The sequence below is a fragment of the Thermincola sp. GK-1 genome, assembly GCF_059412445.1.
On record NZ_JBSQAT010000008.1, the window covers coordinates 82,501 to 132,082 of the forward strand.

The following is a 49,582-nucleotide window of genomic DNA, read 5'->3' on the forward strand; positions in this document are numbered from 1 at the left end:
AAAGCCCGCCGCCAGAAACTGAGGCTGCAAGTCCACCAACTGAAATAGTGGATAGTAAACCTTTTGCAAGGGAACCAGCTGTGTCACTAAATGAATCGAATGACCAAAGCACTTGATTTTACGGTTACAATTGAAAAAATTAACTAAATTCGTTGCTGCTTCCCTCTATGATTTCCATGTGCCTTATACGAAAAATCTTGCCGAACAGGGCATCCACATGGTCATTGCACGCAAGCATAGAAAGAACGTTATTGATGTAATAATGCTGACCATGACTAGAGAAACTTAAGAATATGGAGGATAATTTCAATGAGTAAAAAAGTATTGGTGCTGTCCGCCAGCCCGCGTAAAGGTGGTAATTCCGATTTGCTGTGTGATCAGTTTATACTTGGTGCACAGGAAGCGGGCAATCAGACGGAAAAGATATTTTTAAGAGATAAAAAGATTGGTTGCTGCAATGGGTGCGAGGCCTGCTACGACACTCACAAGTGTGTTCAGAAGGATGATATGGCGGAAATTTTAGAGAAAATAATCGCCGCTGATGTGATCGTTATGGCGACGCCGGTTTACTTCTATACGATGAACGCTCAGATGAAAACACTGATTGATCGAACGGTGCCGAGATATGAAGAAATTACAGGCAAAGAGTTCTATTTCATTGTTGCCGCTGCCGACAGCAGTAAGCAGTCCATGGAAAGGACGCTTGACGGCTTTCGCGGATTTACTATATGCTTGGACGGTGCCAAAGAAAAGGGCGTTGTCTACGGTGTTGGCGCATGGCGCAAAGGTGACATCATCGGAAACCCTGCCATGAAAGAGGCTTATGAAATGGGAAGAAGTGTATGACAAGATGAAAGAATAAGTTCAAATATCAACAGGAGGCATAAAGATGAAAGTGATATTAGTAAATGGGAGTCCCCATGAAAAAGGATGTACGTATACGGCATTAGTAGAAGTGGCTAAAACGTTGAATGCAGAAGGAATTGAAACCGAAATCTTTCAAATCGGAAACAAGCCGTTATCCGGATGTATTGCCTGTGGACATTGCCAAAAGACAGGGCAGTGTGTATTTTCTGACAAAGTAAATGAATTTCTCGAGATTGCCAAAGACGCAGACGGATTTATATTTGGTTCCCCCGTGCATTATGCATCTGCAGGAGGTGCCATTACTTCATTCTTAGACCGTGCTTTCTATACGGATCACTGCTCTGGAAAGCAAACTTTTTACCTAAAACCAGCAGCTGCCGTTGTTTCAGCCAGAAGGGCAGGGACGACCGCGACCTTCGACCAGCTGAATAAATATTTCACTATGACAGAAATGCCTGTAATATCATCAGGGTATTGGAACATGGTACACGGATTTACACCAGAGGACGTTAAACAAGATTTAGAGGGATTGCAAACGATGCGTATCTTAGGAAGGAATATGGCCTGGTTCTTAAAATGCAAAGAGGCGGGTATCAAAGCCGGTGTTCCGTTCCCGGAGCGGGAAAAGACCATAAGAACCAACTTCATCCGGTAAAACTCAAGTGGTTAACCTCGCCGCGCATACGTGGTTCAGCCGCTCACTGCAATTCAAAGTGAATATTCAATGATGTGGAGCAGTCCTGAAGAAGAACTGCTGCCTACCCTGGAGGAACTCGGAATCGGCTTCGTTCCTTTCAGCCCGCTGGGCAAGGGTTTCCTTACCGGAAAAATTGATAAGAATGCAACATTTGTTAGCTCCGACTTCCGCAGCATTGTTCCCCGCTTTTAAACCGGAGAATCTCGAAGCAAATCAGGTCTTAGTGGAACTTATCAAGAAGGTTGCTGCAGGGAAAAACGCAACGCCGGCTCAAATCGCTCTGGCGTGGGTGCTTGCACAAAAGCTATGGATTGTTCCGATTCCAGGAAGACGCAAATTGAAGCGCCTGGAAGAAAATATTGGCGCAGCGGACATTGAGCTGACTCGCGAGGAGCTAAGTGATTTGAACGACGCGCTCTCGGAGATCAAGATTTCAGGAGAACGCTATCCTGCAGGTTCTGATTACGCAAATAGAACGGGCAAATAACGGGTAATAATTTTTTTTAACTTTAGGCTGTCAAAATATAGTGCTCGTTAAATAATGAATCACTTTCTCCATTATGCCCAAACCTTTTTAGTGGGAGCTAGCTATTGGAATATGGTTTATGGTAAGGAGCCTGGTGATGTTGAACATGATGAAGAAGGTATGAAAAATATGCGGATTCTTGGCGAAAATATGGCTTGGCTACTAAAGCGAATCAATAATTAGCATATGCCCAAAACCTATTTTTGAAAGGATGAGGAATATGTCAAGTAAAGTTTATTTCTGCAATTTGCGATCCAGAACACATGAGGAAAATAAGATTAGTAAGATTAGAAACTTATTTGATCACGCCGGTTTAAACGATCTTATTCAAAAAGATGACCTTACGGCTATTAAACTTCATTTTGGAGAACACGGCAACGATAGTTTTATAAACCCTGTATTTGTGCGGCAAGTGGTGGATAAAGTCAAAAGCAACGGCGCCAAGCCATTCTTGACTGATACCAATACCTTGTATTCAGGTAGCCGCCATAATGCAGTGGATCATTTGCTTACAGCGATGGAACATGGTTTTGATTATACTGTTACCGGTGCTCCGCTGATTATTGCAGACGGATTACGTAGTGAAAATTTTATGGAAATTGAGATCAATAAAAAACATTTTAGCAAGGTAAAACTGGCCAGGGATATTGTTAGCGCTGACAGTGTTATTGTGTTATCGCATTTTAAAGGTCATGAAATGGCAGGTTTTGGCGGCGCCATAAAAAATCTTGCCATGGGTGGGGCGACGGCAACCGGAAAAAAAGAACAACATGGCTCCAGGATGGTCGTTAATCAAGAAAAATGTATTGGTTGTGCGCAGTGTTGCTCTGTCTGTCCGGAGAAGGCCAGCACTCTTACCGGTGATAAGAAGGCGGAAATTTCCCCGGATAGCTGCATCGGTTGTGGTGAATGTTTAACCACGTGTCCTGTAAAGGCCATTGAACTGGATTGGGCAACCGAAATTCCGGCCTTTCTTGAAAGAATGACTGAATACGCCTATGGGGTGGCCAAGGCTCACGAGCAGCATATCGGCTATATCAATTTTCTTGTAAATATTACCCCTGATTGCGACTGCGCGGGATGGAGCGATGCTCCCATTGTTCCCGATATAGGTTTTCTGGCGTCAACAGATCCGGTAGCCATTGACCAGGCGAGTTTCGACCTGGTGAATAAACAGATTGGTTTATCCGAGTCTTTGCTTCCGTCTGACTGCGAGGCTGGTGCAGACAAGTTTCATTGTTTGAGATCATATATAGACGCAACGGTCCAATTACGCTACGGAGAAGAAATAGGATTAGGCAGCCGCGACTATGAACTAGTTGTTCTATAGAGTAGAGAAAGCAGAAATTTTAATCTCTCCAAAAAGAGATTGGAAAAACGAACCAGCCCCGCTACGGCGGGGCTTTGCTGTGTGCATTTAAATTTAATTGTGCGCCTATTAAAGAAGGCTTGACTTAGACTTAACTCCAAGTGGTAGACTTTGATTTAGGGATAAAGATATCCTGGCAAACCAAATTTTAAATAAGGGAGAGATGGAAAGATGTTGTATAGAAAATTTGGTAAAACAAATGAAGAGGTTTCAGTTTTGGGTTTTGGATGTATGAGATTACCTGTCGTTGATGGGATTTATGCCAAAATTGATGAAGAGAAAGCAATAAAAATGATAAGGTACGCAATTGATAATGGTGTGAATTATATTGATACGGCATATCCCTATCATGGTTCAGGATTTGACAAGGGGGGAGAGAGTGAACCTTTCGTAGCCAGGGCGTTAAGGGATGGATATAAAGAGCGCGTTAAAATAGCAACGAAGCTTCCTGTTTGGCTGGTTCAGACAAGAGAAGATATGAATAGATTATTGGATGAACAGCTTAAACGTCTTGAAACCAATACGATAGATTTTTATTTACTTCATGCTCTTAACAAAAGTGTCTGGCAAAAATTGAAAAAATTAGGTGTAGGTGAATTCTTAGATAAAGCAATAAAAGACGGAAAAATCAAACATGCAGGCTTTTCTTTCCATGATAACATTGATTCATTTATAGAAATCGTAGATTCTTATGATTGGTCTTTTTGCCAAATTCAATATAACTATTTAGATGAAAATTATCAGGCGGGTAAAAAAGGATTGGAATATGCCGCTAACAAAGGATTAGGCATTTCAATTATGGAACCTTTAAGGGGCGGCAGCTTGGTTAACAAATTGCCGAAAGAAATTTTAGACGCTTGGAACGAAGCTCCGATAAAAAGGACACCTGCTCAGTGGGCACTTAGGTGGGTAATGAATCATCCGGAGGTTTCAGTAGTTCTAAGTGGCATGACTACTCTGGAACATGTGGTAGATAACATAAATACAGCTAATGAAGGAGCAGCCAATTCATTAACTAAAGAAGAAATGGAGTTAGTGGATTTTGCAAAGAAAACTTTAAAAGAAAAGATGAAAATTAACTGTACGGGTTGTAGATATTGTATGCCTTGCCCTGTCGGGGTGGATATCCCGCAAAATTTTTCCTTTTATAACAATGCTTATCTGTTTGATACTCTGGAATTCACTAAAATGCAGTATAATATGAACTTGGTTAAAGAGGCAAGGGCATCAAATTGTGTTCAATGTGGAAGATGTGAACAGCACTGTCCACAAAAAATTGCCATTAGAGAAGAATTAAAAAATATAAGAGCGGCATTGGAATAAAGCCTAACATTCCTTCGTCACCATTCTCTTGCTTATACTTTTGGCTATAGCGGCTTGGGCACCTGCCCCGACGATATTAGCGCTTAGTTGGATCGGGGCTGCATTAGTTGTGTTGCAGAGGTGAAACTATGACATTGGAAATGATGATGAAGGGGTGCCGAGCAACATTAAAGGCACCATTGAGATAATAAAAGGAACGGAGATTGATTCACCATGGCTAGGAAGATTACTAGGAGGAAGTTTATTGGAATGTCATCCGTGAAGGGGAAAACGATTGTACACACCGGATCAGCTGAAGGCAACATATTTGAAGGAGCAGGAGATCAATTTTTGGAGAGGACAGCGGAGTGCACAAAGGCAGTCATTGACGACAAGGGCAATAATATTGTGTACATTAACGTGCTTAATAATCTGTCGGTTGATTGTGACTGCATCTGCTCAATTATGCGGAAAAACTTGGCCTTGGCAGCCAAAAATATAACCTGGTTAAGGTGTAGACAGTACATTTCGACCTCGGCAATGATGTTCTTAAGCCGTAAATTTAGGAAGTGGTGCTTACCACTTCCTTTATTCTGCCAAACTTTTCTTGCACAGCTATTTTCAAAAAGGGCCAAAAGAGTGTTGACATGGAGTTAACTCCATGTGCTATCCTCTACTCGGGAGGTTAAGGGGAAGGTAAAGTTATTAAATTAGGAAAGAGGAAGACTTAGTGAGGCAAAATATGTTAAGCAGGCTGGCAATTGAAAAGGAAAGGGAGATTAAAATGAATCTTACTGAAAAATTAGATATCTTAAAAGAAAACCTTAGAAATATGGAAAGTCTGGTTGTTGCCTTTTCAGGTGGTGTAGACAGTACATTTCTCCTCAAGGTTGCCTATGATGAACTCAAGGAAAATGTTTTGGCAGTGACTGCCCGCTCATCTACGTATCCTGAAAGGGAATACAGGGAAGCTGTCAGCTTTATTGAAAAGCTAGGTGCCAGACATATGGTCATCGTGTCTGAGGAGCTGGACATTGACGGCTTCTCCAAAAATCCCGTAAACCGCTGTTATTACTGCAAGAAAGAACTGTTTTCTAAGATACGGGATATTGCTGTGGAAAACGGCATTAAATATATCGCTGACGGTTCTAATGTAGATGACATGGGAGATTATAGGCCCGGTATAATGGCTGTGAAGGAACTGGAAGTAGTAAGCCCCTTGAGAGAAGCCGGAATGACTAAGGAGGATATACGTATACTTTCGAAAGAGATGAATCTTCCAACCTGGGACAAACCGGCCTTTGCATGCTTGTCATCAAGGTTTCCATATGGACAGGAAATAACAAGAGAGAAGCTTGAAATGGTGGATAAAGCAGAACAATTCTTGCTGGATGAGGGCTTTAAACAGGTGAGGGTGCGTCATCATGGAGAAATAGCCAGAATAGAGGTTGCTGCAGGAGAGCGTATAAAATTCTTTAATGAGGAGCTTATGGACAGGGTTTATGCTGAATTCAGGAAGATAGGCTTTAGCTATACGGCTCTTGATTTGAAGGGCTACAGGACCGGAAGTATGAATGAAACAATACTCTAATATAAGAGAGGTGCTTATTATGGATGGAGATGCCCTTAAGAAACTTCTCGAAAATGTGAAAGAAGGCCGTATGGGTGTGGAAGAGGCTCACGGAGAGCTTAAAAAGCTTCCTTTCGAAGATCTTGGATTTGCAAAAGTTGACCATCACAGAAATATCCGTAACGGTTACCCCGAAGTCATATTCTGCGAGGGTAAAACTGTTGATCAGATAAAGTCAATTGTTCTAAAGCTCATGGAGCGCAATAACAATATACTTGCCACCAGGGCCGGGAAGGAAGTATATGAAGGTATACTGGAAGTGACCAGTGATGCGGTTTATTATGAAGCCGCCAGGATTGTTGTAGTAAAAAGAAGAGATATAGTTGTTACCGATAAAATTATAGCGGTTGTAACTGTCGGAACCTCGGATATTCCTGTGGCGGAAGAGGCTGCAATCACTGCCGAGACCCTCGGCAACAGAGTGGACAGGCTCTACGATGTTGGAGTTGCGGGTATACACCGCCTGCTTACCAATACCGACCACCTTATGCGGGCAAATGTGCTTATTGTTGTGGCCGGAATGGAGGGCCCCTTGGCCAGCGTTGTCGGTGGACTGGTAGACAAGCCTGTTATTGCCGTGCCAACCAGTGTGGGATATGGAGCGAATTTCGGAGGGCTTTCGGCACTTCTGACCATGCTCAATGTACCGGCAGTGATGGAGATGATGATCAAAAAGATTTTGATAACATTGTTAATGGAGAAATAAATATGCAAAAAAATTCAAAGAACAAGGGGTTATTAAGTCTTTAGGAATATCAATCCATAATCCGGATATTGCTTTTAGAGCAGTCGAAACAGGTTAGATTTAGCATTAATTCAAGAAGGTGTTCCAGAAACATTAAAGAATCATTATGACTTGTTAGAACATCAAGCAAGTGAGTGCATAGAATGCGGGTTGTGTATGCAAAATTATCCATTTGGTATGGATGTTATTAATAAAATGAAACAGGCAGTTAAATTTTTTGGCAATTAAACAATGTGCAGGGCACAGCTACTTATTTAATAACCCTTGACTTGGAGCTAACTCCAGGTGTTATGATATCGGTTGTCAGGAGGTGAAATCACATGACGATTGCAGAAGTAAGTGTAAAATTTAATATTTCACAGGATACACTCCGCTATTATGAACGCATCGGACTAATTCCACGTGTGAACCGCAATAAAAGCGGAATCAGGGATTATACTGAAGAAGACTGTAAGTGGGTCGAGTTTATCATATGTATGCGGAATGCAGGTCTTCCGATTGAAGTATTGATTGAGTATGTCGAGCTGTTTCAACAGGGTGATGCGACCATTGAGGCCAGAAAAGAACTCTTAATCGAGCAGCGTAAGCAATTAATTACAAGAATGGAAGATATGCAGAAAACACTGGAACGCCTGAATTATAAAATTGCAGTATATGAACAGGTAGTAGTTGAAAAAGAAAAAGAACTAAAGAGATCGGAAAATTAATTTTATGGGCAAAAAGTATTGGTGCTTTCTGCTAGTTCTAGGGAAGGCGGAAATTCCAAGTAAAGTGGGTAATGAGCATCAAGCTATGCAGCTTGTTAAATCAAAGGAGGATTTTTAATGCAAAACGTAATTTTGAACAATGGTGTCGCGATGCCTATTTTGGGCTTTGGCGTTTATCAGATCAACGACGCAAAGGAATGCGAACAGTGTGTTTATGACGCGTTTGTATTTAATCCATCAGCCGTTTGGCGATGTATATGGTTCTTGGCGTGCTATGGAGGAACTGTATCGTGAGGGGAAAATTAGGGCGATTGGGGTTAGTAACTTTCCGATGGATCGTTTGGTGGATTTGATTGTTCATAATGAAGTGGTTCCTGCCGTAAATCAGGTTGAAACAAATCCATTCTGTCAGCAAATAGAAAGTGCTAAACTGATGAAAGAGTACAATGTACAAATTGAGTCCTGGGCTCCTTTTGCGGAAGGAAGAAATAATTTGTTTCAGAACGAAGTTTTGGTATCACTGTCGGAAAAGTATAACAAATCAGTTGCCCAGGTGGTTTTACGCTGGTTGACGCAAAGAGGAGTGGTTGCGATTCCAAAGTCTGTTCACAAAGAAAGAATTATTGAAAACTTAAATATTTTTGACTTTGAGTTAAGCCAGGACGATATGGAAAGAATTGCAACATTGAATACGAAAAAAAGCTGCTTCTTTTCACATAACGATCCGGAAATCGTGAAATGGCTTAGTAACGTTAAATTTGATATTTAATAGGAAGAATAAAAAAGATGCTTGATTAGAAAGGAAGGGATTAGAAATGGCAAATTCAAAAAGCCTTATCGCTTATTTTTCACGCAAAGGAAATAATTATGTGGGAGGTAGTATTGTAAACCTGCCAATTGGAAACACAGAAGTAATAGCAAAGAAAATACAGGAATTAACAGGAAGCGACATGTTCCAAATTAAAACAGTAAAATCTTATCCGGAAGATTATACGGAAACAACAAATGTAGCACAGGAAGAAAAGAGGGAAAACGCCAGACCTGAGCTTAAAGAAATAGTAGAAGATATGGATTCTTATGATGTGATTTATATCGGGTATCCGAATTGGTGGGGAACGATGCCGATGGCGGTATTTACGTTTTTAGAGTCCTATGATTTTTCAGGAAAGACTATTGTTCCATTTTGCACACATGAAGGTAGTGGAATGGGAAGTAGTGAGCGCGATATCAAGAAAATTTGTCCGAATGCAAAGGTGCTGCCTGGTTTAACGATTCGAGGCGGCAGTGTTAACAGAGCAGACAAGGATGTTGCAAACTGGCTTAAAAAACTTGATTTGATACCATAAACGAAAAGGGGCTGTCTACTGTGAAGGAAACCTGCCCGCCGGGCTGCGGTCGGAGATGTATATCAATTATTTCCCCCTATTCCCGGCTTCCGGGAATTTAAATTTGTCCGCAGGCTGAATAGGGGAATTTATATCAACTGTTTCCAATATCCCTGATTTTTCATTTCCACTACGTATAAAGCTTACCTCGCAGCCAAAAGATTCAGCAATAAATCTTAAAGGTATGTACATGGTGCCGTTTATGATTTTAGGTTCTAAAGGCATATCAATTTCTTTGCCATTAACTTTAGCCACCTTACTACCAACCGTTACCTCTATACTTACGTCTGCAGCCTTGACAGTGATGGCACGTTTATCTGGGTCCCAATCACCTAACTCGCCCTTTATTGAATCTATAAATTTGCGAAGTGGCACAGCATAAACTCCACCGTCTTTGATCGGTGCAAGGTCATATTGCTGCTCATTGCCGTTAATCTTCACAACCGTCTTCAACGGAGGTGAAAGTTTCTGTTCAAACTCAACCGGTATTTGGTCTTGAATGATGACCGGGGTCCCCTTTGGGATGTTGTAGTATAACCATTTCGAATCTTCAAGTGACAACCTTACACATCCGTGGGAAGCCTGACTGCCGAGTTTTTTTGCTTCCGCTTGAATCAATTTTCCATGCTTATCAAAAGGTACACTGTGGAAAAGGTATCCATGGTTAAACCTTATCCAGTTCCATCCTCCCTGGCCGTATTTCGGACTGTAAAAAGACTTTCCTCGGCTACCGATTAAGTATGTACCTGTTGGAGTCCCCGCCCCTATTTTAGCAATTCCCGTAGAAACAATGCAGGATTTTGCTAACGAATTGTTCTTGTAAATGTAAATTTTTTGCTCACTTATGATACAACTATCCCCCAGTCCTGCCTTGGATGGATAGTCTTTAATAATTTTTTTTACTTGTCAAACTTCCATATATTTTTCCAACTGTTTTGGATCTTTTGTTAGGGCTTTAACCTTAACAAAAGAATTTTCTCCTTTATTAACCACGACCATGGTTTTTGGAAATGACGGTGCAGGCAAAACACCGGTTTCATTACTTGGTAGTTTCTCGAATTTTTGCCGAGACGGTGAGGGGGCATAAATCGCATCAGTCACAGATTCTTCGGAATCTGGGGAGGAAGCCCAAGCCGATACCCCGTAGAATGAAAATATCATGATTATTAGCGAGAAACCTATAATTATTCTTTTCACGTTTACGTACCTCAATGAAGCCTTTGTTACGACGGTCTTGCTTTTATGACTCGGTCATGCTTTTTTATTCATTTTTCTGCGTGTACATTATTAAATACTTCCAATTTGTAAGAAATCGTTCCAGGACGGACACAGTGGGTGTAGTTTTAAAGACATGCTAGCAAAGCCAATTATCCGAAAAAAACAGGCTGGCGGTAACCGATTATACCTGATTTTCATTAAAAATTAAACAGGTACGTGGGAAAAAGCCCCCGGTGTAGACAGGAATTCTGGAACGAATGTTAAATATTTTCAGGAAAGGGCACACAGTCTAAAGGTGAACAAATAAAAACTATGGGCGCTTAAAGGTATTGACTACAATTTAGTTAATATAAAATAAAGGAGCGATAAAATGAAAATACTGGTGACGGGCGGAGCGGGGTTTATCGGGTCAAATTTCCTGAATCTGTTTGTACCCAGGTACCCCGACTGCCGATTTATAAACTTCGACAAGCTGACATACGCGGCTAATCTGCTTAACTTAAAAAATATTCAGGCCAAGCAAAATTATGTGTTTGTGCGCGGTGATATAGCCGATTATTCGGCTGTGGCTGCCGTATTTGAAAAATACGAACCGGACATAGTTGTCCATTTTGCTGCGGAAAGCCACGTGGACAGAAGCATCCTGGGGCCGGCTGATTTTATTAACACCAATATTTTAGGCACTTTTAATTTATTGGAAGCCTGTCGTAAATACTGGGGAGACCGGCCGGGGAAACTGTTTCACCACGTAAGTACCGACGAGGTATACGGTTCGCTGGGTGAAACAGGATATTTTACGGAAGAAACCCGATATGACCCCAGTAGCCCTTATTCGGCTTCCAAGGCTTCCAGCGACCATTTGGTCAGGGCTTATCACCGTACCTATGGCTTGCCTGTTAAGGTAACGAACTGTTCCAACAATTACGGGCCTTACCAATTTCCCGAAAAACTTATTCCCTTGATGATTTTACATGCCTTGGAAGGAAAAAGTTTACCTGTCTACGGCACCGGCGAAAACGTGCGGGACTGGCTTTTTGTAGAGGACCACTGCGAGGCTATCTGGACGGTCATAGAGAAGGGGAATGTTGGAGAGACATATAATATTGGCGGTAATAACCAGTGGAAAAATATTGATATAGTACACAAGATATGCGACCTGCTTGGCGAAAAGCTGGACAAAGACCCGCAGGAATTCAAAAAACTTATTACTTTTGTTAAAGACAGGCCCGGTCATGACCTGCGCTATGCCATTGATGCCACAAAGATCAGAGACCAATTAGGCTGGAAGCCGCGGGAAACTTTTGAAACCGGATTAAACAAAACCATCGACTGGTATCTGCACAATAAAGATTGGGTAGAAAGTGTGAAAACAGGTGACTACAAAAAATGGCTCGAGATGAACTATGGGACGTAAGGAGGTTAAATGTTTCCTCCGCTCTGATACGTCTATTGGAAGGGTGGGTGGGGTGACCCGGCTACCACGGAGCTCTGTGCTGCAAAACCTGGCCGGGCAGGCAGCGTTCCCGAACTCGATGGCTCATATAGCATTTCTTAAAAGCCGGGCCGCCTCCCGTCCGGTCACTCAGCATATGTTGCGTGCCGCAGATAGGAAAAGGGGAGGTTAAATGATTCCTCCGCTCCGGGCGAAATCTCCATCGGATAACCGCTCCCGCTTACGCGGCTCGCGGACCGATGGACGATTTAAGCCCCGCTCCGGAAAACATTTAACCTCCTTTATCAACATCCTGGGGCGCCCTACATAAGTTGAGTGCCGGACTTCCCGGCGGCCTTCACCATCTTCGGACATGCGGGAACTCCCTGCCTGCCCGGCTGCGGTTTTGCGGGCGCAGTCGCTCCTTGACGGTAGCCCTGGCACCCCACCCACCCTTCCTTGGTGGGTAAGGGGGAGTAAGAGGCCGCTGTTGAGGTAAAACAATAAGTTGCGACTTGGTGGAGGGCGGGTAGACAGTGTTAACGACAGTGAGGGCTTGAAATCGCTGTTTCCGGCACGGACGCCGGAAACCCGGCCACGAGCCATGGACGGCGATTTGGCCGGGTTCAGAGATTTCAACTGAACGGAGTTTTACACTGTCTCCGCCCGTAACCTCGGAGCAACGGTTGTTTTACTTCCACAGCGGCAGTTTCTTTTTTGTAGCACAGCGCCCTTTGCCATTTTCGAACATGCGGGAACTTTCTGCCTTCCTGTCTGTGGTTTGCGGGTGTAGTCGCTTCTTAACGGTAGCATGAGAACCCACCCACCTCTCCATGTAAAAACCTGGCGGGGAACCCTATCACCTAGGATTTGTAATTATTTCCGGTTTAATCTTCCAGATTTGGGTGGCATATTCGGTGATTGTCCTGTCGCTGGAGAATTTACCTGAGTGAGCAATGTTGACTAGAGACATTTTCTGCCATTTATATTTATCCCTGAAGGTTTTATCCACCTCTAACTGAGTATCGGCATATGAAGCAAAATCCTTTAATACGAAGAAGGGATCATTGTTATGAGTTAGATCATCATAAAGGATGCGGAATTCTTCGCCGGCTACCGGGAAGAAACCGTTAACCAACTGGTCCACAACGGTTTTTACCCTTGAGTCTTTGGCATAAACATCCCATGAACAGTAGCCGCCGTTGTGATAATAGTTGGCCACTTCTTCTGCCGTAAGGCCAAAGATAAAAATGTTGTCGCGGCCTACCACCTCGCAAATTTCAATATTCGCGCCATCCATAGTGCCAATAGTAACGGCGCCGTTCATCATAAATTTCATATTGCCCGTGCCCGAGGCCTCTTTGCCGGCGGTGGAAATTTGTTCGCTTAAATCGGCTGCCGGGAAAATCATTTCGGCCAGGGTAACCCGGTAATTCTCCAGGAATATGACTTTGATTTTATCTTTTATGCGCTTATCATTGTTGATCATTGAGGCCAGGGTATTAATCAGTTTGATAGTGGTTTTAGCATGAACGTAACTGGGCGAGGCCTTGGCGCCAAAGATAAAGGTTCGGGGTACAATGTCCAAATCGGGGTTTTCACGGAGCCGGTTGTAAAGGTCCATAATATGCAGTACATTTAATAACTGTCTCTTATAGGCGTGCATTCGTTTAACCTGTACATCAAAGATTGAATAAAGGTCTACGCTGATGTTGTATTTATCTTTGATATACTTGGCTAACTGCGCTTTATTACGCTGTTTGATTTGGGCCAATTTGTCGAGGAAAGCTGTGTCATTCCTGTATTTTTCCAGACTAATCAGGTCAATGGGGTATTTAATCCAGTTAGCGCCAATGGTTTCAGAAATTAGGTTGGCCAGGGCCGGGTTTGCTTTAAGCAGCCACCTCCTATGTGTGACGCCATTGGTTTTATTATTGAACTTGTGGGGGTAAACCTCATAAAAGTTCTTCATTTCTTGATTCTTCAGGATTTCCGTATGTATTTTAGATACGCCGTTAATACTATGACTTCCAACGATAGCCAGGTGGGCCATTTTGACCTGGCCGTCGGCTATAATAGCCATTTTGTGAATTCTGTCCCAGTCTCCGGGATATTTGTTCCACAGTTCCCGGCAGAACCGTTCATTGATTTCGTGGACGATCATGTAAATTCTGGGCAGTAAGTTCCGGAACATATCGACGGGCCATTTTTCCAGGGCTTCAGTCAAAATTGTATGGTTGGTATATGAGATGGTTTTGACGGTTATATCCCAGGCTTCATCCCAGCCCATACCTTCTTCGTCTATCAGTATACGCATTAGTTCCGGGATAGCCAGGACGGGGTGGGTATCATTAACATGAATTGCTATTTTTTTGTGGAAGCATTTCAGCGAACCATGGTATTTTTTATAGCGGCGAACAATACATTGCAGTCCGGCTGAAACGAAAAAATACTGTTGCTTCAGGCGTAGTTCCCGGCCTTTGTAATGGCTTTCATCGGGGTAGAGTATCTGTGAAATAGATTCCACCGAAGACCTGTATTCTACCGCCTTGACATAATCACCGCGACTGAAAGAAGAAAAATCAAAATCTTTAATGGCCGGCTCAGCGCTCCACAACCGCAGGGTATTAACGGTATTGCGTTCGTAACCGATAATAGGTGTGTCGTAAGGCACTGCAATTATCGGCTCATAGTTTTCATGGATAAAGACTGTCCTGCCGTCTTGCTCTTCCACCCGGACATTTCCGTAGAACCGGACTTCCACGGCATTATCGGCCTTCCGGATTTCCCACACGTTGCCGTCCCTTAGCCAGTTATCCGGCAGTTCCACCTGATAACCGTCCACAATTCTTTGCTCAAAAAAACCATATTTATACCGGATACCGCAGCCATGTCCGGGAAGACTCAGGGAGGCCAGGGAATCAAGAAAACAAGCTGCCAGGCGGCCGAGACCGCCGTTTCCGAGACCGGCATCAGGTTCTATGTTTTCCAGTAAGTTTAAATCTATGCCTAATTCTTTTAATGCTTCTTCACACATCTTTTTTGCCGACAGGTTAATCAGATTTGCCCCGAGCAGCCTGCCCAACAAGAATTCCATGGAAAAGTAGTAGACTTGTTTTACTTCTTTTTTTCGATACTGTTTATTTGTCTGCGTCCAGTACTTGGCGATGTGATCCCGAATCATGCTGCCTAAAGCGTTATATTTGTCCAGGTCGGATGCTTCATCGAGGCACTCGCCATATAGGGTGTGCAGTTTTTCCAGAAAAGCCTGTTTAAATTCTTCTTTATTTTTAAACATGGATCACCTCAACAACACCTTCCGTTTAGAAATAATATATTAAACAATATTAAACAAAAATGAAAGAATTCCTGTCTAATTTTGTTTTCTCTTGTCATAATAGAGGGGAAAGCAAGCGGGCCGCTGACTGGCGAATTCTGGCCGGCAAAGGTTTATCCGCCACATCGGACATTTGCAGTTTGAGCGATTTTGCCAGGTCCGCCTCAAAGTCAGCATCTATTTTTTCTACTAAAGTCTTATTATATAACATGGCATTTACTTCAAAATTTATTTGAAAACTGCGCATGTCTAAATTGGCGGAACCCAGAGAGGCCACCTCGCCGTCCACAGAAATAATCTTTGCGTGTATGAATCCAGGCTGGTAAAGGTATATCTCGATACCGGCTTCCATCAATTCTTCGAAATAACTTTGGGAGGCCCACTGTACTATTTTATGGTCCGGTTTGCCGGGTAAAATGATTTTTATATTTACGCCGCTGAGAGCAGATGTTTTTAGGGCCAGTAAAATTCCTTCATCCGGGATAAGATATGGGGTTGTGATTTTGATGGAATGTTCAGCAGCATTAATCATGGCGAAGTAAGACTGGCGTATTGCTTCCCAGTCAGAGTCGGGACCACTGGCTGCTATCTGGATGACTTTGCCTTTTGCCGGGTCAATTCCCGGACACGGTTCTTCAGGGAAATAGGTTGGGTTAGACAGCCTTTCCCCACTTACAAACTCCCAGTCCAGCAGGAAGATAACCTGCAGAAAATGGACAGCAGTACCTTCCAGTTTCAGGTGCGTATCCCGCCATTTGCCCAATTTGGGATGGCAGCCGAGATACTCATCGCCAATATTCAGGCCGCCAAGAAACCCCACTTTACCGTCGATTACGGTTATTTTTCGATGATTACGGTAATTTAACTTATTGTTGATAAAGGGCAGGGCAACGGGTAAAAAGGGTTCTATCTGAACACCGCTGTCACGGAGATCGCTGATATACTTTTTGGAAAGCTTCCAACTTCCTACGGCATCGTAAATTACCCTGACTTTTACGCCGCTTTTGGCTTTGCTGATTAATAGTTTCTTTAGTTGATTTCCGATATTGTCGTCACGGATTATGTAATATTCCAGGTGTATATGATCCTGGGCTTTTTCCATTTCCGCAAACATGGCGGCAAAGGCTTCCTGGCCGTCAGACAGGACCTGGGCCCGGTTCCTCCTTGTGAAGGGCGCATGGGCATTGTTAAGCAGCAGGCTGATTAGCTGCTTTTTACTGCCCAGGGCTTCTACGGCTGCTTCCCGGTTGCTGTTTATACACTCGATCTGGCGGCGGACTATTTCACGCAAATGGTTCATTTCGTTGATATATTTGGTTCGAATTAGTTTGCGTTTGCGCCGGTTTTGTCCGAACATGAAGTAAAAAATAAACCCTAGGATAGGAAAAACGTTGATCACGGCCAGCCAGGCAATGGTTTTATAAGGGTTGCGCCGTTCCATAAAAATCAGGATACTGACTATGATGATGAGGATTGTCGAGGAGAAGGAATAGACCCATAATATTTTTTCACCGTATGCCGACCAAAAAGTTCCCAACATTTATTGGCCTCCTGTATTTGAACGCTCATAGTTCTTACAATATATAGTAACAGAAAAAAATGCCAAACAAAAGTATGTATTGCCGGACGGAATTCTATGCAAAACTGGAATTCACAGGGCTCATATGCAAAATTGTTTAAAAAAGGAAGCATTTAAAAGGTCTTGGTAAAAAAAAATGCGTTTTGTTAAGGTATCCAAAATTGTTTGATTATTTCAATTTCAGTTTGCCCTTAACTGTATAAAATTGTATTTGAATTTAAAAAATAATGATGTTATATATTAATTAAAGGTCAGGGAAGGTCAAAATAAAAATATGGAGGTGTTGCTGTATGTTTGGTTTGACTCCTTACAGAAGACACGGAGTACAGAGAAGACCGGGAGATATCTTTGACTTGGAGGGGGTGTTTGAAAACTTTTTCCACGATCATTTTTGGCCCGCTTTTTATACCGGTGGTCAGATGAGGGTGGACATTAAGGAAAATGATAAAGAATATGTTGTGGAAGCGGAACTTCCAGGGGTGAAAAAAGATGAAATTAACGTGGAACTAAATGAAGACAGGCTTACTATAGCAGTGGAAAGAAAAGAAGAAACCAATGAAGAGAAAGAAAACTATATCCGCAAAGAAAGAAGATACGGTTCCATGGTAAGGAGTTTCTATGTGCCGAATATTTTAAACGACCAGGTAAGCGCAAAATTTGAAAACGGGGTATTGTCCATTGTACTGCCCAAGAGAGAACCTGGGAAAAACAAGGGTAACAGGATCGAGATTAAATAACATTGTATATAATCTTAAAAATTGGCAAAATTTGTCAAGAAGAGGCCGCGTTGTTTCCCGTATCCTTATAAAGGTCGGGAACCAACGGGCCTTTTTTTGTTGAAATTTTGCTAAGCAGAAGGTACAGCGTCCCGGCGGGTCGAAGTAATGGAGTACCGAAAAAATTCCTGCGGGAAAAAGGGTGAAGGGGGAATTCACTGTGTTTAAGAAAATTTTGGTACCTGTTGACGGATCGGGATGCTCCTTTAAAGCTCTCCAAAAGGCCGCGGCCATAGCGGAAAAGTTTGCCGGTGAATTAACGGTTATGCACGTAACTGTAATCCCTCCGGTTTTGATATCGGGTTTCGGAACGGAGATGGTCGTGCCCCAGCCGGTAATAGCCAACCTGGAGAAAGAAGCTAATGAAATTTTACGCAAAGCCCGGGAGTTGCTTGGGTCTCTGCCTTGTAATACTGTGGTCAAGAGTGGACATCCGGCCGGGGAAATATTGAAGGAAGCTCAAAACAGCTATGACCTTATTGTCATTGGCAGCAGGGGCATGGGAGAAATCAAAGGATTCCTGCTGGGTAGTGTCAGTGACCGGGTCGCTCATCATGCCAAGTGTCCGGTAATGATTGTACATTAAGTGTTTTAAGCCCTAATCAATCCTCACTAATTCGTCCGGCGTTACAGTAATCTGTTCCGCGCCCTGTTCGGTAATCACAAAAGTATTCTCTATTCCTACAACCCCTTTGCCGGGAATAACAAACTTAGGTTCAATGGCAATAACCATGCCCGGTTCCAGCCTTGCATCGAGGCCCTTTGCCAACACAGGCAGTTCATCCAGTTCCAGTCCGACCCCGTGGCCCAGGAAACGGGCCTGATCCGGCGCATATCCCATATAATTTTCGGCGAAACCCGCTTTGGCCGCCATAGCCAGGGACAGTTCATGCAGGTCACTGCCGTTGGCGCCCGGTTTCATTTGCTCAACTACCGCCGCCTGGATTTCCAGGGCCAGGTCAAAGGCTTTTTGCAGTTTTTCCGGCAGGGGTCCAATAGAAAAGATCCGTGTTTGGTCCGTAATGTAACCGTCCCATAAGCCTACATAATCTATAGATATGGGTTCGCCGGCCTTAATCTTTTTCCACCCGGCCCCCTGGGGATGGGCGGGAGTCAGCCCGGGGCCTCCTGTAGGCCCGTCAAAGGCTGACGGTACCGCGCCCGATTCTCCTGACAACAGGTGGCCGAAATAAGGGCTTTGGTTAAAAGCGTGCATGCTGATGTACCCCATATGTCCGGCAGTTCTTGCCATGCCTTCAATTTGGGCGGCCAGTTCTATTTCTGCCATGCCTTCCTTTATTAACCCGGGAATCTGCCTGTATATCTTGTCCATATTGCTTGCTGAAGTACGCAGTAAATTAATTTCATATTCCGATTTTATTTGCCTTATCTCCCTGATCAGACCGGAGACGTTTGTAAACCGTACACCGGGGAATATTTGCTGGAAAAATAAATAAGTGCTGGCGGGCAAGCTATCCATCTCGAGGCCCAGGGTGGCCGGGGATTTGCAGCCCAGCTCGGCCAGTTGGGCGGGTATTTTTTTCAGGCTGACCAACTGCATGATATTTTCCAGGGCCGATTCTTTTTTAGCCCTGCTGAAGCTTTTTTTAACCAATAATACCGGTGCTCCTTCAGCAGGAACGAACAGGTACGCATTTTGGGCTGTGCCGGAAAAATAGAATAAATTTGTGGATTTAACGATCAAGGCACCGTCAATGTCTTTTTCTCTTAGTAGAGTTTGCAGCTTGGTAATTCTGTTGAACAATTCCTTTTGCGGAGTATATAACATTAATCCTCAACCTCCCGTAAACAAACAAAATTATATTCTTTATTCGTTATCAGAACCAAAAAACCTTTAAAATAATTATACATTTAGCTTTGGCAGTTTCTATTAAAACTGTAATGGTGAATCAACCTTTGCTCCGAAGCTATGGGCGGAAACCGTTTTACTCATTGTTTCACCATTACAGCGGTAACCTTCAGCTAGCAAGCAAATTTTGAGGTTAGCTTGATAGACGGGGACCCTCCAAAAAGCCGGAGGAAAAAGCCTCCCCTTTGCAAAGTATCGGTATGGTGGGAAAGGAATTTATGTTATAATCAGACAATGAGGGGGAATAAGCATGAGAATACATTACTTGCAGCACGTGCCCTTTGAGGATTTAGCCAATATTGAAGTGTGGGCTGGAGAAAAAGGCCATGAAGTATCGGTAACAAGATTGTATATGGACGAAACTTTACCGGCCCTTGACCGGTTTGAATGGCTAATCGTGATGGGTGGACCGATGAACATTTATGAAGAAGTTGAATATCCCTGGTTAATTAATGAAAAAGAGTTTATAAGAAATGCCATTAATGCCGGCAAATTTGTGATGGGTATATGCCTTGGAGCACAATTGATAGCTGATGTTTTGGGGGGAAAAGTAATTCGGAACGAGTACAAGGAGATAGGTTGGTTTCCGGTAAGAAAAATCCCCGAAGCAAGCAATTCCGGGTTATTTGACGGCCTTAGCGACGAGTTTGTCGCTTTTCACTGGCATGGGGATACCTTTACCATTCCGCCGGGAGCAGTCAGGCTTGCAGAAAGTGCGGCCTGTCAGAACCAGGCTTTTGAATATAAAGGCAGGGTTCTGGGGTTACAGTTTCACCTGGAAACTTCAAAGGCAAGCATAGAAAAACTGATTGAGAACTGTAATGGGGAATTGGTTGAAGAAAAGTATATTCAAAGCGCAGCCAAAATGTTGTCCGAGACTGAGAATTTGGAAAAAATAAAAAAACAACTGGCAATATTACTTAATAACATTGAAAAGAAGATCAAGTTACCAAAATCATGACAACAATTGGCATTTTAATTTTATTGGCGAATACTATGTATTGAATTGAAGAGTTTATTTGGAGATGGTATAATATGGTTAGACAAAGAAGAAGTACTCTTAATCGGAAATTTACCTCAAAAGGAGGTATAAGAATGAATACTTTACTTAAAGAAAAGGAACCAAGCAAACTGTTTGCCATGGCTAACATGAGGCAACTCATTCAAAATTCAATGAAACAAAAAGGACTGACTTCAAACGAAGCGAGGAAATCTCTTGGTATCAAAAGGTATGAGAAACAAACCTAGAGTTGTAATTGATACTAATATTTTCGTTAAGTCATGGTTCGACGGTGATGAGGTTTGTAATGAAATACTAAGCTTGGTTGATAATAATAAAATAAAGCTTCTATTCTCTCAAGAAACAATTGGCGAGCTTTTTTATATAGTCAAAAAATTCAGTGTTAGAAATATGAGTAGTAAACGTTCTCGGCTGCGACTTCTTTTTTTGCTGAGCGAGGTATTCTATGAAGCTGACTCAGTTAACACAATTGATACTGAATGTCCAAAGTTAAACGATAAATATGATGAAATGTTTTTAAAGTGTGCCCTCGAAGGGAACGCGGACTATCTAATAACAGATGATTTCAAAAGTGGTTTGCATTCAGTGGAAGGATTTAGAGTTAAAATTGTTAGTTCCGAAGATTTTATGAAAATTTATAAAAAGATAAAATGTCCTGTTAAAGATCTCTAAGAATTAGAGGTCTTATTATTATGCCGGGAATAAAAAATGGCGAGATGCTTGAATATTATGCGTTGTCAATGCCCGGATGATGCGGGCAATGTTATTTTAAAATGATTTTTTTTATGTTATAATTGTTCGCATAAGAACAATAAGCATGCTAACAAATATGAACAATAATTGGAATGGAAAGGGAAGAGGGGAGAGATTGGATGAACAGGAAAAGGAAAGTTATTATTTTTTCAGTCTTGATCTTGATGTTGGCGGCGATGGCCGGAGTGGGCGGATATTACTGGTATGAAAACACTTATTATGTCACCACGGAGGATGCCAGGGTTACCGGCGATCTGGTGCGGGTCAGCCCCCAAATAGCGGCCAAATTAAAGGAGTTTAATATAGAAGAGGGCCAGATGGTACATAAGGACCAGATTTTGGGACAGCAGGAGGCTACCAACCTGCCTGATGCCAACCTGGAAATGGCGAACATCAGAGCTCCCATTACCGGCATTGTGCTGAAAAAACAGGGGACTGTCGGTGAGGTGGTGGCTCCGGGACAGATGTTAGCCATGCTGGCAGACCCGGCTAAACTTTATATTAGCGCCAATATAGATGAGACAAAGGTGGCCCGGATAAAAGAAGGGCAAAAGGCGGACATCAAAATTGATGAATACGGAGACCGGAATTTTACGGGCCGGGTTGTTTCAATAGGACAGGCCACAACGGCGACTTTTTCCCTCCTTCCGTCGTCCACAGGAGGTAATTTTACTAAAGTGGTACAAAAGGTCCCGGTGAAAATTCAGCTTGATCAGCATGATGTAACCCTTAAACCGGGAACCAGCGCCGTTGTGAAAATCCGGGTTAGGTAGGGGTGGATGTATGAAAGCTGCAGCCGGTCGTACGAATGCCGGTCATCAGGATAATCTTTATAAATGGCTGGCTCTCATCGTTGTTGTCGTCGGTACTTTTATGGCCATCCTTGACACCAGTATCGTCAATATTGCCATTCCCAAGATGATGAATGTTTTCGGGGTCTCCACCGACCAGATACAGTGGGTCATCACCGCTTATATGTTAACTATGGGGCCGGTTATCCCGCTTACCGGGTACCTGAGTGATACCTTCGGGACCAAGAAAATGTATATTTGGGCCCTGGGCGCCTTTACCGTCGGTTCGGCTCTGTGCGGTTTTGCCTGGAGCAATTCGGCCATGATTGTCGCGCGGATTATCCAGGCTTTGGGCGGTGGCATGATCATGCCCATAAGTATGTCTATCATCTACCAGGTTATTCCTGCCAAAGAACGGGGTATGGCTTTGGGCATCTGGGGTATAGCAGCCATGGCTGCCCCGGCTATCGGCCCTACGCTGAGCGGGTATATAGTAGAGCATTTGAATTGGCGCCTGATTTTTACCATTAACATTCCCGTGGGTATTATTGGCGTAATCCTGGCGGGCCTGTTGCTTAAGGAATCGCCACGCAAACTTTCCAGGGGATTTGATTACCTGGGGTTTGTATCATCTACTGTTGGCTTAGTGAGTATACTATATGTGCTTGGTGAAGGTTCAACCATAGACTGGAACGAATTTAAAAACGTTTTTCTGCTGGTACTGGGTATTTTCAGCCTGATGCTCTTTGCGGCCAATGAGCTAACCCGCGACGATCCCCTGCTGGACCTGCGGGTTTTAAAGATATGGCCTTATACGCTGAGCATTATCATATCGAGTATTACCAACATTGCCCTTTTTGGCGGAGTTTTTTTATTGCCCCTGTTTTTTCAGAACCTGCAGGGTTATTCTGCTATGCAGACAGGCTTGATCATGTTTCCGGGGGCTGTAGCCACAGGAATAATGATGCCGGTCGGGGGAAAACTCTTTGACAAGTTTGGGGCCAAACCTGTGGTTATTCCCGGCCTGCTAATTTTGATGCTGTCCACTTATCAATTGTCCCGGCTTACCCTGGATACAAATTCTCATATGGTTATGTGGCTGATGGCCGTGCGGGGAGTGGGGCTGGGCCTGGCCATGATGCCTATTACAACAGCGGGGATGAACTCGGTCCCTTCGCATTTGGTGGCCCGGGCATCGGCCCTGCAAAATGTTATACGGCAGGTGGCCGGTTCTGTGGGCATAACCATTCTGACAACCATCATGACAAACCGGCAGGCTGTTAATTACATCAGATTGGCGGAACAAGTATCGTACTTTGACGCTAACAGCGTGGAGTTATTTGGCCGTATACAGGGATGGTTAAGTCAACAGGGTGTGCCTGCCGGAGAAGCCCAGGGTATATCTGTAAGTACCGTATTCGGTTTGGTAGCAAAAGAGGCTGCTGTGCAGGCAATCAACGATACCCTGTTTGTGACAGTTCTGATTATATTGGTTACTATCCCGCTGGCCCTGCTGATGCGCGGCAAAAAAAGCAGCAAACAGAAGGACGAACACCTGGTAATGTTTGAATAGGTGGTGTACGGCAAATGGAAGACAAAATCAGAGATTATGCTGAGGAAATTAAGAGTCTGTTCAGAAGCCTGTTAAAGAATTTTCGCTGCCAGATGCTGGAACAGATCAGCGACTATGGCTTTACCGTGCCCCAGCTAATGTTGATGCAGGAACTGTATAATTACCCCGAGATCACCCTGAAGGAACTGAGCGAGCGGATGGGCCTGGCCAAAAGCACTGTATCCGGTATAGTGGACAGGCTGGAACAGCAGGGCGCAGTGACCAGGTTGCGAGATACCGGCGACCGAAGAACAGTCAAGATATCCCTTACACCCAGGATGCTGGAAATAAAGGAATCTATGAATATGATCAAGCATAATTACCTGGCCGGCTTGCTGGAAGGGGTGGACAGAGAAGAAATAGAAAAAATTATATATGGGTTAAAGCGCCTGAATTCTTTGATGGAATCGAAATCTAAAAGACTTAACAATATTGACATTGAACCGAAATAAAGGATGTGTTAAGATATCTATTATATTATGCAAAATTGTATTACGCAAAATCCGGAGATGAGAAAAAGCAATGAGTAGAGCAACTTTTTTGGCCGGAGGTAAAAAGGCCTTACCGATTATGCTTGGATATACGCCTTTGGGGATTGCCTTTGGTGTTATAGCCCGGGAAAAAGGGCTCGATGTTTTGCAGACGACATTAATGTCACTGACATCTTTTACCGGCTCGGGGCAGTTTATTGCCGTGGGAATGCTGGGGGCCGGAGCAAGCATTCCAGCTATTTTGCTGACCAACTTTCTTGTAAACCTGCGTTACTTACTCTTTAGCGCTTCTATGGCCCCTTATATGAAAAAAATGCCTACCTGGGTCCAGTCCATTCTGGCTTTTGGCATCACTGACGAAACCTTTACATTGAATATGGCCCAGTTTGATAAACAGGAAGCTGACCGTGATTTTATGCTCGGAGTCAACTTTTTTTCGCACCTGTCCTGGATAACCAACTCGGCAATCGGGGCTGCGTTGGGGAACATCATACCAGATATGGACCGGTTCGGTGTTAATTTTGCCCTGCCGGCTATGTTTATTGCCCTGCTGGTGATGCAGGTGAAAAACAGAATAAATTTATGGGTAGCCGTAATATCCGGGTTGTTATCTTTAACTATAGCATTGTTTACTGACAGCAGTGTCAATATTATTATTGCCACGGTTATAGCGGCGGCGATAGGGGTGGTTTTATGTCGGGACAGGCAAAAATCTACCTTTTAATACTGGGGATGTGGGTAGTAAATTATCTACCCCGCCTGCTGCCCATGGTCATCCTCAGCAAACTGAAAATTCCGCAGCCGGTCATTGACTGGTTGGGATTTATTCCGGCGGCTGTATTAGCGGCTATAATTGTACCCTCTGTTGTCATGCCCGATGGACAGATGAACGTTTCCTTACATAACGATTTCCTCATTACATCAATTCCTGCTTTTCTGATAGCTATAAAAACGCGGAATATGGTCTGGACCCTCGTTACCGGCATGTTTGTAATGGCATTAGTGGCGAAATAATGTCTGGCCCGGTGGGGAAGGCTATTAAGGAAGCTTTTATGGCAGCTTTGCCTGAAGCTTGCTGTATATTGGTATTTTTGTTATTATCAAGTTAAGGATTGCAAATTTTATTTCAGGGGGTATGACCATGGAAAAAACTCTAAAAAACCTGTTGCTGGCCGGTATCGGTACTATTGCCTACGGATATGAAAAAGGCGCTGCCGTTATAGAGGAACTGGTGAAAAAAGGGGAAATTTCCATAGAACAGGGCAAAGAATTAAATGCTGAACTGAAAAAGAAACTAAGCAAAACTGCTGCTGCCGGTTCCGAGGCTTACAGCGAGCTGTTGGCGGGTTTAAACCTGGTGTCGAAAAAAGAATTTGCGGAATTCAAAGCCGGGGTGGAAAAGGAACTTGCCGAGCTGAAAGAAATGATTAAGAACCTGGAAAATAAGTAAACGAGCGCTATGGATACTAATGATCAAAGAGCCGGTCAATTGAAAAGTGAAAAACAGAGGCTGAAAGAGATTGTTTCGGTTTTTTTAAAACACGGTTTGAAAAATGGGATTGCAAATCCTGTGCAGGTAAGGCTGGCGCTGGAGGAACTGGGGCCAACCTTTATTAAAATCGGGCAGATGCTGTCCATGCGTCCCGATATTATACCCCAGGCCTACATCAAAGAGTTTCAAAAACTGCAGGATGACGTAAAACCTGAACGTTACGAAGTTATCAGAGAAATAATCGAACACGAATTAAAAAGGCCTATAGAAGAACTGTTTCTGTCTTTTGCAGAAGAACCTATTGCCTGTGCCTCGCTTGCCGTTGTTCACCCGGCGGTCCTGAAAAACGGGGACCGGGTGGTGGTCAAGATTCAGCGCCCGGGGGCAAGGGAGACAATGCTGAAAGACATTGCCCTGCTCCGACGGATAACCCGCTTTATAAAGTATGCTCCACAGGCAGAGGTGCTGGATTTGGACGAAGCCGCCGGCGAACTTTGGCGGGCGGCAAATAAAGAGCTGGACTTTCAGCAGGAAGCGCGCAACATTAAAAAATTCTACGAGTATAACCGGGATGTGGCTTATATCACCTGCCCGAGGGTTTTTGAAGAATATACTACCCGGGAAGTCCTTGTTATGGAACGGGTGGAAGGTATCCCCATTGCCCATCTGGAACAGCTTGCGGCAGAGGGTTATGATTTACGTGATGTGGCCGTAAAACTGGCCGATAATTATCTAAAACAGATTTTTGAAGACGGTTTTTTCCACGCCGATCCCCATCCCGGCAATATCCTGGTCAGGGAAGGTAAAATTGTCTATCTGGATTTTGGCATGATGGGCGTTCTGGACAAGAGTTTGCTTGAAAAATTCAATTCCTTGATTTACGGTATAGCCACAGGCAATGTGGAGGCCATGCAGAAGGACGTTCTACGCATTGGCATAAAAAAAGGATCCATCGATACCCGCAAATTATATTCAGACATAGAACAGATATACAATAATTACATTGTAACTTCTCTACATGAAATAGATGTGCCGCAGATGATGGAAGAGATTTTTAAGGCCTGCCGGAAAAACAATATTGCCATACCTGCGGACCTGGTGATGATGGCCAAGGGGCTGGTGACCATTGAGGGGCTGGTGGCCAGGCTGGCGCCCGAAATCAATATTATGGATTTGGCCTTGCCTTACGCCAGACGTTATATTTTAAGCAAGCGGAATATAAAGCAGGACCTGACCCGGCAGTTAGAAAATTTCTATACCCTGACCAAATTAGGGGCTAAACTTCCTGTTAGGCTCCTTGAGCTTATCAACGGCGCCCTGGCGGGGAAAATTCGGGTGCAGATGGAACATACCAACCTGGATGAAGCGCTGAATAAATTAAATAAAATGGTGAACCGGCTGGTTTTTGGCCTTGTGCTTTCATCCCTGGTGATAGGTTCCTCGATTGTAATTAATGCCAATGTGGGGCCAAAGATTTATGGCATTTCGGTATTCGGCCTGGTAGGCTTTCTTGGCGCGGCTGTGATGGGGACCTGGCTGTTGATTTCGATCTTATATTCGGGAAAGATGTAGCGCTTTATATTTAGGAAAGATGTAGCGCCGGCTATAAAATAGCCGGCTTTTTCTAAGCTCTTAATCAATAGCCGGATCCAATTATTGTAGAATCCTGCCCAAAATTATTTGTACTTTTTTATCCCGGCAGGAGGATAAATGTGGGTGGACAAAGAAAAATACCCCTGTAGTTTTTGGATTTAAACCAGGAATCCGTCAGGAGGGAATATTGGTGCTGGAAATAAAGAACTTATCGTTAACAGTAGAGGGGGATAAGGGACAGGTTCAGATTCTCAAAGACATTAACCTGACCCTGGAAGATAACCGCCTTTATGTTTTTACCGGTCCGAACGGTGGGGGTAAGTCCTCCCTGGCCAAGGCCATCATGGGGATATACAGGCCCACATCGGGGAAAATCCTTTTCAATGGCCAGGATATAACAGACTTGAGTATTTATGAGCGGGCCAGGCTCGGTATCGGTTACGCTTTCCAACAGCCGCCCCGCTTTAAGGGTATTACTGTAGGGGAATTGCTGCAGATAGCAGCCGGCAGGGACATAAAAGGTTGCAGTTACCTGGCTGATGTGGGACTTTGCGCTCACGACTATGTGGACAGGGAAATGGATGCCAGTCTGTCGGGGGGTGAATTAAAACGCATCGAAATTGCCACCCTGCTGGCGAGGAATTTGAAAGTGGCAGTATACGATGAGCCGGAAGCTGGTATTGATTTGTGGAGTTTTAGTAAGTTGACGGAGACCTTTAAAAACGTGCATACCAAGTATGATACCACCCTGGTAATTATTTCGCACCAGGAACGGATTCTAAGCCTGGCCGATGAGATTATCCTGATTGCCGACGGGACCGTGAAAGAAAAGGGCAGCAAGGATGAACTCTGGCCGCTCATGATGAATGATATTGGATTCACTTACTTCAGAGACTGTACCGAAAGGGATGAGAACGTCGATGAATGCATTAGATAGCCACTTATTGAAGACAATAGCCGATTTGCATTCTATACCCCAGGGCGCTTACAACATCCGAAAAAATGGTACGGGTATCAGCCGCAACAGCACGGCCAATATAGAAATCAGACCGAAAGAGGACAAGCCGGGGATTGATATCATTGTCAAACCGGGAACCAGGGGGGAAAGTGTGCATATTCCTGTTATCATTACCAGTGAAGGACTGGAAGATGTGGTATATAATACCTTTGACATTGGTGAAGGAGCCGATGTGGTAGTAGTGGCCGGCTGCGGCATTCATAACCCGGGCGAAAGTAAGGCTGAACATAACGGCATTCACGACTTTATCATCCGCAAGGGTGCCCGGATGCGTTACATAGAAAAGCACTATGGTGAGGGTGAGGGCAAAGGGGAAAAAATCCTCAATCCGGTAACCATTATTGAAATTGAAGAGGGTGGCTATGCCGAGTTGGAACTGGTGCAGATCAGGGGTGTTGACAGCACCAGGAGAGAGACTAAAGCCAGGCTTCATAAAGATGCGCACCTTTTGGTCACAGAACGCATGCTTACCCACGGGCAGCAGTTTGCCGAATCCAATATACTGGTAGAACTTATTGGCCAGGATGCATCTACCCAGGTCATATCCCGTTCAGTAGCTCAGGACAATTCCAGGCAGATTTTCTACCCGCGAGTGGTAGGGTTTAACAGGTGCCGCGCTCACGTACAGTGCGACTCGATTATCATGCACCAGGCCCACGTCCGGTCTGTGCCTGAAATAGCAGCCAATCATCCTGACGCCCGGTTGGTACATGAAGCGGCTATCGGAAAAATAGCGGGCGAGCAGTTAATCAAGCTTATGTCGCTGGGACTAACGGAAGCGGAAGCTGAAGAAACAATTCTCCAAGGATTTTTAAAGTAGGCAGCCAAGGGGCTATCCTCAAATGACTTAAGGATAGCTCCTTTTTATTTATGGATAAATTCATCAAAATTATATGAGATATGAGTAATGTATGAAATAACAAGAAAAGAAACGTAAGAAGATGACAGAAAAATCCAACAAGGTCAAATAAGGTCAAAAGGCAAAATTTGGCCGCAAAACCGTTTACCAGCGAAGTTGCAATCAAAGCAATATTACCGGATAATAAAAGTCAAGAAAGGTCAAAGTCAATAAAGGTCAGGTGAGGGTCGGGGCTTTAAATCATCAGCTTGTACATAAAATTTAACGTTTTACCGGAAAAAGCTTATAATTTGACCCACTCAAGTTTAAAATTTTGTTTAAAAAAGGAGGTTTTTGTATGGGTAAAGCTGTTGGTATAGACTTAGGGACCACCAACTCGGTGGTAGCCGTGATTGAAGGGGGCAAACCCACAGTTATTGCCAATGCCGAGGGGGCCAGGACTACCCCTTCCGTTGTTGCCTTTAAGCAAGACGGCGAAAGGCTGGTTGGCCAGTTGGCCCGTCGCCAGGCCGTATTAAATCCTGAAAATACTCTTTACTCTGTAAAACGTTTTATTGGCCGTCGCTATTCTGAGGTATCCGGCGAAAGGGAGATGGTCCCTTATAAAGTGGTAGCCGGTCCCAACGATGCCGTGAGGTTTGACATCAGGGGCAAGACGTACGCGCCGGAAGAAGTATCTGCGGCAGTGCTCCGCAAACTGGTCGATGACGCATCCAGCTACCTCGGGGAAAAGGTAACGGACGCCGTCATTACCGTACCTGCATACTTCAATGATGCCCAGCGGCAGGCCACTAAGGATGCCGGCAAAATTGCGGGTCTGAACGTATTGCGAATTATCAACGAGCCTACGGCTGCGGCCTTGGCTTACGGATTGGACAAAAAAGAAAATAAGACCATTATGGTCTTTGACCTGGGCGGTGGAACCTTTGACGTTTCCATCCTGGAGGTTGGCGATGGTGTGTTTGAGGTAAAAGCCACCAACGGGGATACCCACCTGGGCGGTGATAACTTTGACAAGGCCATAGTGGATTGGATGGCGGAGGAATTCAAAAAGGATTACGGTATCGACCTGCGCAAAGACAAGCAGGCCTTGCAGCGGCTGACGGAAGCGGCAGAAAAGGCTAAAATTGAGCTTTCGGCTACAACGGAGACCCACATCAATCTACCTTTTATTACCGCCGATGCTTCCGGGCCCAAACACCTGGACTTAAAGCTCACCAGGGCAAAATTTGATGAACTGACCCATGACCTGGTTGAACGTTGCCGCGGCCCGGTAAAAGCGGCTTTAAACGATGCGAAGCTGACGGAAAAAGACATTGATGAAGTGATACTGGTTGGCGGTTCTACCAGGATACCTGCTGTACAAAAATTGGTGCGTGAGTTGTCGGGCGGCAAGGACCCGAACCAGAGCGTTAATCCCGATGAGGTGGTTGCATGCGGCGCTGCCATTCAGGCCGGTGTCCTGGCAGGAGAAGTAAAAGATGTGCTGCTGCTGGACGTGACTCCTCTTTCCCTTGGGGTAGAGACAATGGGCGGCGTAATGACCAGGCTCATTGAACGTAATACCACTATTCCTGTGCGCCGCAGCGAGATTTTTAGTACTGCTGAGGATAACCAGACTTCTGTGGACATTCATGTCCTGCAGGGTGAAAGGGAAATGGCCCGCGACAACAGGTCTTTAGGGCAGTTTAAACTGGACGGAATTCCGCCCGCGCCACGGGGAATCCCACAGATTGAGGTAACCTTCGACATTGATGCCAATGGCATTCTAAAAGTAAGCGCCCGTGATAAAACGACGGGAAAAGAACAAACTATAACTATTAACGGGTCCACCAGCCTCGAGCAGAGCGAAATTGACCGGATGATCCGGGAGGCAGAATTACATGCTGCGGAAGACAGGAAACGGAAGCAGGAGGCAGAGACCAGAAACGAGGCTGATGCTCTGGCTTACCAGGTAGACCGGCAGCTTAAAGAATTGGGCGATAAAGCGCCTTTAGCAGACAAAGCGCGTATTGAAGAATTGATCAGTAGTATTAGAACTGCTACCAGGGAAAATGCTCCGATAGAAAGTATTCGTCGATTGATGAACGAACTTCGGCAAGCAGCTACAGGCCTGGCCCAGGCCGCCTATGGAGCAGGCGCTACAGCGGCCGGATGCGGCGCTGGAACTTGCGGTGACCGGAAACCCGGTGGAGATGATGTAGTGGATGTTGAATTTGAAGAAAAATAACTATAGCAATTCCTGAACCGGGGGACGGGAGGTTATAGCCCTTATTCCTATCGGACCCGGAAGGCCTTAAAAAAAGGTAGGTGAAAGCTTATATGGGTGTTTCTTATCAGGACTACTACAAAATACTGGGCGTCAGCCGTGATGCCACCGACAGGGAAATAAAGGCCGCTTACCGAAAGCTGGCGCGGAAATGGCACCCCGATTTACATACGGGTAAAGATAAAGCCGAGGCAGAGGAGAAATTTAAGCAGATAAATGAAGCTTACGAAGTATTAAAAGACCCGGAAAAGAGGGCCAAGTATGACCGGTTGGGGGCCAATTGGCAGGACGGACAGGATTTCCGCCCGCCGCCTGACATGGAGGGCTTCCACTTTTACAGTACGGATGATGTCAGCGGTTTCAGCGATTTCTTTGAAATGCTCTTCGGCGGCGGAGCGCCCTTTAAACGGGCCCGGGCTGCCCGCCGTGGGCCTGTCCGGGGACAGGACGTGGAAAGTGAGTTGGAGCTTACCCTGGAAGAAGCTTACCGGGGTGGGGAAAAGACTATCCAGCTATCAACCGGTGAAATTTGTCCTGCCTGCGGGGGGACGGGGGTTGCCTTTGATTCCTTTTGCAACCGTTGCGGCGGCGTAGGGGTGACCAACACGACCAGGACCCTGGCGGTAAAGATCCCGCCCGGGGTGAAAGACGGCAGCCGCATCAGGCTGAAGGGGCAGGGCGGTGAAGGCCTTAATGGCGGTGGCAGAGGTGATTTGTACCTGAAAATACGGCTTCTTCCTCACCCCAGGTTTACAGTTAACGGCAGCGACATTGAAACAGAAGTGACTTTGCGTCCTGAACAGGCAGTATTGGGCGCCCAAGTAAAAGTTCCTACCCTGGACGGCCTGGTTAGCGTTAAAGTTCCTCCCGGTACCAGAACCGGGCATAAACTGCGTTTGCGCGGAAAAGGCCTGCCTGCCGGGGAAGGACGCGGAGATGAGTATGTACGCATAAGAATAGACATACCGGACCGGCTTACTCCGCAAGAAGAGCAGCTTTACCGGCAGTTAGCCGCCCTGAGGGAAGGGGTGTCAATCAATGGATAAGTTTTACATTCGGATTTTCCGCCACACCCTGTCTGTTGATGATGAAGATACCTGGATAGATATCGCTGAGCTCGATATACATCCTGAAATCATGTACAAATTGGCCGAGTTAGGTATAGTTGAGGTGCGCCGGGGCCAGATACCGGCCTGCCAGGTAATGCGCGCGCATAAAATACTGCGACTGCGCCGGGACCTCGGTGTCAACCTGCCGGGAGCGGCAATTATACTTGATTTGCTGGAGCAGGTTGAAGAGCTGCAGGATGAAATAGAACGACTGAAAAGGAGGTGAATACCCGGGAGACCGCATGGTCCTCCGGGATAATCTATGGATTTGCATCGCTACACGCAAAAATCGAGAGAAGCTTTAGCGGGAGCCCAGCAATTGGCGGCTCAAAGGCATCACCAGGAAGTAACGGGCAAGCACCTGCTGGCCGTCCTGCTTACCCAGGAAGGAGGTATGGCGCCCAGGTTCCTCGAACATGCGGGAGTAAACGTAGGGGCGTTGGCTGCCGGTGTTGAGGGACTGCTAAAAAAAATACCGGTGGTTACAGGCTATGAAGGTTCTTTATATGCCGGATCCGGTTTCACCCGCACCCTTGCCCGGGCTGAGCAGGAAGCACGGGATATGAAAGACGATTATGTCAGTGTTGAACACCTTTTGCTGGCCCTGTTGGAAGACGGTGAACCTGAGCTTAAAGAAGTGCTGCGGCGGAATGGATTAACGAGGGAAAACCTATTGCATTCCCTGCGCTCCATACGGGGTAATCAGCGAGTGACGGGAGAAAATCCCGAAGAAACCTACGAAGCCCTGGAAAAATACGGCCGGGATTTGACCAAGCTGGCGCGGCAGGGCAAATTGGACCCTGTCATAGGTAGAGATGAAGAGATCCGTCGGGTTATTGAAATTCTCTCGCGGCGGACGAAAAACAATCCTGTCCTGATAGGAGAACCGGGCGTTGGTAAAACGGCCATCGTCGAGGGGCTGGCCCGCCGTATAGTGGCCGGGGACGTACCCGAAGGTTTAAAGGATAAAGTTTTGATTGGCCTGGATATGGGCGCCCTGATTGCCGGGGCCAAGTACCGAGGAGAATTTGAAGAGCGTTTAAAGGCAGTGCTTAAGGAAGTACAGGAATCCAACGGTAAAATCATCTTATTTATAGACGAATTACATACCGTTGTAGGGGCCGGGGCAGCCGAAGGAGCCGTTGATGCCGGGAACCTCTTAAAACCCATGCTGGCCCGCGGTGAACTACGGACCATTGGCGCCACTACTCTGGACGAATACAGGAAACATGTAGAAAAAGACGCAGCCCTGGAAAGGCGTTTTCAGCCGGTACTGGTCAACCCGCCTTCCGTGGAAGATACCATTTCCATTTTGCGGGGTCTTAAGGAGCGCTATGAAGTACACCACGGGGTACGCATCAAAGACAGCGCCATTGTAGCGGCGGCAGTCCTGTCTGACCGGTATATTTCAGACCGGTTCCTGCCTGACAAAGCCATAGACTTAATGGATGAGGCGGCAGCCCGGATCAGAACGGAAATCGACAGTTTGCCCACTGAACTGGATGAAATAACCCGCCGTATCATGCAGATGGAAATCGAAGAAGCGGCTCTGAGCAAGGAAAAAGACGAAGCGTCCCAGGAAAGATTGGAAAAGTTAAGAAGCCAGCTGGCCGAACTGCGCAGTGAGGCCGATGCCATGAAGGCCCAGTGGGAGGTGGAAAAACAGGCCATCAGCCGGTTGCGGGAGATTAAGAAAGAAATAGAGGAAACCAGACAGGAAATTGAGCGGGCAGAAAGAGAATACGACCTGAACCGGCTGGCTGAATTAAGATACGGCAAATTGGCCAACCTGGAACGCCAGTTAAAAGAAGAAGAGGAAACCCTGGCCGGTAAGCAGAAACATGGTATGCTGTTGAAGGAAGAGGTGGACGAGGAAGATATTGCCCGTGTGGTCAGCCGTTGGACCGGTATACCGGTAAGCAGGCTGATGGCCGGGGAAAAAGAAAAACTCATTCACCTTGACGAGGAACTGCACAAACGGGTTGTCGGACAGGATGAAGCTGTCCGGGCCGTGGCAGATGCTGTCTTACGTGCCCGGGCCGGTATTAAGGACCCTAACCGACCGATCGGCAGTTTCATTTTCCTCGGCCCGACGGGAGTGGGCAAGACGGAATTGGCACGGGCCCTGGCTCAGGCCCTTTTCGATGATGAACGCAACATGATCCGGCTTGATATGTCTGAGTACCTGGAGAAACACACGGTGGCCAGGTTAATCGGCGCCCCGCCCGGTTATGTCGGTTACGAAGAAGGCGGGCAGCTTACTGAGGCTGTCCGGCGCAAGCCTTATGCTGTCGTTTTACTTGACGAAATTGAAAAGGCTCATAACGATGTTTTCAACGTGTTGCTACAATTACTGGACGACGGGCGCCTGACCGACGGCCAGGGGCGGACGGTAAATTTCCAGAACACCGTGGTAATCATGACCTCTAACCTGGGCAGCCAGGAGATTCTCGCACAACGGGAGCGTGGCGGCGATTACGAACAGATGAAGGAAAGTGTGCTGGGTATATTGCGACAGTACTTCCGCCCCGAATTCCTGAACCGGGTTGATGAAATCGTTGTCTTCCATGCTTTAAAACAGGAGCAGGTGAAAGAGATTGCCCGCCTGCTGATGGAAAAGTTAGCGGCGCGTGTCTATGCAGGCGCCGGCGTTAAACTGGAATGGACGGAAAATGCCCTTACTTACCTGGCAGATAAGGGTTATGAACCTTCTTACGGAGCCAGGCCGTTAAAACGCCTAATTCAGCAGGAAGTGGAAACGCCATTGAGCCGTATGCTGGTAAAAGGGGAAATTTCTGATAAAGAGACCGTTGTCCTGCAGGCCGAAAACGGCGTTTTGACCTTTACCAAAAAAACTGAATCGAAGTAAACAAAGAGAGCGCAGTTTTCTTTTTAACTGCGCTCTCCGGTGTTCATATTTAGAAAATTTTGCTTTGAGGTAAAATTGTGGATAACCTCAAAGCATGATTTCCGGATATCAACAAAAGTTTCCTTGAGTTTTCGATAGAAACTTTTGTTTTTTTGAGCCTTGGGATAAATGAATAGATTTCTGCAAAAAATAATATAAACAAAATGAAAAGCTTAATGTCCACTAACTAAACAATAAAGCCAGTTATTGTTTAAAAATCTAATTAGGAGTGACATAATGACCATACCAGTGTTTAAACGCCTGCCCAGACACATTGGGGTAATTCCGGACGGTAACAGGAGATGGGCAGAAAAAAACGGCCTGCCCAAGGAAGCCGGTTATAGTTGGGGAATAGCTCCCGGTTTTTATCTATATGAGCTGGCCAGTGAATTAGGCATCGAAGAAATGACCTTTTATGGTTTTACGCACGATAATACGAAACGTCCCGCTGTGCAAAAAAGGGCTTTTCAAAAAGCCTGTGTTGATGCTGTATTTAAATTGCTGGAAAAGGATGCTGCCTTACTGGTAGTAGGTAATACCGAATCCCCTGCGTTTCCAAGGGAACTGCTTCCTTTTACCAAAAAACGCGTAAACATAGGCAAGGGAGGGATGCGGGTAAATTTCCTGGTCAATTACGGGTGGCATTGGGACCTGTACCATGGCATGAAAGCGGCTTTGCCCCGGAAATCCGCTGCCAAGCACGTATTTCACCAGTCACTGGCTTCCGCTGACATTTCCCGCATTGACCTTGTAATCAGGTGGGGGGGCAGGCGCCGGTTAAGCGGTTTTTTACCCGTGCAGACCATTTATGCGGATTTTTTTATAGTGGACGATTTGTGGCCGGACTTTAAACCTGAGCATTTTTATAATGCTCTGCGCTGGTACGAGATTCAGGACATTACCCTGGGGGGGTGAAGGTAACCTGGCGACCATTGGCTGGTTATCTGCAGGACCAAATTAAACAAGACAGGAATTTTGTACATAAAAGAGGGGAAACTAAGAAAAAACCCAGAGGAGGTATTATATATGAATCGACGGGTATTTTTCGCGGTTTCCTTATTTTTTATTTTTACGGCCCTTTTGACCGGCTGTTCAGCCAACAAAGAACAGAAAAAACTTTTAAACCGGGCTAACACCAAAACTTATTCCACTTTATATGCCGAGGCTGCCGACAACCCGCATACCAATGGGTGCGTTTCCTGCCATAAGAAAACTGCCGATGTAGACCGGTCTCTGCCAGTTTATGTGCAGCGGATCGAGGGCCATCCGGAAGTTAAGCAGGGAGCCGTCAGCGCATGCTATAACTGCCACGAGGCACAAAAAAATTATGAGCTGTACAAAAAGTTTTACCGAGGCATTCACCGGGCCCACTGGATGAGCGAGATTTTTTATACAAAAGCCAAAGGACGCTGTGCTTCCTGCCATTCAGTTGAGAAAAACGGGGTCTCTGGCATCAAGGATTATCCTTTGGCGGGCTACCGTTCCGGATTAAGCGATAAGGGTATTTCACAGAACGGAAAGCAGGCGCCGGCAAAGGATCAGGGGCAAAACAAGAACCGGCAACAAAAAGAGGAATGGAAGTCCTCTGAGCAGGAAAAGAAAGATAAAGGCCAAGAAAGTAATGAACAGCAGGCGCCCGGGACCCAACCGCAGACCCAACCTACGCCGGGTCCCTGATGACTTGTTAAAAAGGTGCAAACAATGTTTTTGCACCTGTTTTTCATATAAATTGAAGTGATTGCAGATACAATTGCCCGATTATGATAGGAAATACCAACATGCCAGTGAAATAAAGTTATAAACCATTGGGGGGTCCAAGTTGAGTGAAAAAGTAGTTGTTATCGGCGGTGTTGCGGCTGGAGCAAGCGCTGCGGCAAAAGCCCGCAGGACTGATGAGTTTAGTAAAATTATAATTTTCGAGCGGGGCCCTTATGTTTCTTTTGCCAACTGCGGCTTGCCCTATTACCTGGGAGGCGAAATAAAAGAGCGCGATGAACTTTTTCTTGTCACGCCGGAACGTTTCAAAGAGCGCTTTAACATTGATGTTTTTGTTAACCATGAAGTTGTGAAAATAAACAGGGACCGTAAAACCGTAGAAGTTATAAATCATAAGAGCGGGGAGCTGTTTGAAGAAAGTTATACCAAACTGATGATCGCCACAGGAGGAATTCCTGTAAGACCTCCCCTGGAGGGAGCCGATTTGAAAAATATCCATTCCCTGTGGACTGTTCCTGATGTGGATGCAGTAAAAACTCTGGTGGACAGCGGAAGAGTCAGACATGCTGTAATTATGGGGGGCGGTTTTGTTGGCATAGAAACTGCAGAAGCGCTCTTGCAGAAAGGAATACAGGTTACAATTGTGGAAAAGGGCAACCAACTGCTTTCACCATGGGACCCTGAAATGGCAGGGCTGGTGGCGCAGCAATTACGCAGAATGGGAGCAAATGTAAGGTTGGATGTAGGTATCCGGAGGTTTTTGGGGGCGAAAACCGTTGAGGCGGTAGAGCTGATGGACAGTACCAGTTTACCGGTCGATTTGGTTATTATTTCCGCCGGTGTACAGCCGGAACTTGATTTGGTCGTTGGTGCCGGCCTGGAGCTGGGGGTTACCGGGGGAGTCCTGGTGAATTCCAGAATGCAGACCAGTGATCCGGATATTTATGCCGGCGGGGATATTGTGGAGTCTACTCATTTCATCACCGGGCAAAAGGTCAGGGTTCCGCTGGCCGGTCCCGCTAACAAGCAGGGGCGGGTTGCCGGGGCCAACATGGTGGGCGGGAATATGGAATTTCGCGGAGTCATCAATACCTCCATAATTAAAGTTGGTCCTATGACAGCGGCGCGCACCGGTCTCAACGAAAAAGAAGCCAGGGAAGCGGGATTTGACTACTACACAACCTTTACGGTATCGCCCGACCACGCCGGTTATTATCCGGGTGCGGAACCCATGATAGTGAAGCTGATAGTGGAAAAACTGTCCGGCCGGCTTTTAGGCGGCCAGGTAGTTGGTACTAGGGGGATTGACAAGAGAATCGATATACTGGCGACGGCCATTTACGGGAAAATGACTGTTTTTGACCTGGAAAACCTGGATCTGGCTTATGCGCCACCTTTTTCTTCTGCCAAAGACCCGTGCATCATGGCCGGGTTCGTAGCGGCAAATGTGGCCAGGGGTGAACTGCAAACTGTTACCGGCATGGAAGTCCTTGAGCGGCTTGCGGAAGGCCGGGATGTGCAGATTCTGGATGTACGGACCCCGGATGAATATACAAGGGGACACATTCCGGGGGCAGTCAACATTCCTGTTGACCAGTTCAGAAACCGCCTCCATGAAATCGATAAAACGAAGGAAAAAATACTGTACTGCGGGATAGGTTACCGATCCTATTTGGCTTACAAAATTTTAGAACACCATGGGTTTAAAAATATAAAAAATCTGGGGGCCGGCTACCACGGGTGGAAAATGGTTGAGGGGCTGAGGAACAGGAAACAATGACCCAAAATTTCGGGAGTGTCCCATAAGGAAGTGGGGCAGTTGCTTTACTTTTGACCGTAAGTTCAGGGAGTGGCAGATATGTTCCGGAACGACGAGTTTGATATCCACTTATCGGCGATCCGCGTATGCGGGAGCCGGTAAGCTGACTTGTTGCCGTTGTGGAGGAATATGTCTGCCGCTTCCTATGCTTTCACAGCGGGGCCCATTTACTTACGGTTATGGGATGTTCTTTTGCGCTTTGTTTTACAAAAATACAGGAATTTTTTCAATTGACGGTATGAAAAAGGAAGGAGTAAAATATTATTGCAATAAATTTATAATGATTACAAAATTATAATTTACATAAAAATATAGTAATTATAAGTATTAACAATAATCCGGTAGAAACGGGACAGTGATTTAAAATTGCGTGGGAGGGTGATATGAGTGTGTGAAATGACAAGACGGGAGAGAAAAAAAGAAGCCACTCGTTTAAAAATTATGGAGACGGCCATCAGGCTTTTCAAAAAACGTGGTTTTGAACAGACTACGATGAACCGGATTTCTGAGGAAGCAGATGTAGCTCTGGGGACGTTATATAATTATTTTCCTTCCAAAGAAGCCATTGTCGGGGCTTATGTCGGTTGGGTGGTCGCAGATTACCGGGAAAAGAATTGGCCGCGGGTTATGGAATTACCCAGTACATACGAACGTTTTCAATTTGTCTTGTTAATTATAGCCCATTGGCATGAAGAAAACAAGGAACTTTCAGAAATATATATTTCCGACTTAAGAAATTTTTATTATGGGCCTAATTGGGAACCTGTGCCAAAAGACGGGCTGGAAGAAGGTTTTACGGATATCTTTAAAATGGGCCAGGAAAAAGGTGATGTATCGGATAGATTTTCTTCGCAAACCATGGCCCGGCAGCTATTGGGAGCGCTGTATTCGGCTACTCTGCACTGGCTGGCGGAATCTGACGGGGAGCCGCTGAAAGACAGATATTTGGAAGTCCTTGATCTGTTTTTTAAGGGATGTGGGAGAAACGACGGTGTTGTTAGCGTAAGTAATTTGGAAGTTTTATATTATATGTTTTTTTAACTTTTTTAGCTTTTTGGGAGGAGTTTAGCGTTTTTGGGGGGAGTTAAGTGAAGGTTACGGAACTGGCTATAAAAAAACCTGTGGCCATGACTATGATCATCATGTTTTTTGTGGTCCTGGGTTTGTTTTCCTATACTAAGCTGGGGGCAGACCTGTTTCCCAAAGCTAATATGCCTTTTGTTACAATTACCTCCATCTATCCCGGCGCCGGGACTGAAGAAATGGAGAGCCAAGTTGTCGACCCTATCGAGGAACAGGTTTCATCCATCAGTGGTTTAAAAAAAGTTGCTTCTTACATAAATGAGGGTGTGGCCACTACTGTCCTGGAATTTACCATGAGCACCGATGCCGATGTGGCGGTCAGTGATACGCAAAAAGCTGTAGATGCTGTTTTGATTAAGCTGCCCAGAGACATGGATAAGCCGCTCGTGCAGAAGGTTGATTTAAATGCCGAACCTGTCATAACTATTGCTATTTCGGGGGAGCGGTCGCTGAATGAAATTTACGAGATTGCCAGGGATAAAATAAAAGACCGGTTGGAATCAGTACCCGGTGTAGCTACAGTAAACATCGTAGGTGGGCAGGAAAGAGAAATCCTCGTTGAGGTTGACCGGAACAGGTTAGCTGCCTACGGTCTTTCCGTCAACCAGGTGATCCAGAGATTAAGCCTGGAAAACCATAATGTGCCCAGTGGCAAAATCAAACAAACCGACAGGAACTACAATATCAGGTTGTTGGGCGAGTTTACAGAGCTAAGAGAAATTGAGGACCTGTTGATTCCGCTGCCAACAGGGGGAACAATTCCGCTGAAGGATATTGCCAAGGTGTCTGACACTTTTAAAGAGATGGAACGCTTAAGCCGGCTGAATAAAAAAGAGGCTGTGGCTATTCTGGTGCAGAAGCAGAGTGATGCCAGTATTGTGGATACCGCCGAAGGTATCCGCAAGGAATTGGAAAGCATTAAAAAAGATGTGCCCGGCGATATAAAAATCGTTATCTCAGACGATACCTCAACTTTTATCACCAATTCTCTTGCCGATACCAAGAGAACCCTGGTGGAAGGCGTTGTAATGACGGGCATTGTTCTGTTGTTCTTCCTGCGGGAATGGCGGTCGCTGGTAATTGTCATGCTGGCCATTCCTACTTCCATTATTGCCACTTTTATGATGATGTACTTTTTCGGCTTCACCTTCAACATGCTGTCATTGATGGGTTTATCTCTTTGTGTGGGCATTCTGGTTGATGATTCCATAGTAGTCCTGGAAAATATACACCGGCACCTGCAGATGGGGAAAAGCGCTGAACAGGCAGCAATAGACGGCCGGGGAGAAATAGGCATGGCGGCTATTGCTATAACTCTATCCGATGTGGTGGTATTTGGCCCGATTGCTTTTATGACCGGTATGGTGGGTCAGATGTTCCGCCAGTTTGGTTTGACTGTAGTAGTGGCAACCCTGTTTTCCCTTTTTGTTTCCTTTACCCTGACACCGATGTTGGCAGCCAAATTTTACAAGAACCACAGCGGCGATAAGGAGGAAAAAAGAACAAACAGGTTGTGGGCCTGGGTCGGCGTAAAAACTAATGCCCTAGGTCATCGGGTGGTCAGCTTTTACCGGAGTCTATTGAAATGGTCTCTGCAGCACAGGCTGAAGGTTCTCCTGGTAGTAGTTGCAGGCATTGCGGCCAGTATTTCACTGCTTTTTACCGGTGCCATAGGCGGAGAGTTTATTTCCAATACTGACCAGAGCAAGTTTTCCATTGTATTGGAACTGACGCCGGGTACGCCGTTACAGAAGACTGATCAGGTTGTAAAAGAATTTGAAGACAGGCTGGCCAAAATACCTGAGGTGGAATCCTATTTTTCCATGGTCGGTTTGGGGGGAGGGGCTGTTGCCCCCGGCAATGCTTCTCACCGGGCCAAGATATATGTGAATCTGGTGTCCAAAAACAAACGGGACAAAACGGTCTGGCAGATTGTAGATGAAGTCAGAAAGTGGGACAACCTGTTCCCGGGTGTGGAAATGAAGGTGGCCGAGGCTGCCCTGCCGGGCATGGCCTATATGGAAGCGCCCATTATTATTGAACTTTCGGGCCCTGATTCAGATACTCTGGTCAAGCTGGCCGGCCAAATGAAAGAAATTACGGAAAAGACACCGGGCACCCTGGAAGTAAAAAGCTCCTGGGAAGAAAATGGACAGCCGGAAATTCAGGTCAAGGTGAACAGGGAAAAGGCTGCCCTCTACGGACTTTCGGCCGGAGAAATAGCCCAGGCTCTCAGAGCGGCTATGGCCGGCGAGGTGGCTACCCAGTACAGGGAAAAGGGTAAAGAATATGATATTACGGTACAGTTAACTGACATTGACAGAAATAACGTGGAAGAACTGGGTAATACAACTGTTACCAATTACCGGGGTGAGACGGTTCTGTTAAAACAGGTGGCAGACCTGTCCTACGGAGAAGGCCCCACGCAGATCCGGCATAAAAACCGGCAGCGGATGATTGCTATAACCTGTGATTATAAAGGCGCTTCCCTGGCCGAAATCCGAAAATCTCTTGATGCCGGTTTTGCCAAACTGGATTTGCCGCCGGGTTTCAAAATTGAGTATGACGGTGATGTCAAGCAGATGGATGATTCCAATGCTGATTTGATTCAGGCACTGGTCCTGTCCCTGATCCTGGTTTACATGATCCTGACAATTTTGTATGAATCATTTCTTACGCCCTTTATCCGTATGCTGTCATTGCCCTGTGGCATTATCGGGGCCATGATAGCTCTGGCCATAACCGGAACCAACCTGGATATGATGTCTCTCATCGGTATTATTATGCTGGACGGTTTAGCCGCCAAAAACGGTACTCTGCTTATTGACTATACCAATACCCTGATGGAAAGGGGCCTTTCCCTGCGGGATGCCCTGCTGGAGGCGGGAACAACCAGATTGCGTCCTATATTTATGACATCGGTAACCATGATCTTCGGTATGCTACCAACAGCCCTGGCTTTTGCCGAAGGTTCGGAAATCAGGAAAGGCATGGGTATTGTTTTGGTAGGCGGCTTGATTACCTCCACCATATTGACGCCTATCCTGATACCTGTTGCCTATACCTTAATAGACGACTTTAAAAACCGGTTCTTTAAAGGCCGCAGGAAAAAGGAACCTGTTTCTGCCGGGGCATAACCCCGTTTAACGCCCGCATTGACAAACGCCCTTAACGTGGTAACAGATGGGCAATGCCTTGGCTCGCCTGTTTAGTATCTCTACCGGTCCTTGACGTTAATTCTTTTTTGGAATAAAATTAGATATTATGCTTGGCTTTGAAAGGAGAACATATAATGAACTACATAAGTACAAGGGGCAACTTTGAAGCTGTTAGCTCCGCCCGGGCAATCAAACTGGGCATGGTTCCGACGGGCGGCCTTTTTGTTCCCGAATTCCTTCCTGTACTATCCATGAATGACCTGGCGAACATGGTTAACTGTTCTTATCAGGAAGTGGCGGAAAAGGTTTTGGGACTTTACCTCACTGATTATTCTGCAGAGGAAATCCGGGAGTGCATAGACAGGGCTTACAACGGTCAAAATTTTGATACCCCCGAAATAGCGCCTTTATTTCAGTTAAATAACCATACCTATTTTCTGGAGCTCTGGCATGGCCCAACAGCGGCTTTTAAGGATATGGCCCTGCAAATAATGCCTCCCTTATTATCCAAGGCTGTGAAAAAAGTACAGTCAGACAAGGGAATAGTTATTTTGGTGGCCACATCGGGTGATACGGGCAAAGCGGCCCTGGAAGGTTATAAAAACGTTCCAGGCATCAGAATCATTGTTTTCTACCCCTCCGGGGGGGTCAGCAAGGTGCAGGAACTGCAGATGACAACCACCGATGGGAATAACACATACGTTGTGGCTGTAAAGGGTAATTTCGATGATTGCCAGAATGCCGTGAAAGAAATTTTTGGCGACCCGGATTACAACCATTTTCTGAATGAACACGGCATTGAGTTATCTTCAGCCAACTCCATCAACTGGGGGCGTCTGGTACCGCAAATTATTTACTATATATGGAGCTACCTGTCTCTGGTCAGACAAGGTCAGATAAATATGGGGGATAAAATCAATATAGTTGTTCCCACGGGTAACTTCGGCAATATCCTGGCCGGCTACTATGCTTACCGCATGGGTCTGCCTGTCAACAAGTTCATATGTGCTTCCAATGAAAACAAGGTTTTGACTGACTTTTTCCGTACAGGTGCATATGACCGTAACCGGGAGTTTATAAAGACGAACAGTCCTTCTATGGATATTTTGATTTCCAGCAATCTGGAGAGGTTCCTTTTCGAAGTTAACGGGCATAACAGCGAATTAATAAACAAATGGTTCAGAGAGCTGAATGCAACGGGTGTTTTTAACATTGATGCGGAAACCAGGGCCAGAATTGATGCCATACTGGCAGCCGGCTTTGCTACCGAAGAAGAAACTCTGGCCACAATAAGAGAAGTGTTTGAGAAAAAACACTATACCGTTGACACCCATACGGCCGTTGCCCTGAAAGTATACTGGGACTATGTTAAATCTACCAAAGACCATACGCCGACGGTAATTGCTTCCACCGCCAATCCGTTTAAATTTAATGCTGCGGTGCTGGAAGCTATCAAAGGGCCGGAAGCTATCGCCGGCAAGGATGAAATGGCAATCCTGCAAGAGTTGCGGGAAGTTTCCGGCATGGAAATCCACCCCGGCCTGCGCGACTTGGACAAAAAACCTGTCCGGCATAACAGAGTGGCGGCTAAGGAAGAACTGGTTCAGGAAATAAACAACATCCTGGGCGTATAAAAGTAAAAAGCATTTATTCTTATTATTTTTCGACCCGTTGTTGAAACGATTTCTTCAACATATAGCCGGTGAAAAGACCAAAAATGGTCAGGTCAAGAAGAGCCAAGATATTTGTCCAGGGTTCGCTTTGAATGTTTTCGCTGATATTCAACATGGGCATAAACAAACCCATGGTGCCAAAACCTATAGCGTTAGCGACAATAACTCCTTTTAACCATGCATAATCTGTACCCGTCAATCTTAAAATTGCAGCGATAAATAAGGTAGTAGCTATGCCGAGGGCCAAAGTGCCTGCCATGCCAATAATCAAACCATATAAAGTTTTTATATTTGCACTTGTTAAGAACACATCGGCAGCGATATTCCAAGGTGGGGTACTCAGGATGCCGAAGATCATTTCCAGGTAGGAAAGTAAGATAATAAGCACGGTCCCCCAAATACCTATCCAGGTGCCGGCAGCGACGGTATCTCTTTTCATTTAAATCAAACCTCCATTAGGTCTTCAATACAAAGTAATTGATACGCCTTTTGTCATTAGTATTTGTTTTGCTTTCTGCAAGTATTCCCGGGATGTACTTAAATTTCCACCTGTTTGGTCTTGCATTTAAGCAGTCTTTATGGTAATATAATTGTTGCATCGAAAAAACGCCGAAGTGGCGGAACTGGCAGACGCACACGACTCAAAATCGTGCGGGAAACCGTGAGGGTTCGAATCCCTCCTTCGGCACCAAAAAAGCCAATTATATCAAGGCTTCGCGGGTTTTTGCCCCGAAGCCTTTTTAAAATGTTTTTTGAAAAAATCGTACGCATTCGTACGAGTTTGATTTGAAATAGAAAAAACGTTTTCGGACAGTGCTTTCGGTGCTTTCGTTCCCGGTTCCGTTCTCTGGATAATTTTATAATTAACGGAAGGAAAAAAGATACAATATTTTCAGGAGATGCCGCGGGAGGGATTGTGTTGAGTAACGAACAGTTTATAATGATTATGCAGGCCATTAAAGAACTGGCCGGGGATGTAAAAACTCTAGACCAAAGATTAACGGAGACGGAAAACAGGCTAAGGACCGAAATAGGAAGTGTCAGGACCGAACTGAAGGCAGAGATCGAGAGTGTTAGGGCCGAACTGAAGGCAGAGATACAGGATTTGCGTGAGCAGAACAGCAGAGAGCACGAGCAGATACGGGCTGAGATAGTCGCTTTGGCGGAGATGTACGGCAGGCATGAGATAGAAATAACCAAACTGAAAAAGGCCCAATAGATAAGGACCGGCGAAAAGTTCGTCGGTCCTTCAAAATCATAAAGCGCTTCATAAACAAAATACGAGAATAGGACGGGGGTAAATTGCCCCCTCCTACTTAAATTCAGTTATATATAATAATAAAGGAACGGGTCATTAGCTCAATTGGTAGAGCAGGCGACTCTTAATCGTCAGGTTGAAGGTTCGAGTCCTTCATGGCCCACCATTCATTTTTCTCCACTCCGATTAGGTGAGTGGTGTTCTTTTTTTTGGGGGTGTTGGACTGGATATGGGTAAGACGGCGCTATCCACTGCTTCTTTTTGCCTGTGGCCTATAACTGCCGCACAGAAAATTGAGATATGCAAGGAGTTTAAGTTTTCAAGGATAGATATAGCCATTCCCCATATAAAGATGCTTAAGAGTTATTTGTTGCCGACACCTTTGTTGGAATAGTTGAATTACTTTCGGGAGATAACAATTCATGCGCCATGGTGTGGCATTAATTACGGAAATAACGCCAGGACAACAATTGTCCTCGACCATCTACGCCATTTTAGTTCCAGGTTAAAGGTCGAAGCCTACGTTTTTCATTTTGACCGGATATTAGATTTTAGTGTTTTGACTTCCAGTGGATTACCGGTTTACCTTGAAAACTCGGAGAAACATGGTTCTTGGTCTGAGTTCAGGAATGTACTCAGGAAAACTGCTTTTAAATGTGTACCAAATATAAACAGGGCTACGCGAAACGAAAATTATCTGGACAGAATGCTGACAGAATTTGGTGACAGAATTGCTCGGATACAGGTTAGTGGTTTCGTTGACAATGATAGGAGAACCTCGATTGTAACAGCCGGTCAGGAATACCTATTGGAAAAAGTGAAGTACATTAAGGCACCATTTGTTATAGAAGGGCTATTTTCATTGAAAGCACAGCATCCTCAAAGGATACTGTGCTTTTTTGTGAGCTGAACTAGCTCTGCTGTGATTTACCTTTAAAGTTTTTGTAGCTTCCAGGGCCGCCTTGTCAAATATACACCACCTCCCTCCTGTTGAATTAGCAAAATATATGACACCAGTAAATAATATTCACGCTGCATCTTGATATAACCAAAAGTTATTAGATAAATAACAAATTGTCATATATAATTTATCTGTGAAAAAATGAACTAAGCTCTTAATGGCTTGGATTCATGTAAAGGAGGAGAGGTATGAAAAGAGTCGGAGTATTTGTATGCTGGTGCGGCTCTAATATCGGTGGTGTTGTAGACGTACCCAGGGTTGCGGAGTCAGCCAAATCTTTTCCTAATGTTGTCTTTACCCAGGAGTACAAGTATACATGTTCGGAGCCGGGTCAGGAAATGATGATTCAGGCAATTAAGGAACACAACCTTGAACGGGTGGTCGTTGCCTCATGCTCACCGCGTATGCATGAATTAACCTTTCGCAAAACCATTGCCAGGGCAGGTCTGAACCCCTACCTTCTGGAGATGGCCAACCTCAGGGAACACTGCTCATGGATCCATCCGGATAACCCGGAGGAAGCTACTGTAAAGGCTATTAATTTAGTCCGCAAGGCCGTGGCCAAAGTAGCCAAAGTTGTGCCCCTGCAGGCAGGGGCTATTCCTATTACCAAAAGGGCGCTGGTTATTGGTGGCGGTATTGCCGGTATCTTTGCCGCCCTGGATATAGCCGATCACGGGCATGAAGTGGTACTCTTAGAAAAGGAAGCTACTATCGGAGGGAAAATGGCTCTGCTGGATAAGACCTTCCCAACCTTGGACTGCTCCGCATGTATTTGTACACCAAAAATGGTTGATGCTGCCCAGCATCCTAATATCACGATTATGTCATATTCTGAGGTTGAAAGCGTGACAGGTTATATCGGTAACTTCGATGTTACCATACGAAAAAAAGCCAGGTATGTGGACCTGAATAAATGTACCGGCTGCGGCATTTGTGAGACTAAATGCCCTACCAAGGTAGTTAGTGAATTTGAGCAGGGAATGGGAACCAGACCCTGTATCTATAAACCTTTTCCCCAGGCTGTTCCCAACAAGACTGTGATTGACCCTGTTAACTGTAAAAAGCTGAAGGACGGAAAATGCGGTGTCTGCGCCAAAGTTTGCCCGACAGGGGCAGTTAATTACGAAGACAAGGATGAATTTATCACTGAAAAATTTGGCGCCATAGTCATGGCCACCGGTTTTGAACTATGGGATTGGAAAACAGCTTATCCCGAATACGGTGGTGGAAAATATCCGGATGTTATTACCAGCATGCAGTTTGAGCGGCTGGTAAACGCATCAGGACCGACAGGCGGAAAAATTAAGCGGCCCTCAGATGGTAAAACCCCCGAGACTATTGTTTTTGTAAAATGTGTTGGTTCCCGGGATGAGGTCAAAGGCAAGAAATATTGTTCCCGGGCCTGCTGCATGTATACTGCCAAACATGCCACCCAGGCCTGTGAAAAACTACCCGGGGCGGATGTTTATGTATTTTATATGGATGTCCGGACACCTGGTAAAATGTACGATGAGTTTTATACCAGGACAACGGAGGAATACGGCGCCAAGTATATCCGGGGCAGGGTTTCCAAGATATATCAGGACGGCGATAAGCTGATTGTCTTAGGTGAAGACACTTTGGTGGGTAAAAATGTGGAAATTGCCGCTGACCTGGTAGTATTAGCCACGGCTATGGTGCCTGTGAAAGAGGCTTCTGAGTTGGCCCAGAAGGTTGGTTTTTCCTATGATAAAGACGGGTTTTTTACTGAAGCCCACCCAAAACTGCAGCCTGTAGATACCAATACAGCGGGCATTTTTCTGGCTGGCTGCTGCCAGGGACCCAAAGACATTCCTGATACGGTAGCCCAGGCATGTGCCGCGGCATCCAAAGTTACAGCCCTTTTCTCCAAGGATCAGCTGGCTACTAACCCAATGATATCGGAAGTAAACCAGGAGAAATGTGTTGGCTGCCTGTTATGCAGCAAAGTTTGTCCTTATAAAGCAATAAGCGGTAAAGAAATCACTGAACGCGTACATGGTCAAGAAATAACCCGGACCGTTGCCGATGTGAACAGCGGTCTTTGTCAGGGCTGTGGTGCATGTGTACCGGAATGCCGTTCCGGTGCTCTGAACCTGAAAGGCTTTACCAATGACCAATTACTGGCGGAGGTGGATGCTGCGTGTCTGTAAGGATGGAAAATAACGAATTTAAACCTAAAATAGTTGGTTTCTGCTGTAACTGGTGCAGTTATGCCGGGGCAGATCTCGCCGGAATCAGCAGGTTCAAACAGCCTCCTTATATGAGAATAATACGGGTTCCCTGTTCCGGAAGGGTAAATCCCGTTTTTGTAGTCCGGGCATTTCAAAGAGGGGCCGACGGAGTGTTGGTGGCCGGGTGTCATCCCGGTGACTGTCATTATGCTACCGGAAACTATTTTACCAGAAGGAGATTTTTAGTGTTTAAACGCCTCCTGGAATACGTGGGCTATGAACCCGCCCGTTTCAAAGCCCGCTGGATTTCAGGATCGGAAGGACAGAAATGGGCCGATAATACCAAGGAAATGACCGAGACTA

At 45.4% G+C, this 49,582-nt stretch carries 48 protein-coding genes, 2 tRNA genes and 1 pseudogene; 44 read left to right on the forward strand and 7 right to left on the reverse strand.

From position 1 onward, the window contains the following. The first annotated feature begins 309 nt into the window (after positions 1–309). From ACSNJE_RS09435 to ACSNJE_RS09490, 12 genes and pseudogenes are all read left to right on the forward strand, one after another. Entirely contained in the window at positions 310–846 is a 537-nt protein-coding gene (locus tag ACSNJE_RS09435; RefSeq protein ID WP_474774289.1) for a flavodoxin family protein, read from the forward strand. Between the two features lie 43 nt (positions 847–889). Next, on the forward strand, positions 890–1,522 hold the full coding sequence (locus ACSNJE_RS09440) for a flavodoxin family protein (protein WP_474774288.1): 633 nt from the start codon (positions 890–892) through the stop codon (positions 1,520–1,522). A 69-nt stretch (positions 1,523–1,591) separates the two neighbouring features. After that, positions 1,592–1,756, forward strand: coding sequence for an aldo/keto reductase (locus ACSNJE_RS09445; protein ID WP_474774287.1), 165 nt, complete (start codon positions 1,592–1,594; stop codon positions 1,754–1,756). 31 nt (positions 1,757–1,787) lie between these two features. Beyond that, entirely contained in the window at positions 1,788–2,051 is a 264-nt protein-coding gene (locus ACSNJE_RS09450; RefSeq protein WP_495252534.1) for an aldo/keto reductase, read from the forward strand. A 259-nt stretch (positions 2,052–2,310) separates the two neighbouring features. Beyond that, entirely contained in the window at positions 2,311–3,420 is a 1,110-nt protein-coding gene (locus ACSNJE_RS09455; RefSeq protein ID WP_474774285.1) for a DUF362 domain-containing protein, read from the forward strand. 210 nt (positions 3,421–3,630) lie between these two features. Further along, positions 3,631–4,782, forward strand: coding sequence for an aldo/keto reductase (locus ACSNJE_RS09460; RefSeq protein ID WP_495252535.1), 1,152 nt, complete (start codon positions 3,631–3,633; stop codon positions 4,780–4,782). A gap of 213 nt (positions 4,783–4,995) precedes the next feature. After that, complete coding sequence (locus ACSNJE_RS09465) at positions 4,996–5,418, forward strand: hypothetical protein (RefSeq protein ID WP_474774283.1); 423 nt, start codon at positions 4,996–4,998, stop codon at positions 5,416–5,418. 127 nt (positions 5,419–5,545) lie between these two features. After that, a complete protein-coding gene (gene larE / locus ACSNJE_RS09470) occupies positions 5,546–6,352 on the forward strand; it encodes an ATP-dependent sacrificial sulfur transferase LarE (protein WP_474774301.1) in 807 nt (268 codons plus the stop codon). Between the two features lie 19 nt (positions 6,353–6,371). Continuing rightward, on the forward strand, positions 6,372–7,097 hold the full coding sequence (gene larB / locus ACSNJE_RS09475) for a nickel pincer cofactor biosynthesis protein LarB (RefSeq protein ID WP_495252536.1): 726 nt from the start codon (positions 6,372–6,374) through the stop codon (positions 7,095–7,097). Positions 7,098–7,456: 359 nt separating this feature from the next. Continuing rightward, complete coding sequence (locus ACSNJE_RS09480) at positions 7,457–7,843, forward strand: MerR family transcriptional regulator (RefSeq protein ID WP_495252538.1); 387 nt, start codon at positions 7,457–7,459, stop codon at positions 7,841–7,843. Between the two features lie 117 nt (positions 7,844–7,960). Then, a pseudogene (locus ACSNJE_RS09485) lies at positions 7,961–8,612 on the forward strand (aldo/keto reductase). 46 nt (positions 8,613–8,658) lie between these two features. Then, on the forward strand, positions 8,659–9,189 hold the full coding sequence (locus ACSNJE_RS09490) for a flavodoxin (RefSeq protein ID WP_495252539.1): 531 nt from the start codon (positions 8,659–8,661) through the stop codon (positions 9,187–9,189). Positions 9,190–9,255: 66 nt separating this feature from the next. On the opposite strand, the gene ACSNJE_RS09495 is transcribed toward ACSNJE_RS09490, so the two are convergent. Both ACSNJE_RS09495 and ACSNJE_RS09500 read right to left on the reverse strand, forming a co-directional pair. Beyond that, positions 9,256–10,122: a stalk domain-containing protein gene (locus ACSNJE_RS09495; RefSeq protein ID WP_495252564.1), complete on the reverse strand. Its 867-nt coding sequence runs from the start codon at positions 10,120–10,122 to the stop codon at positions 9,256–9,258. A 12-nt stretch (positions 10,123–10,134) separates the two neighbouring features. Beyond that, positions 10,135–10,425 (reverse strand): hypothetical protein, encoded by a 291-nt coding sequence (locus ACSNJE_RS09500; protein WP_495252540.1) that lies wholly within the window; start codon positions 10,423–10,425, stop codon positions 10,135–10,137. A 391-nt stretch (positions 10,426–10,816) separates the two neighbouring features. Between ACSNJE_RS09500 and rfbB the strand changes: the two genes are divergently transcribed. Beyond that, positions 10,817–11,860, forward strand: coding sequence for a dTDP-glucose 4,6-dehydratase (gene rfbB / locus ACSNJE_RS09505; RefSeq protein WP_474774558.1), 1,044 nt, complete (start codon positions 10,817–10,819; stop codon positions 11,858–11,860). Between the two features lie 207 nt (positions 11,861–12,067). Here rfbB and ACSNJE_RS09510 read toward each other — a convergent pair whose 3' ends face one another. Then, complete coding sequence (locus ACSNJE_RS09510) at positions 12,068–12,253, reverse strand: hypothetical protein (RefSeq protein ID WP_495252541.1); 186 nt, start codon at positions 12,251–12,253, stop codon at positions 12,068–12,070. Positions 12,254–12,386: 133 nt separating this feature from the next. On the opposite strand from ACSNJE_RS09510, the gene ACSNJE_RS09515 reads away from it, so the two are divergent. Beyond that, positions 12,387–12,521 carry a hypothetical protein gene (locus ACSNJE_RS09515; RefSeq protein ID WP_474773431.1) on the forward strand — a complete coding sequence of 45 codons (135 nt, stop codon included), beginning with the start codon at positions 12,387–12,389 and terminating at the stop codon, positions 12,519–12,521. Between the two features lie 216 nt (positions 12,522–12,737). Here the strand turns inward: ACSNJE_RS09515 and ACSNJE_RS09520 are convergent, their stop codons facing one another. Both ACSNJE_RS09520 and cls read right to left on the reverse strand, forming a co-directional pair. Then, positions 12,738–15,176: a glycogen/starch/alpha-glucan phosphorylase gene (locus ACSNJE_RS09520; RefSeq protein WP_495252542.1), complete on the reverse strand. Its 2,439-nt coding sequence runs from the start codon at positions 15,174–15,176 to the stop codon at positions 12,738–12,740. 94 nt (positions 15,177–15,270) lie between these two features. Then, positions 15,271–16,755, reverse strand: a complete 1,485-nt coding sequence (gene cls / locus ACSNJE_RS09525) for a cardiolipin synthase (RefSeq protein ID WP_495252543.1) — start codon at positions 16,753–16,755, stop codon at positions 15,271–15,273. Positions 16,756–17,084: 329 nt separating this feature from the next. On the opposite strand from cls, the gene ACSNJE_RS09530 reads away from it, so the two are divergent. Together ACSNJE_RS09530 and ACSNJE_RS09535 are read left to right on the forward strand one after the other, a co-directional pair. Next, positions 17,085–17,531: an Hsp20/alpha crystallin family protein gene (locus ACSNJE_RS09530; protein ID WP_052217126.1), complete on the forward strand. Its 447-nt coding sequence runs from the start codon at positions 17,085–17,087 to the stop codon at positions 17,529–17,531. Positions 17,532–17,730: 199 nt separating this feature from the next. Further along, complete coding sequence (locus ACSNJE_RS09535; RefSeq protein WP_052217125.1) at positions 17,731–18,156, forward strand: universal stress protein; 426 nt, start codon at positions 17,731–17,733, stop codon at positions 18,154–18,156. Between the two features lie 12 nt (positions 18,157–18,168). On the opposite strand, the gene ACSNJE_RS09540 is transcribed toward ACSNJE_RS09535, so the two are convergent. After that, positions 18,169–19,359, reverse strand: coding sequence for a M24 family metallopeptidase (locus tag ACSNJE_RS09540; protein WP_495252544.1), 1,191 nt, complete (start codon positions 19,357–19,359; stop codon positions 18,169–18,171). Between the two features lie 331 nt (positions 19,360–19,690). Here ACSNJE_RS09540 and ACSNJE_RS09545 point away from each other — a divergent pair, with 331 nt between their 5' ends. The 22 genes from ACSNJE_RS09545 to thrC all read left to right on the forward strand — a co-directional run bounded on the left by ACSNJE_RS09545 (position 19,691) and on the right by thrC (position 44,766). Continuing rightward, the gene (locus tag ACSNJE_RS09545; RefSeq protein WP_495252545.1) at positions 19,691–20,401 is read left to right on the forward strand and encodes a type 1 glutamine amidotransferase; all 711 of its coding nucleotides are present in this window, start codon (positions 19,691–19,693) and stop codon (positions 20,399–20,401) included. A gap of 134 nt (positions 20,402–20,535) precedes the next feature. Next, positions 20,536–20,688 carry a hypothetical protein gene (locus ACSNJE_RS09550; protein ID WP_474660654.1) on the forward strand — a complete coding sequence of 51 codons (153 nt, stop codon included), beginning with the start codon at positions 20,536–20,538 and terminating at the stop codon, positions 20,686–20,688. Beyond that, complete coding sequence (locus tag ACSNJE_RS09555) at positions 20,657–21,133, forward strand: putative toxin-antitoxin system toxin component, PIN family (RefSeq protein WP_474773424.1); 477 nt, start codon at positions 20,657–20,659, stop codon at positions 21,131–21,133. Before ACSNJE_RS09550 ends, ACSNJE_RS09555 begins: the two co-directional genes overlap by 32 nt. Positions 21,134–21,333: 200 nt before the next feature. Further along, entirely contained in the window at positions 21,334–21,987 is a 654-nt protein-coding gene (locus ACSNJE_RS09560) for an HlyD family secretion protein (RefSeq protein WP_495252546.1), read from the forward strand. 10 nt (positions 21,988–21,997) lie between these two features. After that, positions 21,998–23,578: a DHA2 family efflux MFS transporter permease subunit gene (locus ACSNJE_RS09565; protein WP_495252547.1), complete on the forward strand. Its 1,581-nt coding sequence runs from the start codon at positions 21,998–22,000 to the stop codon at positions 23,576–23,578. A gap of 14 nt (positions 23,579–23,592) precedes the next feature. Continuing rightward, a complete protein-coding gene (locus ACSNJE_RS09570) occupies positions 23,593–24,069 on the forward strand; it encodes a MarR family winged helix-turn-helix transcriptional regulator (protein WP_495252548.1) in 477 nt (158 codons plus the stop codon). 70 nt (positions 24,070–24,139) lie between these two features. Next, a complete protein-coding gene (locus ACSNJE_RS09575) occupies positions 24,140–24,832 on the forward strand; it encodes an AzlC family ABC transporter permease (protein ID WP_495252549.1) in 693 nt (230 codons plus the stop codon). Next, positions 24,802–25,122: an AzlD domain-containing protein gene (locus tag ACSNJE_RS09580; RefSeq protein ID WP_474660659.1), complete on the forward strand. Its 321-nt coding sequence runs from the start codon at positions 24,802–24,804 to the stop codon at positions 25,120–25,122. Before ACSNJE_RS09575 ends, ACSNJE_RS09580 begins: the two co-directional genes overlap by 31 nt. Before the next feature lie 127 nt (positions 25,123–25,249). Further along, positions 25,250–25,558, forward strand: a complete 309-nt coding sequence (locus ACSNJE_RS09585; RefSeq protein ID WP_013119806.1) for a phasin family protein — start codon at positions 25,250–25,252, stop codon at positions 25,556–25,558. Between the two features lie 39 nt (positions 25,559–25,597). Next, the gene (locus ACSNJE_RS09590; RefSeq protein ID WP_495252550.1) at positions 25,598–27,172 is read left to right on the forward strand and encodes an ABC1 kinase family protein; all 1,575 of its coding nucleotides are present in this window, start codon (positions 25,598–25,600) and stop codon (positions 27,170–27,172) included. A 211-nt stretch (positions 27,173–27,383) separates the two neighbouring features. Then, entirely contained in the window at positions 27,384–28,130 is a 747-nt protein-coding gene (locus ACSNJE_RS09595) for an ABC transporter ATP-binding protein (protein ID WP_474773421.1), read from the forward strand. Then, positions 28,114–29,031, forward strand: a complete 918-nt coding sequence (locus tag ACSNJE_RS09600) for a SufB/SufD family protein (protein WP_474773420.1) — start codon at positions 28,114–28,116, stop codon at positions 29,029–29,031. The genes ACSNJE_RS09595 and ACSNJE_RS09600 overlap by 17 nt, the downstream gene beginning before the upstream one ends. A 376-nt stretch (positions 29,032–29,407) precedes the next feature. Beyond that, entirely contained in the window at positions 29,408–31,300 is a 1,893-nt protein-coding gene (dnaK, locus tag ACSNJE_RS09605) for a molecular chaperone DnaK (protein WP_495252551.1), read from the forward strand. A 92-nt stretch (positions 31,301–31,392) separates the two neighbouring features. After that, positions 31,393–32,385, forward strand: a complete 993-nt coding sequence (locus tag ACSNJE_RS09610) for a DnaJ C-terminal domain-containing protein (RefSeq protein WP_461569934.1) — start codon at positions 31,393–31,395, stop codon at positions 32,383–32,385. After that, a complete protein-coding gene (locus ACSNJE_RS09615) occupies positions 32,378–32,674 on the forward strand; it encodes a chaperone modulator CbpM (RefSeq protein WP_052217110.1) in 297 nt (98 codons plus the stop codon). The genes ACSNJE_RS09610 and ACSNJE_RS09615 overlap by 8 nt, the downstream gene beginning before the upstream one ends. Positions 32,675–32,710: 36 nt before the next feature. Next, on the forward strand, positions 32,711–35,317 hold the full coding sequence (clpB, locus tag ACSNJE_RS09620) for an ATP-dependent chaperone ClpB (protein ID WP_495252552.1): 2,607 nt from the start codon (positions 32,711–32,713) through the stop codon (positions 35,315–35,317). A gap of 276 nt (positions 35,318–35,593) precedes the next feature. Further along, positions 35,594–36,271, forward strand: a complete 678-nt coding sequence (gene uppS / locus ACSNJE_RS09625; protein ID WP_495252553.1) for a polyprenyl diphosphate synthase — start codon at positions 35,594–35,596, stop codon at positions 36,269–36,271. Between the two features lie 111 nt (positions 36,272–36,382). Continuing rightward, positions 36,383–37,033 carry a hypothetical protein gene (locus tag ACSNJE_RS09630; protein WP_495252554.1) on the forward strand — a complete coding sequence of 217 codons (651 nt, stop codon included), beginning with the start codon at positions 36,383–36,385 and terminating at the stop codon, positions 37,031–37,033. A gap of 142 nt (positions 37,034–37,175) precedes the next feature. Continuing rightward, complete coding sequence (locus ACSNJE_RS09635; protein ID WP_495252555.1) at positions 37,176–38,852, forward strand: FAD-dependent oxidoreductase; 1,677 nt, start codon at positions 37,176–37,178, stop codon at positions 38,850–38,852. A gap of 435 nt (positions 38,853–39,287) precedes the next feature. Beyond that, a complete protein-coding gene (locus tag ACSNJE_RS09640; protein ID WP_474773433.1) occupies positions 39,288–39,932 on the forward strand; it encodes a TetR/AcrR family transcriptional regulator in 645 nt (214 codons plus the stop codon). A gap of 47 nt (positions 39,933–39,979) precedes the next feature. Further along, positions 39,980–43,111, forward strand: a complete 3,132-nt coding sequence (locus ACSNJE_RS09645) for an efflux RND transporter permease subunit (protein ID WP_495252556.1) — start codon at positions 39,980–39,982, stop codon at positions 43,109–43,111. A 155-nt stretch (positions 43,112–43,266) separates the two neighbouring features. Further along, complete coding sequence (thrC, locus tag ACSNJE_RS09650; RefSeq protein WP_495252557.1) at positions 43,267–44,766, forward strand: threonine synthase; 1,500 nt, start codon at positions 43,267–43,269, stop codon at positions 44,764–44,766. Between the two features lie 22 nt (positions 44,767–44,788). Here the strand turns inward: thrC and ACSNJE_RS09655 are convergent, their stop codons facing one another. Next, positions 44,789–45,244, reverse strand: coding sequence for a hypothetical protein (locus ACSNJE_RS09655; RefSeq protein ID WP_495252558.1), 456 nt, complete (start codon positions 45,242–45,244; stop codon positions 44,789–44,791). A gap of 169 nt (positions 45,245–45,413) precedes the next feature. Here ACSNJE_RS09655 and ACSNJE_RS09660 point away from each other — a divergent pair. The 6 genes from ACSNJE_RS09660 to ACSNJE_RS09685 form a co-directional block, all read left to right on the forward strand. After that, a tRNA-Leu gene (locus ACSNJE_RS09660) sits at positions 45,414–45,496 on the forward strand. Between the two features lie 228 nt (positions 45,497–45,724). Beyond that, positions 45,725–46,024, forward strand: coding sequence for a hypothetical protein (locus tag ACSNJE_RS09665; protein ID WP_495252559.1), 300 nt, complete (start codon positions 45,725–45,727; stop codon positions 46,022–46,024). Between the two features lie 129 nt (positions 46,025–46,153). Next, positions 46,154–46,229: transfer RNA gene (locus ACSNJE_RS09670), tRNA-Lys, on the forward strand. A gap of 63 nt (positions 46,230–46,292) precedes the next feature. Then, positions 46,293–46,457 (forward strand): hypothetical protein, encoded by a 165-nt coding sequence (locus ACSNJE_RS09675; RefSeq protein ID WP_495252560.1) that lies wholly within the window; start codon positions 46,293–46,295, stop codon positions 46,455–46,457. Between the two features lie 755 nt (positions 46,458–47,212). After that, positions 47,213–49,198, forward strand: a complete 1,986-nt coding sequence (locus tag ACSNJE_RS09680) for a 4Fe-4S binding protein (RefSeq protein WP_495252561.1) — start codon at positions 47,213–47,215, stop codon at positions 49,196–49,198. Positions 49,199–49,200: 2 nt separating this feature from the next. Next, positions 49,201–49,582, forward strand: a 382-nt coding sequence (locus ACSNJE_RS09685) for a hydrogenase iron-sulfur subunit (protein ID WP_495252565.1), incomplete at its 3' end; no start/stop codon positions are given.

What these genes read in the sequence shown, in the direction of transcription:
- ACSNJE_RS09545 (WP_495252545.1), top strand. Translation starts at nt 19,691, where the DNA reads ATGAGAATACATTACTTGCAGCACGTGCCCTTTGAGGATTTAGCCAAT.
- ACSNJE_RS09570 (WP_495252548.1), top strand. Translation starts at nt 23,593, where the DNA reads ATGGAAGACAAAATCAGAGATTATGCTGAGGAAATTAAGAGTCTGTTC.
- ACSNJE_RS09630 (WP_495252554.1), top strand. Translation starts at nt 36,383, where the DNA reads ATGAATCGACGGGTATTTTTCGCGGTTTCCTTATTTTTTATTTTTACG.
- ACSNJE_RS09465 (WP_474774283.1), top strand. Translation starts at nt 4,996, where the DNA reads ATGGCTAGGAAGATTACTAGGAGGAAGTTTATTGGAATGTCATCCGTG.
- ACSNJE_RS09580 (WP_474660659.1), top strand. Translation starts at nt 24,802, where the DNA reads ATGTCGGGACAGGCAAAAATCTACCTTTTAATACTGGGGATGTGGGTA.
- ACSNJE_RS09460 (WP_495252535.1), top strand. Translation starts at nt 3,631, where the DNA reads ATGTTGTATAGAAAATTTGGTAAAACAAATGAAGAGGTTTCAGTTTTG.
- ACSNJE_RS09530 (WP_052217126.1), top strand. Translation starts at nt 17,085, where the DNA reads ATGTTTGGTTTGACTCCTTACAGAAGACACGGAGTACAGAGAAGACCG.
- clpB (WP_495252552.1), top strand. Translation starts at nt 32,711, where the DNA reads ATGGATTTGCATCGCTACACGCAAAAATCGAGAGAAGCTTTAGCGGGA.
- rfbB (WP_474774558.1), top strand. Translation starts at nt 10,817, where the DNA reads ATGAAAATACTGGTGACGGGCGGAGCGGGGTTTATCGGGTCAAATTTC.
- ACSNJE_RS09615 (WP_052217110.1), top strand. Translation starts at nt 32,378, where the DNA reads ATGGATAAGTTTTACATTCGGATTTTCCGCCACACCCTGTCTGTTGAT.
- larB (WP_495252536.1), top strand. Translation starts at nt 6,372, where the DNA reads ATGGATGGAGATGCCCTTAAGAAACTTCTCGAAAATGTGAAAGAAGGC.
- ACSNJE_RS09560 (WP_495252546.1), top strand. Translation starts at nt 21,334, where the DNA reads ATGAACAGGAAAAGGAAAGTTATTATTTTTTCAGTCTTGATCTTGATG.
- ACSNJE_RS09435 (WP_474774289.1), top strand. Translation starts at nt 310, where the DNA reads ATGAGTAAAAAAGTATTGGTGCTGTCCGCCAGCCCGCGTAAAGGTGGT.
- ACSNJE_RS09480 (WP_495252538.1), top strand. Translation starts at nt 7,457, where the DNA reads ATGACGATTGCAGAAGTAAGTGTAAAATTTAATATTTCACAGGATACA.
- uppS (WP_495252553.1), top strand. Translation starts at nt 35,594, where the DNA reads ATGACCATACCAGTGTTTAAACGCCTGCCCAGACACATTGGGGTAATT.
- dnaK (WP_495252551.1), top strand. Translation starts at nt 29,408, where the DNA reads ATGGGTAAAGCTGTTGGTATAGACTTAGGGACCACCAACTCGGTGGTA.
- ACSNJE_RS09490 (WP_495252539.1), top strand. Translation starts at nt 8,659, where the DNA reads ATGGCAAATTCAAAAAGCCTTATCGCTTATTTTTCACGCAAAGGAAAT.
- ACSNJE_RS09565 (WP_495252547.1), top strand. Translation starts at nt 21,998, where the DNA reads ATGAAAGCTGCAGCCGGTCGTACGAATGCCGGTCATCAGGATAATCTT.
- ACSNJE_RS09600 (WP_474773420.1), top strand. Translation starts at nt 28,114, where the DNA reads ATGAATGCATTAGATAGCCACTTATTGAAGACAATAGCCGATTTGCAT.
- cls (WP_495252543.1), bottom strand. Translation starts at nt 16,755, where the DNA reads ATGTTGGGAACTTTTTGGTCGGCATACGGTGAAAAAATATTATGGGTC.
- ACSNJE_RS09440 (WP_474774288.1), top strand. Translation starts at nt 890, where the DNA reads ATGAAAGTGATATTAGTAAATGGGAGTCCCCATGAAAAAGGATGTACG.
- ACSNJE_RS09575 (WP_495252549.1), top strand. Translation starts at nt 24,140, where the DNA reads ATGAGTAGAGCAACTTTTTTGGCCGGAGGTAAAAAGGCCTTACCGATT.
- ACSNJE_RS09510 (WP_495252541.1), bottom strand. Translation starts at nt 12,253, where the DNA reads ATGTCCGAAGATGGTGAAGGCCGCCGGGAAGTCCGGCACTCAACTTAT.
- ACSNJE_RS09655 (WP_495252558.1), bottom strand. Translation starts at nt 45,244, where the DNA reads ATGAAAAGAGATACCGTCGCTGCCGGCACCTGGATAGGTATTTGGGGG.
- ACSNJE_RS09540 (WP_495252544.1), bottom strand. Translation starts at nt 19,359, where the DNA reads ATGTTATATACTCCGCAAAAGGAATTGTTCAACAGAATTACCAAGCTG.
- ACSNJE_RS09550 (WP_474660654.1), top strand. Translation starts at nt 20,536, where the DNA reads ATGAATACTTTACTTAAAGAAAAGGAACCAAGCAAACTGTTTGCCATG.
- ACSNJE_RS09680 (WP_495252561.1), top strand. Translation starts at nt 47,213, where the DNA reads ATGAAAAGAGTCGGAGTATTTGTATGCTGGTGCGGCTCTAATATCGGT.
- ACSNJE_RS09520 (WP_495252542.1), bottom strand. Translation starts at nt 15,176, where the DNA reads ATGTTTAAAAATAAAGAAGAATTTAAACAGGCTTTTCTGGAAAAACTG.
- ACSNJE_RS09455 (WP_474774285.1), top strand. Translation starts at nt 2,311, where the DNA reads ATGTCAAGTAAAGTTTATTTCTGCAATTTGCGATCCAGAACACATGAG.
- ACSNJE_RS09585 (WP_013119806.1), top strand. Translation starts at nt 25,250, where the DNA reads ATGGAAAAAACTCTAAAAAACCTGTTGCTGGCCGGTATCGGTACTATT.
- thrC (WP_495252557.1), top strand. Translation starts at nt 43,267, where the DNA reads ATGAACTACATAAGTACAAGGGGCAACTTTGAAGCTGTTAGCTCCGCC.
- ACSNJE_RS09675 (WP_495252560.1), top strand. Translation starts at nt 46,293, where the DNA reads ATGGGTAAGACGGCGCTATCCACTGCTTCTTTTTGCCTGTGGCCTATA.
- larE (WP_474774301.1), top strand. Translation starts at nt 5,546, where the DNA reads ATGAATCTTACTGAAAAATTAGATATCTTAAAAGAAAACCTTAGAAAT.
- ACSNJE_RS09445 (WP_474774287.1), top strand. Translation starts at nt 1,592, where the DNA reads ATGATGTGGAGCAGTCCTGAAGAAGAACTGCTGCCTACCCTGGAGGAA.
- ACSNJE_RS09610 (WP_461569934.1), top strand. Translation starts at nt 31,393, where the DNA reads ATGGGTGTTTCTTATCAGGACTACTACAAAATACTGGGCGTCAGCCGT.
- ACSNJE_RS09640 (WP_474773433.1), top strand. Translation starts at nt 39,288, where the DNA reads ATGACAAGACGGGAGAGAAAAAAAGAAGCCACTCGTTTAAAAATTATG.